A 57671-nucleotide genomic window follows, 5' to 3' on the forward strand; every position below is an offset into this window, starting at 1 on the left:
GGGCCGTCCGGGGGGGGGGGGGGGGGCCCCCCCCCCGGGCGGGGGCCCGGGCGGGGGGGGCCCCCCCCCCGCCCCCCCCCCCCCCCGGCCCGGCGGGGGGCCCCCCCGCCCCCGCCCGGCGGGACATGTCCCGCCGGCCGGAACCACGACGAACGGGAGAACCGCAGCAGGGCGGGCCCTTTCGCCGCCGTACGGCCCAGCCCTCCACGGGCGGGTCCCGGCGCCCTGCACGAGGTTCGCGTCAGGTGCGGGAGACGGTGCCGCAGCCCTGGTCGGCTTCGCGTATCCCCTGGCTCCGGTCGTACGGGTCCCGTGCCTCCCCCGTCGGTGCGGGGCCGTGGGGCCGGTCGGTGAAGAACTGCGGGCGGATCACCCCGTCGCCGTCCCGGCAGTCGTCGTTGAAGATCTCGCTCTCGACGGCGAGGGGCCGGATGTGGCCGTCGGTCACCTGGAACCTGGCGGGATCCGCCGCGTCCACCTCGAGCATCCGGCGCACGATCGACCGGGTCACCTCGTCACCGCCGCCGGCAGGGGCCACCGCGTACACGAAGGTGTAGTCGGCCTTGACCACGACCTTCCCGGCGGTTCCCCGTACGGGCTCGAAGGTCAGACGGCCACGGACTCTCACATCGCCGACCGGTTCGACCTCGGCGGGGTCGAACCGGGAGAACGTCCACGTCGGGTCGTTCTTCCCGGTGGGCTTGCGCAGTCCGGCGCGCACCTCGGAGAGGTAATCCGCCGCCAGCGGGTCGATGAGGGCCAGGGCCTTCTTCGGCTCGGCCCCCATGAGCACCGCACGGTCGAGGTTCGAGGCGACCAGGAACTCCTTCGCCCCTTCCAGCGCCGCCTCGACGTCGGCGACGGGGACGCCGTTGACGGCCGCCCCCTTCCCCTTCGCCTCCACCTTCGGCAGTCGGATGGCGTCCGCTCCCGATCCCCACCGCGCGGCGGGCGAACCGGCGAACGGCCGCTCACGGGTGGGAACACCGGCCGGAGCGGCAGAGGGGGCACCGCTGGGACGGGCGGTCTCGGGAGCCAGCGGTACGACGGAGTCCGCGCTCGCCGCGTTCGCACCGTCCGAGGTGCCGGAGCCCTCACCGAGACCGCCGGGCAGCCAGGAGAGCGCGCCGGACGGGTTGACGGCGACCACCGCCACGGCCGCGGCCACCAGTACGCCGACGATGCTCCAGCCCCTGCGCCGGCGCGGGGCACGGCCGTTCACGCCCCGCTGGGCGGGACCGGTACGCCATCCCTCGGGCCGGGCGGGCGGGGCGGCGGACTTGTTCCGGCCCCAACGGCGTTTCCCACCGCCACCGCCCGCCCTGGCCTGCGCCTCGTCCATGGCACGCAGCCGCTCGGTCACCATCCGCGCCCGCGCGGACGGCTCCTTCGGAGCGGAGGCGCGGATGTCCCGCTCACTGTCCTCGACGAATTTGTCCCACACATCGTCGGGCAGGGAGGAGAGTTCCGGTCTCGTGGGATCTTCGGACGGCTGCTCGGGCACTGGGTGACGCGCTTTCTGTCAGGGGACACCGGATCCCGCCAAGGGGAATCGGAGGGTGAGCGTACGCCGGAACGGATCATCTCCCCCAAGTGATCCACCTCACATAAAAATTATGTGAGGACCGGGACAACCATTCACAGGGTTCGTAGATCAAACCACCGGAACCACGGGCCACTGCCGCGCCCCACCGCGGAGGCCTCCACCCGACGCGTACCGCCACCGGCGGTACTCCCGACTTCCCGAGGTCTTCATGAAGCTCCGCCGCGCCATGGCTGTTGCCGCCGCAACAGCAGTGATAGCCCCGGCTGCGCTCCTCGCGGCTCCGGCCGCATACGCCACCGAGTCGGCGAGCCCGTCGCCGAGCGTCACCGCGACCGAGTCGGCCGACGAGGACGGGGCGGAGGAGACGGACGCCCCGCCCACCTCGTCGGCCCCGGCCGAGCCGACCGACGGCGCGGACAACCCCGACGACACCGAGACCGACGAGCCCGGAACCGGTGAGGAGCCGGAGCCCACGCCCAGCGGCTCGGAGGACGAGACGGAGCCGGCCCCGAGCACCTCCGCCCCCGCGCCGAGCCCGTCCACGCCGGAGGAGTCGGAGGAGTCGGAGGAGTCGGAGTCACCGGACCCCGAGCCCTCCGCGTGCGAGGACACCAAGGTCGATGTCGGCATCTCCGGGCTGCCCGGCAAGATCTCCGCGGGCAGCGGCTGGCACGAGTTCTCGCTGGACGTGGTGAACAACTCCGACTCCACGCTCGAGGACCTCGACTACTTCGCCGGAGCCGCCGCCGACGCGGACGGCGCGGAACTGTTCAAGAGCAAGCAGGTCGAGCTGCAGGTCTGGGACCCGGACGGCAAGACCTGGACCGCCCTCGACGAGGGCGGCTACGCGGTCGGTTACATCGGCTACAGCACCGAGCTCGAGGCCGACTACCAGGTCAACATCCCGATGCGGCTCAACGTGAAGGCCTCGGCCCCGGTCGGCGCCGGCTTCACCCTCGGCGCGACCATCTACGGCGACAGCGACGGCGAGTGCACCGGCTACGGCTCCGTGTCGTACAAGTTCCAGATCGTGGCCGCCGGTAAGGACACGGACGGCACCAAGCCGCAGGAAGGCGGCAAGGCGCCCGTCACCGACAAGAAGCCGGTCCACAGCAACACCCCGAAGGTCACCGGGAGCCTCGCCGAGACCGGCGCCGGTTCCGATCTTCCGATGATCAGCTTCGTCGGCGGTCTTGCCCTCGTGGCCGGTACCGGTGCGGTGTACCTGGTGCGTCGTCGCAAGACCGGCGCGGTGGCGTAAACACGCCGCACGGCGGTCGACGCCGGACCAGGCAAGGAGAAGGACCTGCGCTCGGAGGGGGGCGCAGGTCCTTCTCCTTGCCCGGCCCTCCCCTTTCGGGGCCCTCCCCTTCCCCGCCTCTTTTCCCGTCTCTTTCCCGTGCCTTCCTACTTCTTCGGCGGCATCGCCGGCATCCCCAGGAACGGCAGCTTCAGGGCGCCGAAGGCGTCCGCCGGGACCACCGGGGACTTCGGCTCGACCGGCTGGAGCCGCTCGTATGCCGCGCCCTGCTCCGGTCGCCGGTCGGGCTCGCCCTTGTTGGGCCAGTACGACATCGCCCGTTCGGCCTGCGCCGTGATCGTCAGGGACGGGTTCACCCCCAGGTTCGCGGAGACCGCCGCTCCGTCCACGACCGAGATGCCGGGGTGGCCGTAGAGCCGGTGGTACGGGTCGATCACGCCGGTCTCCGGCGTGGCGCCGATGACGCAGCCGCCCAGGAAATGGGCCGTCAGGGGCATGCCCGTCAGCTCGCCGATGTTGGAGCCGGCGAACCCGTTGATCTCGGCGGCCAGGGCGGACGCGCCCTCCGTGGCCGCCTTGATCTGCTTGGGGTTGGGGGCGCCGTGGCCTTGGCGGGCGGTGAGCAGCCCGCGCCCCGGACCGGACGGCTTCAGGTACGTCGTCAGGGAGTTGTCCAGCGACTGCATCACCAGGGCGATGATGGTCCGTTCCGACCAGCGTCGGTTGGAGAGCGAACGCGCCATCAGCAAGGGGTGTTTCACCGCGTTGCCCAGCCAGCCCAGGACCCTGGCCGGCCCCGAGTTGCTGCCCGCGTAGGGGACCTGGAGGATCGAGAGGGCGCCCATCGAGTTGGAGCCACGGCCGTAACGGACCGGCTCGATGTGGGTGTTCTCGTCGGGGTGGATCGACGACGTGATGGCCACACCCCGGGTGAAGTCGGCCTTGGCCGAGGCCGACACCTTGCGGTAGTGGCGGTTGTCGGTCTGCGCGCCGACGAGGGCCTCGGAGTTGGTGCGGGTCAGTTCGCCCAGCTTGTCCGAGAGGCGCGGCAGCTGTCCGTTCGCCTTCATGCGGTGTAGCAGCGTCTGGGTGCCGTAGGTGCCGGCGGCCAGCACGACCCGGCGGGCCCGGAAGGTCCGGCCGCTGCCCTTGCGGCGGTTGTCGGTGGGGAGCGTGGCGACGGCGAATCCGCCCTGCGAGTCCTCCGTCACCGACACGGCCGTCGTCATGGGGTGGACGACCGCGCCGGCCTTCTCGGCGAGGTGCAGGTAGTTCTCGTTGAGGGTGTTCTTCGCCCCGTGCCGGCAGCCCGTCATGCACTCGCCGCACTCGGCACAGGCCCGGCGCGACGGCCCCGCCCCGCCGAAGTACGGGTCGGACACCTCCTGTCCCGGCTTCGCCTTCGTCTTCCCGTCGGCGTCCTCGCCGTCACCGAAGAAGACGCCGACGGGGGTCATGTGGAAGGTGTCGCCCACACCCATCCGCTCGGCCGCCGCCTTCAGATGCAGGTCGGTCGTGGTCGTCGTCGGGTTGAGCCGTACGCCCAGCATGCGCTGCGCCTGGTCGTAGTACGGCTTCAGCTCCTCCTGCCAGTCGGTGATGTCGCGCCACTGCGGGTCGTCGAAGAAGGCCTTGGGCGGTACGTAGAGGGTGTTGGCGTAGTTGAGGGAGCCGCCGCCGACGCCCGCCCCGGCCAGGACCATGACGCTGCCCAGGAGGTGGATTCGCTGGAGGCCGTACATACCGAGCCGGGGAGCCCACAGGTAGTTCTTCAGGTCCCAGGAGTTCCTCGGGAGGGACGCGCGGGTGAAGCGGCGGCCCGCTTCCAGGACGCCGACGCGGTACCCCTTCTCGGACAGGCGCAGGGCCGTGACCGAGCCGCCGAAGCCGGAGCCGACCACCAGGACGTCATAGTCGTAGTCGTGGTCGTACGCCGGGTCGGCGCCGGTGCCGGGAACGGGCACGGTGTCGCGGCCGGTGGCCGGCACGGCGTCGGGCGCGGTGTCGTGACCGGCGACGGGCTCGCCGCCGTGACCGGCGTCGTCCTGTTCCGGAACGGAGTTCTCCTGTGACACGTGCTCTCCTCGTCGAAAGCTGCGGGGCGGGGCTGTCCGCCGGGCGGGACTCTGTCGGCTGCGGTCGGCTGCGGTCGGCTGTGCGCGGCTGTCTGCGGCGCACAGCCGGCTAACGGAAGCGGAATGCCTTCATCAGGCGCAGGCTCCGGCTGATGAACGTCGCGTACTGCTCGTCGTCCATGCCGAAGGCGGGCCCCATGGGCAGCAGCCGCTGGTGGGCGACGGTCTGGGCCTCCGTGAACTTGAGAATGCCCTCGGAGCCGTGCCGGCGGCCGAGGCCGGAATCCTTCATGCCGCCCATCGGCGACTGGACGCTGCCGTAGGCGGGCGCATACCCCTCGTTGATGTTGACCGTGCCGGTACGCAGCCGGGCGGCCACCTCACGGCCGCGCCGGGCGTCCTTCGTCCAGACCGAGGAGTTCAGGCCGTACGAGGTGGCGTTGGCGCGTTCGACGGCCTCGTCGTCGGACCCGAAGCGGTAGACGGAGACGACCGGACCGAAGGTCTCCTCCGCACAGACGCCCATGGACTCCTCGACGCCGTCGAGGATGGTCGGCTCGTAGAAGTACGGGCCGATGTCCGGGCGTGCCGTGCCGCCCGTGATCACCTTGGCACCCTTGGCGACGGCGTCGTCCACGTGTCGGGTGACCGCGTCCAGCTGGCGTTCGCCGACCAGGGAGCCCATGTCGGCGCCGTAGGACAGGGAGGTGCCGAGGCGGATCGCCCGGGTCCGGGCGGCGAAGCGCTCCAGGAAGGCGTCGGCGACCGCCTCATGGACATACAGCCGCTCGATGGAGATGCAGAGCTGGCCCGCGGAGGAGAAACAGGCCCGGACGGCACCCGCGGCCGCCTTGTCCAGGTCGGCGTCCTCCAGGACCAGCATGGCGTTCTTCCCTCCCAGCTCCAGGGAGACGCCGACGAGCCGGGAGGCGGCGATCCGGGCGACCTCACGGCCGGTGCGGGTGGAGCCGGTGAAGGAGACGTAGTCGGCGCGCTCGACGACCTCCGGACCGACGACCGGTCCCTCGCCGAGGACGACCTGGAAGAGGTCGGCGGGCAGTCCGGCCTCGATCAGCAGGTCACGGGCCCACAGGGCGGTGAGGCAGGTCTCCGTGTCGGGCTTCATCACGACCGCGTTGCCCGCCACGAACGCCGGGAGCGCGTCGCCGACGGAGAGCTCGAGCGGGTAGTTCCAGGGGGCGATCTGGCCGACGACGCCGCGCGGGTGACGCCGTTCGGTGACCTTCGTGAGGGCCGGCATGGCGCCCGCGTGCCGCTTGGGCCGCAGGTACGCGGCGGCCCGGCGGCCGTAGTGACGGGCGGCGACGGCGACGCCCTGGACCTCCTCGTGGGCGTGCAGGCGGGCCTTGCCGGTCTCCAGCTGGATCAGGTCGAGCACCTCGGCCTGGCGTTCCAGGACCAGGTCGTGGAAGCGGAGCAGCACGGCGGCCCGCTGTCGTACCGGGGTCCGCTCCCACACGGCCTGGGCGGCCCGGGCCGCTTCGAAGGCCCGCTGCACGTCCTCGGGGGTCGACTCGGGCAGGTCGGCCAGTTTCTCACCGGTGAACGGCGTGTGGTTGGCGGTCCGCCCGGACCCGACGACGCCCTTGGTGAGCTGGGCGACCAGTTCGGGCGTGACCACGTCGACCGCGGTCCGGGCGCCCGCCGGGGTGGGGGCGAGAGGGTTGGTACCGGTCGTGTGCCGGGTCTGCGCGTCCGTCATGAGCCGCAGGGTATGCCCGCGCGAACACTTTGTGTACCCGTCAGTAACAGATTCACGGACTGCTCACACACCACGCCAGTGAACGCTGGCAACAAACCCGCTGATCAGGGCGTTGGCGACCGGACCACCCCGATCTCGAGCCGGTCGCGGGCGCCCTTGAACACCGCCGCCCCCTCCTTTTCCCTGGGCGTGCCCTTGGGCATGTCGACCCGGAGCTCGTACATGCGGTCGTCGTCGGCGAGGATCATCAGCTGCATGACCCGGATGCGCAGCTTGTCCGGGCCGTACGTCGTGTCGGCGAGGACGGCTTCGTACCCCTGGAAGCTGGTGCGGGTGTACTGGGTTCGCGCGTCCCCCTCGTAGGCGTCCCAGTCCGCGTGCGCCTGTTGCGCCTGGGCCATCGGGGACCGGGGGGCCTGGTCCCATTGGGTGAGGCGGACGTCGACGCTGTCCCGGGAGTTGCCGTCGTTGAACCCGTAGACCACGAGCCTGGGCTGATCGCGCGCACCGCTTTCCCGGGCGAACTCCTGGTAGCCGTGCGGGAGGGAGAGGACGGCGGCCATGGCGGTCTCGCGGTGGGCGGTCCAGAGAGGCGAGGCGGGGGTGGACGTGGGGACGGGCGTGGGGATGGACATGGGGGTGGCGGAGGCGGAAGCGCCGACGGTGCGCTCAGTGGCCGTCCCTGTGTCCGACATGAGGGTGGCGGCGGACCAGGCACCGCCTACGAGCAGAGCACCGAGGGCCGCCACGGGGGCGGGACGAAGAAGGCGGCGCGCGAGGGGCGAGGGCACGGGGGCTCGGGGAGGGGGAGTGCCAGAACCTGGGAGGTCGGGATCGGGGGTGGGCTCGGATTCGGATTCGGATTCGCGCTCGGGCTCGGAGACGTCGGGGATCGGCTCGGGCTCCGGGATCGGCTCGGACATCGACTCGAGCTCGGGCTCGGGGATCGGCTCGGGCTCGGGGATCGGCTCGGGCTCGGGGATCGGCTCGGACATCGACTCGGGTCCCAGCTCCGACCTCGGCTCCGGTACGCGTGGGCCGTCGTCGAGTGCGGGTCCGGGGAGCGGTGCCGCGGCGGAGCGGTTCAGCTGCACCGTGCCGGCATCGTCCGCCGACTCCCGTAGCCCGGAAGTGTCCTGGTCGCTCGCCACGGATACCGTCGACGCGGGCTCCGGCCACCTGCTCGTCGCCGCTTCCAGTGCCACGGCGACCTCTTCGGCGTCCGGCCGCTCCTCGGGTTCCTTCGCCAACAGCCTTACGATCAGCGGCCCGAGCGCACCGGCCTGTTTCGGCTCGGGCGTCTCCTCGGCGATGATCGCGGCGAGTGTGGACTCCGGCGTCGTACGGCGGAACGGGGACCAGCCCTCGACCGCGGCGTACAGCAGAACGCCGAGGGACCACAGGTCGGAGGCGGGGCCCGCGATGCGGCCGGACATCCGCTCGGGGGCGACGAACTCCAGCGAGCCGACGAACTCACCGCTGCCCGTCAGGGATTCCTCGCCCTGGACGTGGGCGATGCCGAAGTCCGTGAGGACGACGCGCCGGTGCGGTCCGAGCAGGATGTTGGCGGGCTTCACATCGCGGTGCACGATGCCGACGGTGTGGGCGGCGCGCAGTGCGCCAAGGACGGCGAGCCCGATCCGGGCAGCCTCGGCGGGCGGCAGCGGACCTCGGTCGAGCAGCTCGTGCAGCGACTCGCCTCGGACCAGCTCCATGACGATCCAGGGAAGTCCGTTGGTGCCGTCCCGCCCCTCCAGCTCCTTGACCCCGTCGTCCTCCACCACGACGTCGTGGATGACGACCGCGGCGGGATGGTCGACGCGGGCGGCGGCACGGGCCTCGCGGTGCAGCCGGTGGGCGGCCCGCCGATGCCTCTCGTCCCCCGGGTGGCCCGGTAACCGCGGCTGCTTCACGGCGACTTCACGCTGGACGAGTTCGTCGAGCGCCCGCCAGACGGTGCCCATGCCGCCGGAACCGATCCGCTCGATCAACCGGTAGCGACCGCCGATCAGGCGACCCCGGGCGCCCGTCGCACCACCGTCGTTGCTCATCCCCCATCAGTACCGTGCGAGGCGCCGCGTTGTCGACGCGGCGCCCGTACCGGGCACGGCACAGTCTGCGTCCCGCCCGGATCAGAGCTTGTCGACGTCCAGGTTGGCGATCACGGTCTCCGCCACTTCACGCCCGCGCTCCGTGAAGTCACCCTTGCCCGGGTAGCTGATGGTGAGCTTGTACATGTTCTCGTCGGACGTCATGTAGTAGAAGATGCGCATTTCACGGGGACGGGGGTTCTGGCTGTCGTTCGTCTTGTAGACGACGGTGTTCTCCGCGGCCTTCTTCCCCTTGTACGTGAGGTCCGGCTTCGGCTTCGTCACCGGGCCCTCCGGCATGTCGAGGTCGTAACTGCCGCTCTCCTTGAAGCTCTTGTTGTCGTCGTACATCTCGGCATCGGCGGAGGCCTCGATGTCGTTGCCGGTGTCCTCGGCCTTCCGGTCCAGCGTCAGACCGATCCAGATGCTGCCGCTGTGGTCCGTGTACCTGACCCAGTGCTCATCGGTACCGCCCAAGGACTTCTCCGGGTCGGGAACGGTGCGCTGGTAGTCCTTCGGCACCGACACGGACGCCGCGACGTCCTTCTCCTTGTGGGTCTTCCAGTCGTCCGGCAGCGGTCCCGCGAACGGGTCCGCGATCACCAGATACGCGGCCACCGCTCCGGCGACGACCGCCGCGCCCAGTCCGCCCAGCGTCTTGTAGCCGATCCGGATGCCCTTGCCTCCGGTTCCGGACCCGGAACCGGAACCGGTGCCGTCGCCGAGGCCCGAGGCGTGGACGATCTGTGTGGGTTGGGGTGCGGGCGGGTTCGCGACGGCGTCCAGCAGCGCACGTACCCGGGCGGCGTTCGGACGGTGCGCCGGGTCCTTCTGCAGCAGGCCCGTGATGACCTCGGCCAGCGGACCCTGCGCGGCGGCGGGCGGCGCGGGCACGGCGTTGAGGACGGACTGGAGTGTCGCGGGCGTGTTGCTGCGCCGGAACGGCGAGACGCCCTCCGTGGCCGCGTACAGCACGACACCGAGGGACCACAGGTCGGAGGCGGGCCCTGGACGCTGGCCCAGCACCCGCTCGGGCGCGATGTACTCGGGCGAGCCCACGAAGCCGCCGGTGTCGGTCAGGTTGGTCTCGCCCTCGATCTGGGCGATGCCGAAGTCGGTGAGGACGACCCGGTCGTGCCGGCCGAGCAGTACGTTGTCCGGTTTCACGTCCCGGTGCAGGATGCCGGCCGCGTGCGCGGCCTCCAGCGCGCCGAGCACCTCCAGGCCGACCCTGGCCGCCTCGCGCGCGGAGAGGGTGCCCTCCTCCTGCAGCACGGCGCCCAGGGAACGGCCCTGGACCAGCTCCATCACGATCCACGGCTGCCCGTCCACGACCGCGACGTCGTGGACGTTGACCACCGCGGGATGATCGAGCCGGGCGGCCGCACGGGCCTCGCGGCGCATGCGCTCGAACGCGTTGGCGCGTTCGCGTTCGGGAAGGTGGTCCGGGACGCGGGGCTCCTTGACGGCGACCTCGCGGTCCACCGTCTCGTCCGCCGCCCGCCACACCGTGCCCATGCCGCCGTGCCCGAGCTTGGAAAGCAGCCGGTAACGACCGGCGATGACCCGGCCGACGCCGGGGTCGTCCTGCGACGGCCGAGGGTGCGACGGCTCATGGCGGGACGGCTGTGACGGTGCCGGCGGAGGCGCCGACGGCCGGACCGGCGCCTGCTGGTGCGGTGGCGGCTGCTGCTGGGACTGCTGCGGAACCACCTGCGTGGGTGCCGCGTACGGGTTGCCCGGATGCGGCACGGACGCGGGCGGGTTCGGGTTCGGCGGTTGCAGACCAAAACTCGTTGGCTCGTCGGCCGCGCCGTGGCGGGCTCCCCCGTTGCTGCTCATGCTCCATCCATATCGCGCCAGGCCCTGGCGGAGCCACAGCGGGTGCCGTCCGGTCACAGACCCGTGACTCTGTCCGCGGCTTATTCACCTTTTATGCATGTACACGCCGGCCGAAGTCGTGCCGGACACCACAGAACCCGACAGCGGCACCACGACGGAAGAAGCCGGAGAGAACGGAGAAAACGCAGAAGCGGAGGGCAAGGGAGACGCGGGAGAAGCGGACGGGCCCGCCGTACGGGAGGGGTCGGCCGTGAGGGACGGGCTGTCCGCACCGCCCGTACGGGACGGGCGGGGCTCCGGAGATCGAGTCGCGGGAGTCAGCGGCCCGGTGCTCGGCGGCGTATCGCCCCCGCCGCTCCCGTCACCGTCGCGGTCCAGGAGCAGGACCGTCGCGGACACCCCGGCGCCCACCAGCGCGGCAACGGCCAGCGCTGCCACGAGCACACTTCTCGTGGGCCGCCCCGGCGAGCGCACGACGGTGACGGCAAGGCCGTCGGAGGCACGCCCCCACCCGGCCGCCCCTCCTCGTTCCGGGAGCGGCCGACGCGTCCGGCCCCGCCCGCGCACCGGATATCCGGACGGCGGGTATCCCGACGGCAGGTATCCGAGCGGCGGAGACTCCGGCGTGCGGCCCGTCTCGAGGAAGAACCGCAGCATCCCCTCGGCTCGGTCCGCGTCCAGCCGCCGGTCGGGGTCCCGCTCCAGCAGGCCGCGCACCACGGGCAGAAGCGGTCCGGCCTGCAGGGGCGGCCTTATCTCGTCGACCACGACCGCGTGCACGATCCCGCCGATCGAGTCCCGGCGGAACGGCGACTCGCCGCTGAGCGCCGTGCACAACAGCGCGCCCAGCGACCACAGATCGGACTCGGGTCCGGTCCTGGCCCCGGACATCCGCTCGGGGGCGGTGTACTCGGGCGAGCCGACGAAGGAACCGGACTCGGTGAGCGTGGTGGCGCCCGCGACCTGGGCGATGCCGAAGTCGGTGAGGACGACCCGGTCGGTGCCACACTCGAGCAGCACGTTCGCGGGTTTGAGATCGCGGTGCAGGACGCCCGCCGCGTGGGCGGCGCGCAGCGCGCCGAGCAGGTCGATGCCGATGCGCGCGGCCTCCACCGCGTCGACCGGGCCCTGGGTGGCGATACGGTCGGCGAGCGAACCGCCGTCGATCAACTCCAGGACGATGTACGGGCGCTCGTCGTCCTCGACGACATCGTGGACGACGATGATGTGCGGATGACTCAACTGGGCGAGCGCCCGCGCCTCCCGCAGGGTGCGGTCCCGCTGCCGCCGTGCCTCCGCCGCGGAGAGCGTCTCGTCCAAGGGGAGTTCCTTGACCGCGACGCCACGCCCGAGCAGTTGGTCCGTCGCCCGCCACACCACGCTCATGCCGCCGCGCCCGAGCCTCGCCTCCAGGCGATAACGGCCCGCGATGACACGGGCATTGTGCCGTGCGGGCCCGCTTCCGGGCTCCCCCTCGGTCACCATGGGCCCATCATGCCCCACCGGATGTCATCCCTCCGGTAGGCCTATTCGGCCAAGCGCCGCCGTCACGGAACCGTCGCGGAACCGGCCAGTCGGGTCCCCCGGGGGCCGGGACCTGTCCTAGCGGGGTTCCCGCCACCCCCGCAGGACCGTTTCGAACTGCTTGTTCGTGGTGGCCCAGTCCTCGGCCGGGGACGCCATGTAGATCGCGTACTCGACTCCGTCACGGGAGATGTACATCTGGTCGACGGCCTGGTACGGCCCTGGGAACTCCGTGTCCTTCGCCAGCGCGGTCCAGGTGTACTCCAGCCGCGCGCTCTCACGGTCACGGTAGACACGGCGTTCCAGACCCACCTGTTGGTAGTCGACCAGCCGCTGCCCTATCTGCTGGTCCAGATCGCTCAGGTGCTCGTACGGGTCGTCGAAGTCGGGGGAGTCGTCGGCGGCGATACGGATGAAGCTCCTGCCTCCGTCGGGCGTGTAGTCGACCTGTCGCGTCTCCTCGTCGAAGACGACCCGTTCCCAGTCGTCGCCGGGCAGGACGATGCTGAAGCCGAACGGGTCGTCGCGGCGCACCCAGCCCGCCGGAAGCCCACCCGTCTGCGCACTGTCGTCCGCACCGGTCTTCTCAGGCGTGGGCGTCGGTGTCGGCTTGTCGAAGGGCGACGCCGAACTGCCGCTGTCCTGTGCCTTGCCGTCGTCCCTTTGGATGAGCAGCATCGCGGTCCCTCCGCCGACGAGCGCGGCCAGGACCACGACCAGGGCGATCAGAGACCCTCGCCCGAGCCGCCGCGGCCCGGCGGTGGTGACGCCCCCGGAAGGCGACTGGACGGCCGTGGCACCGGGGCCCCCGCCGCCCGGCAGACCAGAAGTCGCACCGGTCGTACCGGGGGCACCAGGAGGGACGCCGGTCGCGCCGGGTGCAGGTCCGGCCTCTGTGCCGGCCGCCGGTGGAAAGTACGACGGCGGCGGCACGGCACCCGCACCGGCACCCGCCGCTGGCGCGTACGCCGTCGATCCCGGCGGCCATGACGACGGCGCCGGCGAATGCGACGGCAATGGCGATGGCGATGGCGATGACGAATGCGACATCGGCCCCGACGGCATCCGGGTGCCGTCGGCCTGCGTCGGCACGTACATCTGCGCCGAGGCGGGCCGCCGCCCCTCCGCCGCTTCGGCGAGCATCTGCTCGGTCGCCTCCGCGTCGGGCCGTGCGGCCGGATCCTTGCACAGGAGTGCGCTGATGACGGGCGCGAGCGGGCCGGCGTACGGCGGCTCGTCGGCCTCCTCCTCCACGACCGCCTGCATGGTGGTCAGCGGAGACGTGCGGCGGAACGGCGATCTGCCCTCCACCGCCGTGTACAGCGTCGCACCGAGCGCCCAGAGGTCCGAGGCGGGGCCGGGATCCAGACCGCGGATCCGCTCGGGTGCCAGGTAGTCGACCGAGCCGACGACCTCTCCGGTACGGGTGATCCCCGTGTCGCCCTCGATCTGCGCGATGCCGAAGTCGGTGAGCAGCACACGTCCGTCGCCGCCGAGGAGCACGTTGCCCGGCTTGACGTCGCGGTGCACCACCCCGGCGGCGTGCGCGGCGCGCAGCGCGCGCAGCACCCACAGGCCGATACGGGCCGCCTCGCGGGGCTCGATGCGCTCCCGCTCCTTGACGGCGTCGGCGAGCGAATGGCCCTCCACCAGCTCCATGACGATCCACGGCCGGCCGTCGTGCTCCAGCACGTCGTGCACGGTGACGACCGCGGAGTGGTTGATCCGTGCCGCCGCGCGTGCCTCGGCGCGGGTACGCGCCAGCATCATGGCCTGGTCCCCGTCGGAGACGTAGAGCGCGGCGGTCAACTCCTTGATGGCCACGGACCGGTGCAGCACCTCATCATGCGCGCGCCACACCCGGCCCATGCCACCGCTGCCGATGGCATCACCCAGCCGGTAGCGACCCGCGACGAGCAGGCCCTGCATCTGATTCACCTTGCCCCGCAATGGTCTTGACAGGGCCAGGTTAGGTTTCCGGGGTCCGGCCTGGGAACAGCGGGCGGGCCATGGAAACCGCACTGTGATGGTTGCCACTGCGGGGAACGCACGGCGACGGATGCGACAGCAGCGACTGCTGAGGCGTACGGCAACGGATCAGCCGGTGAACCGGTAGGTCGCCGAGGCCTGCTCGAACAGCCGTGTCACCTCGTCGCGTTCCCCCTCCGGGCCGCGTACCTGCAGCACGTGGTACCGGCCGTCGATCAGCGCCGCGAGGTTGCGGATGTACAGCTCGCCGCTGTCGCCGGTCCAGGTGAACTGGCCCTCCGCCATGGCCCGTCCGCCCACCTCGATGGTCTTCAGACCGGTGGAGGTGGCCCAGCTGGAGTCGCGGTACGGCTGAAGCTCGCGCTCGTCGTCCCGCTGATAGGCCATCGGGTCGTCTCCGTACTGCGCGGCGCTGTCCCGGCCGGGTACGACGATCAGCTCGAAGTCGCCGCTGGAGTAGAGAACCTGACCGCTGCCGTTCTTCCCGGTGCGCTGCCAGCCCTTCGCCACGGCGACGCTGAAGCCCTCCGGGTCCTTGCGCAGGGTGAAGCCCTCGGGGACCGCGGGGTCGTCGGGAGCGGTGGTCTGTGTCTCGTCGGCCGTGCCGGACTCCCCGGTGCCGCCCTCCGGGCTCTTCGGATCCCCCGGATCCGCCGAGGAGTCACCGGATCCCGGCGCGCCGCCCGCCTCCTGCGACGGAGACGCCTCGCCGGTCGTCCCGGCCGCGCCGGTGCGGTCGGCCGCCCCCCCGGTCTCCTCACCGGCCTTCGGCATGAACATCACGGCGTACGCGATCGCCGCGGCCATGGCGAGCAGCACCAGCAGGAGCAGGGTGCGGCCCAGCCGGCGCGGGGACCCCGCCTCCTGTTTGGCGCGCTTGTGCCGTCCGTGGTGCGCGGGCAGTCCGGCGCGGCGCCTGCGCACCAGCTCGCCCCGGCGGCGCACGATCGGCAGCCGGCTGGTGTCGACCGGCGGTGCCGCTATGACGTGCACGCCGGCTTCCGGCTCGGGCGCCGACCGCACCAGCGAACGCAGCCAGCCGCGCAACTCCTCGAAGTCGAGCCGCTCGGTGGGATCCTGGCGCAGGAGCGACTCCACGACCGGCCTGAGCGGCCCGCACTCCTCGGCGAACGCGGCGGGCTCGGCGCACACCATCTGCACCAGCTCGGCCGTCGAATCCTCCGGGTAGGGCGCGTGTCCCTGTACGGCCCGGAACAGAAGCGCGCCCAGCGCCCACAGGTCGGTCGCGGGGCCGATGGGCGCGGCCAGCTGCCAGTTCTCGTGCACGGGACCGGCCTGCTCCGGTGCCCACCGCTCCGTCACGGGGCCGACGACGGCCATCCTCGCCTGTCGTGCCCGCTCGGCGGCCAACGCGGTGGCGGGGCCCCGGCGCGCGGACGCGTGGGCCGCCGGCTCGTCCCAACGAGCGGCCGGGACGACTCCGCCGGGAGGTGCAGCCCCGGCCGGGCCTGTCACGCCGGTCGCGGGGCCGAGCACGGGTGCCGGCACAAACCCGCCGGGCGGCAGGGCGGTACGCCCGGGCCCGTCGGCTCCGCCGAGGCCGCTGCCGCTGCCGCTGCCGCTGCCGCTGGGCAACTGTGGGCTATTGGTTCCCGGTTCGGCGGCGGGGGCGCTGCGGGGCGTGGCGCCGTGCCAGCCGGTGGCCTCCACCCCGTACGGGTCGGCTATCAGCCCCGGCGGGACCGCACCGGTCCCGCTCCCGCCCGGAGTACCCGGGGTACCCGACGAACCATTGGTGTGCGGTGCGAGGGCGGCCGGGCCGCCGTCCCCGGTGGCGGAAGCGGCGCCGGGCAGGGCGGTTCGGCCCAACCGCTGTGCCTCCTGCACCCGGGCAGCGGCACGAGCACCCGCCCGGTACGCGGCGATCGCCCCCGCGCGGGCGGCCCTTACGTCCTCGGCGCTGTCGCTGGCACGCGGGGCCTCCGTGGCAGATGCCCCACCACCCGGGTCCGCCGCCCCGCTCCCGGGCAGCCGGCCGGCCCGCGCCTCGATGGCGGCCCGTCGCACGGCATCAGGATTCGATTCGGGGCCGGGGCCGGGGCCGGGGCCGGGGCCGGCGGTGAAGCCGGGAGGCCACGACGGAGTGCGCCCTGGCGCTTGTGGCGGAATACCGGTTCCCGTGGGTGCCACGGGTCCCAGGGCCTCGGCTGTCGAGCCCGCGCCCGCCCCCGGCACCGCCGGGGGCGGAACAGCCTTACCCGGAACAGCAGTACCCGTAACAGCCGTACCCGGAGAGGCGGTTTCCGGAAGGAACGTGTCAGGAGCAGGCACCGGGTCGTACCCGCACAGCGCCTCTTCCGCCGCGCCGACCGCGAGACCGGTCAGCATCACACGGCCGTCGTCGCAGACCAGCACCGTGCGCGGGGTGATGTTCCGGTGCACCCAGCCGTGGCCGTGCAGGACCCGCACGGCCATCAGGACGTCGGCGGCGACCTCGGCCGCCCGGTACGGGGTCAGCGGCCGCTCGGCCAGCAGCGCCGCCAGCGGCCGGGCGGACACCAGTTCGCTGACGATCCAGAGGGAACCGCCCTCCGCGAACACGTCGAAGACCTGGTCCAGCCGCGGATGGTCGGGGATGGCCGCCGCGGCCTGCGCGGCCTCGACCGCTCGCCGCACCACGGGGTCGGTGGGCCGCCGCGTGCTCGCGCGATCGGCCGTACGCCCGCCGGCCCGGCGGGCGCTTCCGTCACGCGCCGTGAAACCGTCGGGCAGGCCTTCCGCGTCGAGCACCTCGGCCTCGACGACCTCCGGCAACGGGACCTGCCTGACCAGGACTTCCTGCCCGCTGTAGGTGTCGAAGGCGCGGGTCTCGGTCAGTTCGTACTCGTCGGAGGGCGGCAACGGCAGGCGGTAGCGGTCAGCGAGAACCCGCCCCGCGTATTCGTCCACTGCGCCTCCCCCGGCTTTATGGTCGGTCAGGTCCGCTCGCCCAGCGGCCTGTTCCGGCTGCGTACGGTCCGCAAACACTCACGATACGTGCCGGAGGCAACCCGAAGAGAGGGGATGCCACATCTCCCTCCCCAATCAGGCGGCCACTCATGCTCAGGACTTGGGTTCAAAGGACTGCGTCAGCGCCTGCCAGGTCTCCTTGCGCTGCTCACCGTCCCAGCCGTCGGCCTTTGCCGTGTACATCAGTGCATACCCGACCCGGCCGTCCACGACGAACCCCCGGTCGATGGTCCGGTACTTCGTACCGCCGTCCACGTAGGTGAATTCCCAGTCGGCGGTGTTCCACCCCCGGTAGTCCACCGCCTCTATTCGGACCCTCTTGTACTGCGAACGCACCATGTAGCGTTCCTGGTTCTTCCAGTCGGCCACCGGGTCGCCCTTCGGCGTGGACGTCCAGGCGATGAGCAGCTTCTGTCCGTCGGGCCCGGTGAACCGGTCCCCGGCCGTTCCCGTCGATTCGTACTTCCAGCCCTCGGGCAGCCCGATCGTGTAGCCCTGGTTCCCTTCGTGCGTCTCCGCCACCGGGGCGTCCCCGCCGGTCCCGGCCGAGCCGTCCGACCCGCTGTCGCCCGCTCCGGCGTCGGTGTCGCCGGATCCCGCTCCCGTGCCGGCGCCCTTCGATTCGGCCGCCTCACCGTCGGTTCGGGTGCCGTCGCCCTCACCGGCCTCGGAACCGTCATCCTTCTTGGTGTCGGCGCTGGGCGCCTGGCCGGAGGTCGCCTGCTCCGTACCGCCCTTCGCCCCCGCGCCGCCTTCGTCGCCGAGCGTCAGGGCGAGCACGACACCGAGCACGGCAAGCACCACGACCACCGCGATGACGACCAGCGTCCGCCGCGGCACCACATCGGTGAGCGACGCCTTCGGCGCGGGCCGCGACGGCAGGTCCGGCGGCGTCATCACGGGCCACCCCGAATCCCGGGCGCCCGGCGCCGGGTTCGACGCCGGCCCGGAAGCCGGGCCGGACACCGTACCGGACCCACGGACCCCGGCCGGGCCGCCCGGCCGCGCCCTGCTTCCGGCGTCCGTTCCAGCCCGAGCCGTCGTCGGCGCGGCGGCCGGGGCCGCAGAGGTCGCCGAGGCAGCCTTGCCGGCCGTCGAACCGGCGGCACCGCTGCCGGACTTGGCGCGCGTCGCAGCCGCGGAACCGGCCGCCTCCGCGGCCTTCCGAACGGAGCGCATCGCGCCGCGCAGCTTCTCCCCGGCCTCCTCGCCGCCCCGCCTGCCCCTGCCACGTCCACCGGGCAGTTCGGGCAGCGGCACGACCTTCGTCGCGTCCACCGGTTCCGACCCGCCGCCCTTGGTCTCGGGCGCGTTGATCACCGCGTTCAGCATGGCCCGCGAACCGGCGTCGTCGAGCCGCTGGGCCGGGTCCTTGGCGAGCAGCCCGTAGATGACGTCCCTGAGCGGTCCCGCGTTCTTGGGCTCCTCGAGCGGCTCGGTCATCACCGCCGTGAGCGTCGCGATCGCGGACCCCTTGTCGTACGGCGGTGTGCCCTCCACCGCCGCGTACAGCAGCCCGCCGAGCGACCACAGGTCGGCCGCCGGCCCCGGCTTGTGCCCGCGGGCCCGCTCCGGGGAGATGTACGAGGGGGCACCGACCAGCATGCCGGTCGAGGTGATGGACGGGTCGCCCTCGACCTGGGCGATGCCGAAGTCGGTGAGCACGACCCGGCCGTCCTCGGCGATCAGCACGTTCGACGGCTTCACATCGCGGTGCAGGATGCCCTCGCGGTGCGCGGAACGCAGCACGTCGAGCACCGCGAGCCCGACCTCGGCAGCCCGCCGGGGCTCCAGCAGACCGTCCTCCCGGATGGCCTCGGCGAGCGACTTGCCCTCGACGAGTTCCATCACGATCCAGGGCCGGTCGTCCTCCTGGACCACGTCGAAGACCGTCACGGCACTGTTGTTACGGATCCGCGCGATCGCCTTGGCCTCGCGCAGCGTCCGTGTGATCAGCCGCCGTTTCTCCTCCTCGTCGATGCTCGACGGGAAGCGAAGCTCCTTGACGGCGACGGTCCGCCCCAAGGTTTCGTCCTCGGCGCGCCACACCGTCCCCATGCCGCCGCGGCCGAGCACATCCCCCAGCCGGTACCGCCCGGCGAGCAGACGTGCGCTCTCGTCCTGACGGGTTGTCCCCGCCCGCTCCGGCTCCGACATGCGTCCCCTCATGCAACCCGCCCCGACAGAGCCTTCATTGTCCCTCACCCGACAAGTGCTCAGCGCCCAGGGTGCCCCTGGCCGTACCCCCTCCCCGGCGCACCCGAAACCCGGGTGAAGGACGCGCTCCGCGGCCCTGCATGATGTCCCTCGGACAAGAGGGGAACCGGATGCCATCGCCCAGGACGCTCTTGACCATCGCCGTGTCCGTGGCCCTGCTCTCCCTGGCGCCGCCGGTCTCCTCGGCGCTGTCGGCCCCTCCCTCGGATGCGCTCCTTCCGCTGCTGGTCACACAGGGTGGAGCCCCGGCGGCGGCCCTGTTGGCCGTGGACGAATCCGGCCCGCGTCATGCCCTCGCCGGCGAGGGCATGAGCCGGACCGACCACTTCCGCGCCGGCAGCATCACGAAGACGTTCATCGCGACGCTCGTACTGCAACTGGCGGACGAGCACCGCCTGTCGCTGTCCGACACCGTGGAAGAACATCTGCCGAAACTGGTACGAGGAGAGGGCAACGACGGCCGCGCGCTGACCCTGCGTTCTCTGCTCAACCACACCAGCGGCCTCTACGACTTCGTCACGGACACCCAGGGCACGGTCCCCGTCACTCCCCATCAGGCACTGCGTATCGCACTCACCCACTCCCCGGCCGACCCCGGCCGTTTCTCCTACTCGAACACCAACTACGTCCTGCTCGGCCTGGTCGTCGAACAAGTCACCGGCCACTCGTACGCCACCGAGGCCGAGCGGCGCATCATCGCTCCGCTGCGGCTGACGGGCACCTCCTTCCCCGGCTCCCGCTCCTCCCTGCCCTCTCCGCACGGCCGCGCCTACGCCACCGACGGAACCGATGTCACCGAACTCGACCCGCGGGTGGCCGGCGCGGCGGGCGAACTGGTGACCACGCTCGCCGACCTGGACCGCTTCTACGCGGGACTGCTGGGCGGTGAACTGCTGCCCCCGCGCCGGCTGCGCGAGATGCTCGACACCCGTGCCACACACGGCTCGTACGGCATGGGCCTGTTCCCCGTGAAACTTCCGTGCGGCACCACCGTATGGGGGCACAACGGACACATTTCCGGCAGCTACGTGCGCAGTGCAGCCACCGTCGACGGTCGGCATGTCCTCACCTTCCGGGTGAACACGGACGCGATAGCGGTCCCCGGCCTCGAACCCGCGGTGCTCGCGGCCGAGTTCTGCCCTCGCACCCCGTAGAACGGCCGGGTTCCGAACGGAGATCCCAGTTCATGACACTCATTCGAGTGAACGTGAACCCGGATTCCCCGGGGCAGGCCCGACCAGCCCGGCCTGCCCCGGCACCCGCGGGACCGCCCCCGGCACCACGGCACGCTCCGGACCGGCCCGAGCAGCCCCGAACCGACCCGGACCGCTCCGGATTCCCTCCGCTCCGATACGCCGATACGCCGGCGGCACCGCCCTACAACGGAATGATGTCCGGAGCCCCCAGCCTGGCCGCGTCCGCCGTCAGGTCGTCCGGCTGCCGCTGCGACTCCCGCTCGGCCTCCACCCGCTTCTCGTAGTGCTGCACCTCGCGTTCGATCCGCTCCTTGTCCCAGCCCAGCACCGGCGCCATCAGCTCGGCGGCCTCCCGGGCGCTGCGCGTCCCCCGGTCGAACGTCTCGATCGAGATGCGGGTGCGCCGGGTCAGCACGTCGTCCAGATGCCGCGCTCCCTCGTGCGAGGCGGCATAGGTGATCTCGGCGCGCAAATAGTCGTCGGCCGCCTGCAGCGGTTGGCCCAGCGAGGGGTCCCCGACGACGAGTTCCAGGACCTCTTCGGCCAGCGACCCGTAGCGGTTCAGCAGGTGCTCGACCCGCACCACGTGCAGTCCGGTGCGTGCGGCGATCCGCGCCCGCGCGTTCCACAGCGCCCGGTACCCTTCGGCCCCGACCAGCGGCGTGTCCTCGGTGACGCAGGCGGCGACCCGTGCGTCGAGTCCGTGCACGGCTTCGTCCACCGCGTCCTTGGCCATCACGCGGTACGTCGTGTACTTGCCGCCCGCGACCACCACGAGTCCGGGTACGGGATGCGCCACGGTGTGCTCCCGCGACAGCTTGCTGGTCGCGTCGGACTCACCGGCGAGCAGTGGCCGCAGACCGGCGAACACGCCTTGGACGTCGTCCCTCGTGAGCGGGACCGCGAGCACCGAGTTCACGTGCTCGAGCAGGTAGTCGATGTCCGCGCTGGACGCGGCCGGGTGCGCCTTGTCGAGGTCCCAGTCGGTGTCCGTGGTCCCGACGATCCAGTGCCGGCCCCACGGGATGACGAACAGGACGGACTTCTCCGTGCGCAGGATGAGCCCGGTGGTGGAGTGGATGCGGTCCTTGGGGACGACCAGGTGGATGCCCTTGGAGGCCCTTACGTGGAACCGGCCCCGTTCGCCCACCATCGCCTGGGTGTCGTCGGTCCACACCCCGGTGGCGTTGACGACCTGTTTGGCGCGGACTTCGTACTCCCCGCCGCCCTCGACGTCCTGTACCCGGGCACCGACGACCCGTTCGCCCTCGCGCAGGAATCCGGTCACCCGCGCGCGGTTGGCGACCTTCGCGCCGTATGCCGCCGCGGTGCGCACCAGCGTCGTCACGAACCGCGCGTCGTCCATTTGGGCGTCGTAGTACTGCAACGCCCCGACCAGGGCGTCCTTCTTCAGGCACGGTGCCACGCGCAGCGCGTGACGGCGGCTCAGGTGCCGGTGCACGGGCAGCCCTCGTCCGTGTCCGGGAGCCATCGACATGGCGTCGTAGAGCGCGACGCCCGCGCCGGCGTACAGCCGCTCCCAGCCCTTGTGCTGCAGCGGGTAGAGGAACGGCACCGGTTTCACCAGGTGCGGGGCGAGCTTCTCCAGCAGCAGACCGCGTTCCTTCAGCGCCTCCCGTACGAGGGCGAAGTCGAGCATTTCCAGGTAGCGCAGACCTCCGTGGATCAGTTTGCTGGACCGGCTGGACGTGCCCGACGCCCAGTCACGTGCCTCGACCAGTCCTGTGGACAGGCCGCGTGTCACGGCGTCCAGCGCGGTGCCCGCACCGACCACGCCGCTGCCCACCACCAGCACGTCCAGTTCACGCTCCGCCATGGATGCGAGGGACTCGGCGCGCTCCGCCGGTCCCAGTGTCGCTGTCCTCACCGCTGCCTCCCGCTCATCGGTCGCATCGGCCGCACCCGTCGGGCGAAGCCCGGCCCCCTCCCTCATGCCCAAATTCTCGCCGGGTTGTCCGACTTCAGCCACCACGCACCCCGGCCTGTGGACACCTCTTGCCTCGACTCGGCGAAACTCGGCCGATCAATACAGCAAATCGGTCATATTTACTCCTAGTCTGACATTGCGCTCGCTCGTTCTGTCCACAGGGCTTGCGCACCTGTCCCGCTTCGGTTACTGGGAAGGACGGCCCACGCCATGCCCGCAGATCTCGCCGTCATCGGACTCGGCCCCTACGGCCTGCCCCTGGCCCAGGCCGCCGTCGCCGCCGGCATCCCCACCATCGGCTACCGGACCGGCCCGGAGCCCGCCTCCCTCAGCCCCGCCGAGCTGCGCCGCATGATCGCGCAGGGGTTCCGCGCGATCACCGGCCCCGCCGAGCTCGGCCGGGTACGCACCGCGGTCATCTGCGCACCGGTTCCGCGCGGCGCGGAAGGAGGGCTGGATCTCGGCCAGGTGGAAGCGGCGGCCCGTACCCTGGCCGCGCGGCTGCGCCCGCACACCACGGTGATCCTCGAGTCCCCGGCACCCCCCGGGACGACCGAGGAGTTCCTCCGCCCCCTGCTCGAATCCGGATCCGGCCTCCGCGCGGGCCGTGACTTCCACCTCGCCTACTCCCCCAGCCGCGTCGACCCCGGCAACCGCGACTTCACCCCCGCCAACACGCCGAAGGTCATCGGCGGGCTCACCCCGGCCTGCACCGAGTCGGCCGCCGCGTTCTACGGAAGGCTCAGCGACAAGGTCGTCCGCGCGCGGGGCCCGCGGGAAGCGGAGACCGTGCAGTTGCTGGAGACCAATTTCCGCCACGTCAACACCGCCCTCGTCAACGAGATGGCCGTACTCTGCCACGATCTGGGCGTCGACCTGTGGGACGTCATCCGCTGTGCGGAGACCAAGCCCTTCGGCTTCCACTCCTTCCGCCCCGGCCCCGGTGTCGGCGGCCACTCCGTCGTCCAGGACCTGACCGCCCACACGGGACGCACCCTGCGGATGGCGGAACTCGCCCAACAGGTCAACGGCCGCATGCCCCACTACGTCGTACAGCGCGCCGCCGCACTCCTCAACGAGCACGGCAAGTCGGCACGCGGCGCACGCGTGCTGCTCCTCGGCGTCACCTACAAGGCCGACCTCGCCGACCAGCAGGGCAGCCCCGCGCGGGAGATCGCGATGCGGCTGATGGAGCTGGGGGCCTCCGTCAGCTACCACGACCCGCATGTCCCGTCCTGGAGCGTGCTCGACCGCCCCCTCCCCCGCGCGGACTCCTTGTACGAGGCCGCCGCCGACGCCGATCTGACGATCCTGCTCCAGCAGCACCGCACGTACGACCTCCAGGGCCTTTCCGTGAAGGCCCAGCTGCTGCTGGACACGCGCGGGGCCACACCGACGGGGGCAGCGCACCGGTTGTGAGAGAGGGCGCCCGCGGCTCACCGTGCTCCAGGGCTCGGTGGTGGGCGGTGTCCCGCGCGGGTACCTTGGGAGGCAGGTGGAGCCCACCGCAGCGGGTACTGCGGCAGGCTCCAGGCGGTTCACGGAGTGTCCACCCCTAGGTCCTGCAGGGGTGGCCGCTCACCATCCGAAAATCCGCGAAATCCACCTCCTCCGGCACTTCACCGGCCTTGGGGCACATCGGCACAGCGGTTAACGCCAAGCCGTTGATCATGGACTTAGGGCCCGCCGTAGACCTGTCTACGGCAGTTCGGCGTTCAGGTGGGGCTGGGGCCTGGAGCCGCTCACGGAGGTCGGCCTCCTCGGCGGTGAGCGGGTCCTCGGGTCGGCGGATGCGTCCGGGCCCGGGCCGTAGCGCCGGGCCGTCGTCCGCCGCGGTGGCCTCGGCTTCGGCAAGTGCCCGGCAGCCCCGGGTGCGGCAGGCGCCGCCGGCGGGTGCGTCACAATCCGGGCAGTCATGACGTTCTGCCGCCAATGCGGCCTGATCGGGCGTGAGATCCATGCCCGGATCCCCTCAGAAGCGTCTCGCACAACACGTCGGTTTCGAGAGGCCTTTTGCGAACGGCGACCTGCGGAAACGTGATCACTCCGGAGGCTTTCTCAGAACTCTCGCAGATGAACATGTGCGGGAAACAGCGTGTCGGCGATCTCGCTCCGACCCTGGATCTACATCACTGCGCCGTAGCTGGAGGAGCGTCCACCGCTGTGGCAGTCATGGGATGGACCCGTCCATCATGCGCTGAGTGCCGATGGTGGCGAGCAGGGCGAGTCTGCTGTCGGATTCACTGCCGGGTTCGGCTGTGTACATCAAGATCCGCAGGTCGTGGCGCTGGGTGGTGAGGATGTCGCAGTCCAGGTCGAGGGTCCCGACCTCGGAATGGACGACCCTCTTGATGGTCGGGCCGTGTTCGGCGATCTCGTGACGCTGCCAGAGTTTGCGGAACTGCGTGCTTGTCTCGTTCAGCCGTGCGGCGAGCTGTCGCGGCTGGGCGTCGTCGGGGTAGCGGCCGGTACTGCGTCGCAGGTCGGCGACCAGGGACGCGTCGAGGGCTTCGGCGCTGCCGGGCCGTACAGGTGGCAGTCCGAGGTGCCGGTGAAGTGCAGCCACAGCAAATTGCGGTCGGCTTCCCGCACCTGGGAGGGGTCGCCCGCCAGCGCCGCCCACAAGCGGTTCCAGAGCAGGAGGTTCCACATCGCGTCGAAGACGGCCACGGGCCGTTCGCCGGTGCGTTCCACCAGGCGGCGGATGCTCGCGGGCACCAGCCGGCTGATGCGTCCACCGCCGGTGGCGTGCCCGGCCAGACGGAACAGGTGCTCCTGTTCGGTGTCGCCGAGCTGCAGTGCCCGGGCGAGCGCGGCGCACACCTGCGCCGAGGGCGCCGAGGCCCGCCCCTGCTCCAGGCGCACGATGTAGTCGACGGAGACACCCGCCAGCACGGCCAGCTCCTCGCGCCGCAGCCCTTTGGTACGCCGGGCGGTGTTCGCCGGCAGACCCGCCATGTGCGGGGTCAGCCGCTCGCGCCACACCCGCAGGATCGCGGCCAGCTCACCGGAGTCGCTCATGGAATCCATGGTCGCAGCACACACCGGGAACAGCCTGGTACTCCCGTTACCAGGAAGAAGCGTCTCTGGCCCGGGTCGGCGGTGCGCCGCACACTGGCGACCATGACCATCGCGCTGATCATCGGAGCGCGTTCTTCGACGCCGACGGCGTCAGCCCCTGGCGGCCGCAGCCGCCCCCACCGCTCCTACGAGGAGGAAACCCGTTCATGATCGTCGTCACCGGGGCCACCGGCCAGCTCGGCCGCCAGGTCATCGAGCACCTGCTCCTGCGCGGTGTGCCGGCCGGCCAGGTCGTCGCAGCCGCCCGCACCCCCGCCAAGGCGGCCGGTCTCGCCGCCCTGGGCGTCGAGGTCCGCACCGCCGACTACGACCGACCCGAGACCCTGTCGGCGGCTTTCGCGGGAGCCGACAAGGTCCTGCTGGTCTCCTCCACCGGCTCGGACGCCACGCGTATCGCCCAACACCGCTCGGCCATCGACGCCGCGGCCAAGTGCGGCGTGGGCCTTTTCGCCTACACCTCGGTCACCCGCGCCCCCACCAACCCGATGGGCCTGGCACGAGTGCACCGTGCCACCGAGCAGGCCATCGTCGACGCCGGCCTGCCCGCCGTCGTGCTGCGCAACGGCTGGTACACCGAGAACCACACCGCCGCCCTGCCCGGGGCCGTCGCGCGCGGCACCCTCACCGGCAGCGCGGGCGACGGGCGGATCGCCTCTGCGACCCGGGCGGACCTCGCCGAAGCCGCAGCCGTCGTCCTCACCCTTGACGATCAGGCCGGGAAGACCTACGACCTCACCGGTGACACCGCCTGGACACTGCCCGAACTCGCGGCCGAGGCCGCGGCACAATCCGGCACGCCTCTCGCCTACACCGATCTCCCCGCCGAGCAGTACCGGCAGATCCTCCGCCAGGCCGGACTGCCCGAACCTGCCGTCGACCTGATCGTCGACGCCGACGTACAGATCTCCCACGGCGCCCTGGCCCACGTCACCGGCGACCTGACCAGCCTCCTGGGCCGGCCCGCCACACCGCTGTCCGTCACCGTCGCCCAGACCCTGGGCACCTGACCGCCAGGTGTCACGCGGCCCGCACCCGCACGGCCGCCACCGGCGACACCCTGACAGAGACGTCTGGCAACGCCCGGCCCGGAGAGACGGAGGGCTCCCGGACTCTCCTGCTCCTCGTCGTCCTCATCGAGCCCGGCGGCGTCCGGATCACGCAGAGGGCCCGTACGAAGCGGCCTGCTCATCGGTCAAGAACTCCACTGGCATGGACCTGACCTTATTGACGTCCACAGCCGGCCAGGGATCATCCGCCGAACCCCGCCACCGGGCCGACCGCTTGTGGTAGGCGCTCAAGATCATCGGCTCAGCGTTAACCGCTGTACCGATGTGCTCCAAGGCACTTCACCGTCCACAGACGGATCCGGCCCCAGTGGGTGGGCTTGCGGTGACGGCCCATGGGCACACCCCCCCTTCCACGAGGCCGCCCGTCAGCCCGGTGGGGCGGTCCGTTCGGAATCGGGCCGGGCCCCGAAGGGCGGGGCCCGGAACGTCTTCCTTGGAAGGGGGCGACCCGGAGAACCGAGCCGCCGGACACGGACGCCACCGCCCCGAATCGGCTCATCTCCCGATATTCGCGCCGAAGGCAACCGAGCGCCCCTCTGCCGCCCCACGCGTCCCCACCCATCACGGCACCGCCCTCACGGACACACGACGGGGCCCGGCCACCCCCACATGGGTGGCCGGGCCCCGTCATCGCCTCAAGGGCATCGCGCTCCGGGCGAGCGCGGCGTCACGTCATCGCCGGTGCTGCGAGTCCGCCACCGTCACCTCGACGCGCTGGAACTCCTTCAGCTCGCTGTAACCGGTGGTGGCCATGGCGCGGCGCAGGGCGCCGAAGAGGTTCATCGAGCCGTCGGGCGTGTGCGACGGGCCGGTGAGGATCTCCTCGATGGTACCGACGGTGCCGAGGTCGACCTTCTTGCCGCGCGGCAGCTCCTCGTTCACCGCCTCCATGCCCCAGTGGTTGCCCTTGCCCGGACCGTCGGTGGCACGCGCGAGCGGGGAGCCCATCATCACCGCGTCGGCGCCACAGGCGATCGCCTTGGGCAGGTCGCCCGACCAGCCCACACCGCCGTCCGCGATCACGTGCACGTACCGGCCGCCGGACTCGTCCATGTAGTCACGGCGGGCAGCGGCCACGTCCGCGACCGCGGTGGCCATGGGGACCTGGATGCCGAGCACATTGCGGGTGGTGTGCGCGGCGCCGCCGCCGAAGCCCACCAGGACACCGGCCGCGCCGGTACGCATCAGGTGCAGGGCCGCGGTGTAGGTGGCGCAGCCGCCGACGATCACCGGGACGTCGAGTTCGTAGATGAACTGCTTCAGGTTGAGCGGCTCGTGCGAGCCGGAGACGTGCTCCGCGGAGACGGTCGTACCGCGGATCACGAAGATGTCCACGCCGGCGTCGACGACGGCCTTGGAGAACTGCGCGGTGCGCTGCGGGGAGAGCGCGGCCGCGGTGACCACGCCCGAGTCGCGCACCTCCTTGATGCGCTGCCCGATCAGCTCCTCCTTGATGGGAGCGGCGTAGATCTCCTGGAAGCGGCGCGTGGCCGTCTCGGCGTCCAGTTCGGCGATCTCGTCGAGCAGCGGTTGCGGGTCCTCGTACCGCGTCCACAGTCCTTCGAGGTTCAGCACGCCGAGGCCGCCGAGCTCACCGATGCGGATCGCCGTGGCCGGGGAGACGACCGAGTCCATGGGGGCGGCCAGGAAGGGCAGCTCAAAGCGGTAGGCGTCGATCTGCCAGGCGATCGAGACCTCCTTCGGGTCCCGCGTACGGCGGCTGGGGACGACGGCGATGTCGTCGAAGGCGTACGCCCTGCGGCCGCGCTTGCCGCGCCCGATCTCGATCTCAGTCACGTTTGTGGCCTTTCCCTATGCGTTGCAGCACTTTCCAGTATCCCCGACAGTCCCGCCCCGCCCCGCCCGGACGAACGGCGAGGGCGGCCCGGGAGAGGTCCGGGCCGCCCTCGGACGACTGTCACGCGCCCGTGCGCCCCGTCGTACGGCCTGCACGCGTACGGCCTGCACGCGTGTGCGCTGTGCGCGTGGGGCACGCGCGAGGCATGCGGGGCCGTCGCTGTCGGACGGCCGTCTCGCGCGGACTCGGGCTGTCAGGCTGTCAGCGCTTGTTGCTGTAGTTGGGTGCTTCCACGGTCATCTGGATGTCGTGCGGGTGGCTCTCCTTGAGTCCCGCGGAGGTGATCCGCACGAAACGGCCGTTCGCCTGCAGGTCGGGGACGGTCTGGCCGCCGACGTAGAACATCGACTGCCGCAGGCCTCCGACCAGCTGGTGGACCACCGAGGAGAGCGGGCCGCGATAGGGCACCTGGCCCTCGATGCCCTCGGGGACGAGCTGCTCGTCGGAGGCGACGCCCTCCTGGAAGTAGCGGTCCTTGGAGAACGACTTGCGGTCGCCGCGGGTCTGCATCGCGCCGAGCGACCCCATGCCGCGGTACGACTTGAACTGCTTGCCGTTGATGAACAGCAGCTCGCCCGGAGACTCCTCGCATCCCGCGAGCAGCGATCCCAGCATCACCGTGTCGGCGCCCGCCACCAGGGCCTTGGCGATGTCGCCGGAGTACTGCAGGCCGCCGTCGCCGATGACCGGGACGCCGGCGTCCTTGGCCGCGAGCGCGGCTTCGTAGATCGCGGTGACCTGCGGCACTCCCACGCCGGCGACGACGCGCGTGGTGCAGATGGAACCGGGGCCGACGCCGACCTTGATGCCGTCGCAGCCCGCGTCGACCAGTGCCTTCGCGCCGTCGCGCGTGGCGACGTTGCCGCCGATGACGTCGACGCCGCTGGAGTTCGATTTGATCTTGGCGACCATGTCGCCGACGAGGCGGGAGTGGCCGTGCGCGGTGTCGACGACGATGAAGTCGGCGCCCGCCTCGATCAGCGCCTGGGCGCGCTCGAAGGCGTCGCCGGCCACGCCGACCGCGGCACCGACCAGCAGCCGGCCCTCGCCGTCCTTGGCGGCGAGCGGGTACTGCTCGGCCTTGACGAAGTCCTTGACCGTGATCAGGCCCTTGAGGACGCCGTGGTCGTCGACCAGCGGAAGCTTCTCGATCTTGTGGCGGCGCAGCAGCTGCATGGCGTCCGCGCCGGAGATGCCGACCTTGCCGGTGACCAGCGGCATCGGCGTCATGACCTCGCGCACCTGCTGGGAGCGGTCCGTCTCGAAGGTCATGTCACGGTTGGTGACTATGCCGAGGAGCTTCTTGTTGCCGTCGGTGACCGGGACACCGCTGATACGGAACTTGGCGCACAGGGCGTCGGCTTCGGCGATGGTGGCGTCCGGGTGGATGGTGATCGGGTCGGTGACCATCCCGGACTCGGAGCGCTTCACCAGGTCGACCTGGTTCGCCTGGTCCTCGATGGACAGGTTGCGGTGCAGGACACCGACTCCGCCCTGGCGGGCCATCGCGATCGCCATGCGCGATTCGGTCACCTTGTCCATGGCGGCGGACAGCAGCGGGATGTTGACCCGCACGTTCCTGGAGACGTGCGAGGCGGTGTCGATCTCGTCGGGCGCCATGTCCGACGCGCCCGGCAGCAGCAGCACGTCGTCGTAGGTCAGCCCGAGTGTCGCGAATTTACCGGGCACTCCGTCGACGTTCGCAGTCATGACACCTTCCCCAAATGGCCTTGATCGGTGCGGATGCCCATGCTAACGGGAAGTAGAGGTGTCTCATTCCACCGTTCCACAAGGCTCCGATATTCGTATGTTCGTACGGAATCAGCCGCGCGTCCGTTCATCGCCCAAGAGGCGACCGGGCGGCGGATGGTTTCCGCAACGGCGGTTACTGCTCCGCCAGAGCGCGCAGCCGGCTCAGGGCGCGGTGCTGGGCGACCCGGACGGCGCCGGGTGACATTCCCAACATCTGACCGGTCTCCTCCGCCGTGAGGCCCACGGCGATCCGCAGCAGAAGCAGTTCGCGCTGGTTCTCGGGCAGGTTGGCCATCAGCTTCTTGGCCCATTCGGCATCGCTGCTGAGCAGGGCGCGCTCCTCCGGGCCGAGGGAGTCGTCGGGACGCTCGGGCATCTCGTCGGAGGGCACGGCCGTCAGACCTGGGTGACGCATCGCGGCGCGCTGCAGGTCGGCGACCTTGTGTGCGGCGATGGCGAAGACGAACGCCTCGAAGGGGCGGCCGGTGTCCTTGTAGCGGGGCAGTGCCAGAAGCACCGCCACACAGACCTCCTGAGCGAGGTCCTCGACGAAGTGCCGGGCGTCGCCCGGGAGCCGGGACAGCCGGGTACGGCAGTACCGCAGTGCCAGGGGGTGGACATGGGCGAGCAGATCGTGCGTGGCCTGCTCGTCCCCGTCGACGGCTCGGTGGACGAGCGCACCGATCGCCCCTTGGGCAGTGCCCGCCTCGTCGTCGCGCATCGGTCCATGGTGCCTTGCGGGCGTCGGCTCCGTGGCACCCCGTCCGTTGTTGTGCACCGAAGCGTTATGAGCAGGTGCGCCGGAACTCATCTCCTGCGCCCTCCTCTTCCGCTCGACCGACTTGTCCCCAAGGAACTCCACACCTCAAGGATGCGTCATCCGCGGCGAAACAGGCACAGGGCACCCGGCCACCGCCTCCGGTGCCCTGGTGAACCGGGCATTTCACGTCCGTGCCGAGGCAGTGCGCACGGACGTCCACAGGGCCTGTCGTGACGACCGCAGGACCTGTCGTCCGGATCGGTCCGGGGCCGTCCACCGGGGCGGGCGCCCCGCCGGACCACGGGCTGCGTCCAGCGGGGCGACGACAGCCCGCGCCGGGGACATCGTCCGCCTCCGACACGATCCCGCAAGAGTGCGAGCCGGGCGGGTGCGGTCCGGGCGGGTTCATCCGCGCGCCCCCACCCGCCGGCCACCGCTCGATGCCGCGCACCGAAGCCGGTCCGATCCGAAGGACAGGCCCTAGCGCACCAGGCCCCACCGGAATCCGAGCGCCACCGCATGGGCCCGGTCCGACGCTCCGAGCTTCTTGAAGAGCCGCCGGGCGTGTGTCTTGACGGTGTCCTCGGAGAGGAACAGTTCGCGGCCGATCTCGGCGTTGGAGCGGCCGTGACTCATGCCTTCGAGGACCTGGATCTCACGCGCGGTGAGCGTGGGCGCCGCGCCCATCTCCGCCGAGCGCAGCCGCCGCGGGGCGAGCCGCCAGGTCGGGTCGGCGAGGGCCTGCGTGACCGTCGCCCGCAGTTCCGCGCGGGAGGCGTCCTTGTGCAGATAGCCACGGGCGCCGGCGGCCACCGCGAGCGCCACGCCGTCGAGGTCCTCGGCGACGGTGAGCATGATGATCCGCGCGCCGGGGTCGGCGGACAGCAGCCGCCGGACGGTCTCGACACCCCCCAGGCCGGGCATGCGCACGTCCATCAGAATCAGGTCAGAGCGGTCGGCTCCCCAGCGGCGGAGGACTTCCTCGCCGTTGGCGGCCGTCGTCACGCGCTCGACGCCGGGCACGGTCGCGACCGCGCGGCGGAGCGCTTCTCGGGCAAGCGGGGAGTCGTCGCAGACGAGGACGGAAGTCATGACCGCCCTCCGCAGCTGATGCGCGTCACCTTGAGCCTCCAGGCTGGTACGAAATCGTCACCCGTGCGGTCGACCGCTTCGGACACCTGCCCGAGCGCTTGTTCCTTCAACCGCCTCGCACTCTCAACGACGGTCACTCAAAAGAGTTACGGGGCCGTCTGCCGTCTTCGGCACTCTACGTGAGGGGACGGACACGGTGCAGACACGCGCGGGAGACCCTCGAACTTTCATCACAACCCGTGCCCCGTTCGGCCCCTTTTCTTCCCATTTGCTGGTGTCTGAGGCTAGATTCGCAATGAGTCATATTTTCATCTCCTTGGATCGTAGTTGTACGGTCGTGGACACCGGATCCGCCCAGAACGGCTACAAGGGGTCACGTAATGGCAGATTTCTCCCGCCTTCCAGGACCGAACGCGGACCTGTGGGACTGGCAGCTCCTGGCCGCATGCCGCGGGGTGGACAGCTCGCTCTTCTTCCACCCCGAGGGTGAGCGCGGGGCGGCACGAAGTGCTCGCGAGAACTCGGCCAAAGAGGTCTGCATGAGGTGCCCGGTACGCGCCGAGTGCGCCGCCCACGCCCTGGCCGTACGCGAGCCGTACGGCGTGTGGGGCGGGCTGACCGAGGACGAGCGCGAAGAACTGATGGGCCGGGCGCGCCACCGGCTGGTGTCGGCACCGACACCGGCACCGGCACCGACGTCGGCGACATCGACACCGGCCCCGGGTTCACCGACGACATCGGCGGTGTCGGCGCCCGTTCCGGCATCGGTCGGCGAGCACGCCGCTTCGAACAACTGAAGGAACGTTTCTTCACCTCGGGCACACACGTGTGCCCTTTGCTTTTCGTGGGGTTCCGCCCTCCCTGTGCCACCGGAGCGACGACAGAGGGGAGACGGCGACCCGACCGGACACGAGAAGGGGCGGAACGGGACGGGACAGGCCGGAAGAGTGTCGGCCTTCCGTAATGCCGGGCTCCGGCCGGCTCCGGCTAACGGCCGCCCGCGCGCGCCAGCTGGTCGAGTGTCGCGCCGACCGCGGGCACCTGGGCGAGGTCCGGGAGGGTCAGGGCGACGATCTCCCGCCGCACCGCGGGCTCCAGAGCGACAGTGCGCACACCCCTGGGCCGTACGGACTCGATGGCCAGTTGGGGCAGGACGGCCACCCCGAGCCCCGCGCCGACCAGGCCGGCCACAGCGGGGTAGTCGTCGGTCGCGAAGTCGATGCGGGGGGTGAAACCGGCCGTCTCGCACACCTCCACCAGTTGCCCCCGGCAGCGCGGACAGCCGGCGATCCACGGCTCCTCGGCGAGTTCCCCTATGGCCAGGGACTCCACGTCCGCCAGCGGGTGCCGCTCGGGCAGGAGTCCCACCAGCCGGTCCGTGAGGAGCGGCCGCACGACGAGGTCGTCCCACTCCTCCGCACCCGCCGCCCCTTCGTAGCGGAAGGCGAGGGCCACGTCGCAGTCGCCGTCCCGCAGCATCTCGACGGACCGGGGCGGTTCGGCCTCCTCCAGGGAGACACGGGTGCCCGGGTGGGCGTCGCGGAGCGCGGCGAGTGCTGTCGGGACGAGCGTCGAGCTGCCGCTGGGAAAGGACACGAGCCGTACCCGTCCCGCCCGCAGCCCGGCGATGGCGGCGATCTCCTCCTCGGCGGCTGTCAGCCCGGCGAGGATGCCGGCGGCATGACGCACCAGCGCGTCCCCGGCCTGCGTCATGCGCATCTCCCGTCCGGTGCGGACGAGCAGCGGCGTGCCCACGGACGCCTCCAGCGCCTTCATCTGCTGACTGACGGCGGGCTGGGTGCAGCCCAGTTCCCTGGCCGCCGCCGAGAACGAACCGGTGGTGGCCACGGCGCGCAGCACTCGGAGATGACGGGCCTCGATCACACTCAGAGAATAAGCCGTCCTTTGACGTGGCACTGAATATCGCTTCGCCGCTTTGGTCCCGCATCGCTTACGGTGCGCCCCATGAAGCTTCTGTCTGTGAACCTGGGTCGCCCCAAGGCCGTGCCGTACACGGACCAGCCCGAGGGTCTGACCGGCATCGACAAGCAGCCGGCGGACGGACCGGTGCGGGTGACGGCACCGGGACCGAAAGGGGTCGGCGCGAGCGGACTGGCCGGGGACGCGGTGTGCGAGACGCGGCACCACGGGGGCGACGACCAGGCGGTGTACGCGATGGCCCGCGAGGACCTCGACGAGTGGGAAGGCGTGCTGGGGCGCACACTGCCGAACGGCTCGTTCGGGGAGAACCTCACCACTGAGGGAATCGACCTGTCCGGCGCCCGGATCGGTGAACGGTGGGCCATCGGGTCCGAGGTGATGCTGGAGGTCACCTCCGGTCGCATTCCCTGTCGCACCTTCCAGGGCCATCTGGGTGAGAAGGGCTGGGTGAAGCGGTTCACGCAGCGGGGCGCGCCGGGTGCGTATCTGCGGGTGATCAGGCCCGGTGCGATCCGGGCGGGCGACGCGATACGGATCGTGCACCGGCCGGATCACGAGGTGACGGTCGCTCTGCAGTTCCGGGCGGTGACGACCGAGCAGACTCTGCTGCCGCTGCTGCTGGCGGCGGGCGAAGCCCTCCACCCGGAGGCACTGGCGAGGGCACGGAAGTACAAGGAGAAGTACGAGGAGAACCCCGGGTCGAAGACCGGGATGAAGTCCGGGGCGGTCCAGGGCTCCTGATGGGCGGCCACTGCTCACCGGCCATGGACTGCCGGGCCGTCCCATGAGCACAGAGCACCGAGCACCTGCTCCTGTCCGGTCGGTCGGTCCGTCGGTCCGTCGGTCCGTCGGTCCGTCGGTCCGTCGGTCCGTCGGTCCGTCGACAGAAGGCTGCTGGGCACCCCCCTCGGGGTAAACCCCTGATCCTGGGCGAGGGTTGGGTCAGGGATGGTTCCGGGGATGTCCCGATGTCCGGCGGGCCGTGATCCAGGACGCTCGAAGCATGTCTCGTCACATGTCCAAGAACGCGGCGCCGGACGGGGGAAGTCCGCCCGGCGCCCCCCGCCGCGCATTCCGCTGGAAGCGCCTTGTCGCCGTACTCGGCTCACTGGTCACCGTGTTCGCCGTGGCCGTCGGCGGCCTGTTCGCCTGGCTGTGGACCGGCGCCGAAGTCAGCACGGTGGGCAGGACGCCGTTCGACAACGCCCTGGCGATACCGCCGTTGGCCGATTCGACCGTGGAGAAGGACGGCACACGGGTCTTCGACCTGCGCATGCAGGCGGGCGAGACGGAGTTCCGCGCCGGGAAGAGGACCGCGACCTGGGGATTCAACGGCTCCTACCTCGGCCCGACGCTGCGGGCGGAGCGTGGCGAGAAGGTACGGGTGCGGGTCAGCAACCGTCTGAACGAGGCGTCCTCCGTGCACTGGCACGGAATGCACCTGCCGGCCCGCATGGACGGCGGCCCGCACCAGATGATCGCCCCGGGCGCCACCTGGACACCGCACTGGACCGTGGACCAGCCGGCGGCGACGCTCTGGTACCACCCTCACCCGCACGGCAGGACCGAGGAACACGTCCGGCGTGGTCTCGCCGGCCTGTTCCTCCTCGACGACGAGAAGTCCGCGCGCCTGCCCCTGCCGAAGCGGTACGGCGTCGACGATCTGCCGGTCGTCGTGCAGGACGTCCGTTTCGACGGCACGCGGCTGGCCGGGGACCACGGGATGATGCAGAACGCGGGCTTCCTGGGTGACCGGACCATGGTCAACGGCACACTGAACCCCTATCGGGAGGTGCGCGACGAGCTGATACGACTGCGGCTGGTCAACGCGTCCACCGCCCGTACCTACGCCTTCGGTTTCCCGGACGACCGTGACTTCTCGCTGATCGGCACGGACGGCGGACTGCTGGAGCGGCCCGCGGTGATGGACCGGGTGCAGTTGTCGCCGGGCGAGCGCGCCGAGATCGTCGTGCGGGTCGAGGCGGGTGAGCGGGTGATGCTCCGGAGCTTTCCCCAGGAGAACTACGGGGGCTTCTGGCAGCAGCGGTTCGGCGGTGGCGACGATTCCTTCGACATACTGGAGTTGCGGGCCGCCCGGCAGCTGCGGGCGTCGCCCGAGTTGCCGGCCACGCTCACCGAGCCGGAGCTGCCCGACGGCGACGAGGCGGTACGGGGGCGGCACTTCGATCTGAAGCTGTCCGGGATAAACGGCCGGTCGATGGACATGGGGCGCGTCGACGACACCGTCACCCGCGGGACGACGGAGGTGTGGACGGTACGCAACACGAACGGCATGCCGCACAACTTCCACGTGCACGACGTGCAGTTCCGCGTGCTGGAGGTGAACGGGTCGGCTCCGCCGGCGGCCCTGCGCGGGCCGAAGGACACGGTGTTCGTCCCGCACGGCACGACGATGAAGCTGGCACTGCGCTTCACCGGTCCGGCCGACCCGGACGTTCCGTACATGTACCACTGCCATCTGCTGTACCACGAGGACGAAGGGATGATGGGCCAGTTCGTGGTGGTCGGGAAAGGCCGGTCGGCCGGTACCCCGCCGGGTCATGCCGGGCACGGGGACGGAGACGGAAACGGGTAGAAGGGCGGGGCGGGTGGAGGGGCGGGCGCGGGGGTGACTGATCCGGTCGGGCTTCAGTGCACCGACCGGGACGGCGACGCCGACCGGACGCCCCGACTCCGGGTAACTAGTCTTGCGCCATGACAACCGCTCTGATTACGGGATCGACGGCCGGGATCGGTGCCGCGTTCGCGCGGCGGCTGGCGGCCGACGGGCATGACCTGGTGCTGGTGGCCCGCAACATCGGCAGACTCCGGGAGCAGGCGACCGAGCTCCACGACCGTCACGGCATCGAGGCGGAGGTACTGACGGCCGACCTGTCCGAGGACAAGGGCATCGAGACGGTGGCCGATCGGCTGGGCGATCGTAAGAACCCCGTCGACCTGCTGATCAACAACGCGGGCTTCGGCAACAAGGGCCGGTACCTCGACGTCTCCATGGCGGACGAGCTGAGGATGCTCAAGGTGCACTGCGAGGCGGTGCTCCGGCTGACGACGGCGGCGGCGGAGGCGATGCGGGAGCGCGGGCGCGGAGGCGTCGTGAACGTCGCCTCGACCGCGGCGTTCGTGCCGCGCGGCACCTACGGGGCGTCGAAGGCGTGGGTCGTGCAGTTCACCCAGGGCGCGGCGCAGGACCTGGCGGGCAACGGCGTACGGCTGATGGCGCTGTGCCCCGGCTTCGTACGCACCGAGTTCCACGAGCGGGCGGGGATGGGGACGGACAACATCCCGAACTGGATGTGGCTGGACGCGGACAAGGTGGCCGAGGCGGCCCTCGCGGACCTGGCCCGCGGCAAGACGGTGTCGATCCCGGACGCGCGCTACAAGGCGCTGATGGGAGCGGCGAAGCTGGTGCCGCGCGGGATGCTGGGCGGCTTCTCCTCACGGACGGGCCGCAAGTACGGACCTCAGTAGCCGCCCACGACCTGCCTGCCGCGCGCCGCGGCGGGTGGGGCCGGGGCGCCTGTGCCCGAAAGAGGGGCGGTCGGAAGCCACGTCCCGGCTCCCGACCGCCCCTCCGTCACATCAACCGCGCGCTGGGTGAACTGCACGACCCACGCCTTCGACGCCCCGCCCCGGAGAGTCGTCGGCTCCGAACAGCTGAACCCCGCCGTAGGTGGCAAGGGCGACGAGCGCCACGAGCAGAGCCGCCGCAGCGACGAACCGTCCCCGCGCCTGACGTGTGTTGTTGATCGTCAGCGGGCCGATCGCGATCGGGCTGCGGGAGACCCGGCCGCCCGTGATCACCACGGAGGAGTGCGCCATGATCCCGGACAGGTGCTGCTCCAGGCGGTTCCGGAGCTCGGGATCGGCCTCGACCTCCTCGCGCAGAACGGCCGAGCGGCCGACGCGGTTCGTCACCTCGTCCCCGGCTCCGACCGGGTCCAGCGGTTGAGCGTCTCGCTCTTGTCGTCGTAGGTGAGCCAGGTGCCGTCACCGAGCGGCCGTACGTCACTGTCCACGGGGCCCGTCGGGTACGTAACCACCCCGCGTATCCGCAACGTGCGGGCGTCGAGCAGCCAATGGCGGACCTGCTCCGGATACTTGTCGGAGTCGGCCGTCGAGGCGATGACGGTGCCGGCGTCGACGAAACCGCAGCCGTAGTCCCAGTAGGTCTCGTCCTCGTCTTCGTCCTCGTCGTCGGCCGACTCCGGTTCCCGCTCGGCGATCACGGTGCCGTCCAGGGCGTGCAGTTGCAGGTCCGCTCCGTAGTGCTCGACCGTCAGGAAGCCGGGGTGTGCCGGGTGGACGTCCGTCAGGATGCGGTCCAGGCCCTCGTTCAGGTCCCCGCCGGTCAGCTTCTCGCCGTCCCAGCGCGCCCAGTGCGGCGGTCGCCCGAAGCGAAGCCGGACAACCACCCTGAGATCCACTTCCTCATTCCCGTTTCCATCTCACCCATCACTCAATTTGGTGACATAAAGTCATGGAGCGAGTGCATGCAGTTACGATTTCGGTGCCAGTGCGACGCGTAAGAGGTGTCGTGGTGTCAGGCAGAGCCGATCAGCTGGTCATCATCGCCATGCCCCCAAGGAGTGTTCGTGAAGCTCTCCCCCCGTCCTCTTCGAGTCGTCCTGGCGGCAGCGTCAAGTGCCGCGCTGGCCATGATGGCGTTTCCGGGTCCGGCTCACGCCGAGCCCGAGCGCGGTCCGGAAGTGCGTCAGGCGGGTGCGAGCCCTCTCGCCCCGTGCGGCTTCTTCCGGTACAACGTCCGCGAGTCCCAGTTCGCCGGATACAACCACTGCGGCGAGACGACGGTACGGGTACACGTCGACGTCAGAGGGGGCGGCAGCACGAATGACTACCACCTCTGCGTCAAGCCCGGCCCCACGCAGCTACCGGGCGCAGGTCCGAACTATCTCAACGCGTACTACATCGGCGGCGCCGGCTGCCGGATCGGAGATCCCACCGGGCACACACCCCACTGAGCCTTTGATACGAGGACGCGGAGGGGAGCCGATGAACCACCGTCTCCCGTATCCCGACCGCCCGCAGATTTGTTCTCCTACGACAACGTCCTGGTGACCACGGACGCCGCTTCCTCGATCAGCTTGTCGTCGTAGTCGGCGTCTTCCGTACCGCGATTCGACATGATCGCCATGACGATGGGCGCGGCGCCGGGCGGCCACACCACGGCGATGTCGTTGCGGACGCCGTAGACACCGCCTCTGCCGGTCTTGTCGCCGACCACCCAGTCTCGGGGGACGCCCGCCCTGATGAGCTCGTCGCCGGTGGTGTTGGTCCGCAGCCACTTCGTGAGCTGTGCGCGTTCCTTCTTGGCCAGCGCGTCTCCGAGAACGAATGCCCGCAGGACGTCGGCCCACGCGCGGGGTGTGGTGGTGTCCCGCGTGGCGCCCGGGGCCCACTGGTTCAGTTCCGGCTCGCGGCGCTCCACCCGGGTGGTGGTGTCGCCCACCTCTTCGAGAGCGGATGCCAGGCCCTTCGGCCCACCGAGCGCGTCGAGCAGGAGGTTGGCCGCGGTGTTGTCGCTGTGGCGGACGGCGGCGTCACACAGCTCGCGCAGAGTCATCCCGGTGTCGACGTGCTTCTCGGTCACGGGAGAGGGGGCCACCAGGTCGTCCCTGGAATACGTGATCACCTCGTCCATGCCGCTCAGGGAGTACTCGCGCAGGACGGCAGCGGCGGCGAACGCCTTGAACGTGGAGGCGTAGGCGAACCGCTCGTTGTCGTTGTAGGCCACTTCCCGCCCGTCACCGGTGTCGACCGCGTAGACCCCCAGTCGTGCGCCGTACGCGCGCTCCAGCTCCTTGAATTCGCCGGCGGCCGGCTTCGCGGCCGGGGCCGGCCGCGTCGTCACCGCAGACGGAGCCGATGAAGCCGGTGAAGTCGGTGAAGCCGGGGCACTGCCGGAGCCGCAGGCCGCGAGCGGGAGGGCGACGAGCACGGCGAGCCCGCCCAGAACGGCAAGCCGTGCACGTGTGTACTGCATGCTCGAACCTCCGGGTGACCCGTGGACGGAGTGCGGAGAGAAGAAGGAAAGGGCGGCCCCGGCCGCGGGACGGGGAGCCGGGCTCATTCTCACCTTCGGCTGCCGTGCGGTCCAAGCGGCGCAGGGCACTGACATTGATACCGGCGTTGACGCATCGATACCGAGTACGAGCACGGGCGCAGCACGGAGGCCCGGCGCCGCTGGGCAGCGGTGCCGGGCCTCCGTGTCTGCTACGGGCGTCTGTTACCGACGTCCGCCGCTATGAGCGGTCGCTCAGTGGGAGTGGCCGTGGCCGTGGCCACCGGCGGCCGGCTCCTCTTCTTCCTTCTTCTCGACGACCAGGGTCTCGGTCGTCAGGAGGAGGGAGGCGATGGAGGCGGCGTTCTCCAGGGCGGAGCGGGTGACCTTGACCGGGTCGATGACGCCGGCCTTGACCAGGTCGCCGTACTCGCCGGTGGCGGCGTTGTAGCCGTTGCCCTTCTCGAGCTCGGCGACCTTGGAGACGATGACGTAGCCCTCGAGGCCGGCGTTCTCGGCGATCCAGCGCAGCGGCTCGACGGCGGCGCGGCGGACGACCGCGACACCGGTGGCCTCGTCGCCGGTCTTGCCGAGGTTGCCCTCGAGGACCTTGACGGCGTGGACGAGCGCGGAGCCACCACCGGAGACGATGCCCTCCTCGACCGCGGCGCGGGTCGCGGAGATGGCGTCCTCCAGGCGGTGCTTCTTCTCCTTCAGCTCCACCTCGGTGGCGGCGCCGACCTTGATGACGCACACGCCGCCGGCGAGCTTCGCGAGGCGCTCCTGGAGCTTCTCGCGGTCCCAGTCGGAGTCCGTGGAATCGATCTCGGCCTTGATCTGGCCGACGCGACCGGTCACGTCCTCCTTCTTGCCGCCGCCGTCGACGAGCGTGGTGTCGTCCTTGGTGACGGTGACGCGGCGGGCGGAGCCCAGCACGTCCAGGCCGACCTGGTCGAGCTTGAGGCCGACCTCCTCGGAGACGACCGTGGCGCCGGTGAGGACGGCCATGTCCTGCAGCATCGCCTTGCGACGGTCACCGAAGCCGGGGGCCTTGACCGCGACGGCGTTGAACGTGCCGCGGATCTTGTTGACGACCAGGGTCGACAGGGCCTCGCCCTCGACGTCCTCGGCGATGATCAGCAGCGGCTTGGAGGAGTTGGCCTGGATGACCTTCTCCAGCAGCGGCAGCAGTTCGGCGATGGAGCCGATCTTGCCCTGCGTGATGAGGATGTACGGGTCGTCCAGGACGGCTTCCATGCGCTCCTGGTCCGTCACGAAGTACGGCGACAGGTAGCCCTTGTCGAAGGCCATGCCCTCGGTGAAGTCCAGCTCCAGGCCGAAGGTGTTGGACTCCTCGACGGTGATGACACCGTCCTTGCCGACCTTGTCCATCGCCTCGGCGATGAGCTCGCCGACCTGCTGGTCCTGGGCGGACAGCCCGGCGACGGCGGCGATGTCGGACTTCTCGTCGATCGGCCGGGCCGAGGCGAGCAGGTCCTCGGAGACGGCGGCGACGGCGGCGTCGATGCCCTTCTTGAGGGCGGCCGGGGAGGCGCCGGCGGCGACGTTGCGCAGGCCTTCGCGGACCAGGGCCTGGGCCAGCACGGTCGCGGTGGTCGTACCGTCACCCGCGATGTCGTTGGTCTTGGTCGCCACCTCCTTGACCAGCTGGGCACCGAGGTTCTCGAACGGGTCCTCGACCTCGACCTCGCGGGCGATCGTGACACCGTCGTTGGTGATGGTGGGGGCGCCGAACTTCTTGTCGATGACGACGTTGCGGCCCCTGGGGCCGATCGTCACCTTCACCGTGTCGGCAAGCTTGTTGACGCCGCGCTCAAGGGCGCGACGGGCGTCCTCGTCGAACTTCAGGATCTTCGCCATGGCAGCGGGAGCCCTCTCGGAAATCTGGGGTGAGAAAACACTGCGCCCCGGGCGCCCGGCTCAGTAAGCGTGTCGGGACCAGGGGCGCAGTTCGGAGCAAATCTGCTACGAGGTGACTTACTTCTCGATGATCGCGAGAACGTCGCGGGCCGAGAGGACGAGGTACTCCTCGCCGTTGTACTTCACCTCGGTGCCGCCGTACTTGCTGTACAGCACGATGTCACCGACGTTCACGTCGAGTTCGACGCGCTTGCCGTCCTCGATGCGGCCGGGGCCGGTGGCCAGGACAACGCCCTCCTGGGGCTTCTCCTTGGCCGTGTCCGGAATGACCAGGCCCGAAGCCGTGGTCTGTTCGGCGTCGAGCGGCTGGACCACGATGCGGTCCTCGAGCGGCTTGATGGCAACCTTGGAGCTGGCGGTCGTCACGATCCGACCTCCCCCTTCGGAGATCTCACGGGGTTAACTGTCTGAGGTGGCGACCAGGTGGATCCGTCGTCGCGGGTGCCGGACCTGCCCGTCGCTGTGTTGGCACTCTCCAGGGGGGAGTGCCAGAACCGAGACTATGACCGCGATTAGCACTCGGTCAAGCGGAGTGCCAATTCACTGCGTGGCGCCGCCGGGATTCTCGGGTACACCGGTCCGAGAATCCGGGCTGTGTTCGAGGGCTCACCCCCAAGCCCTACGAGCGGGGGAGTACCCCCGGAGGGGCTCATTCACCGGACGTAGTCCTCCAGCCTCCCGACCTTCAGTCCCTGCTCCTCCAGCTCGCCCAGCAAACGCGTCGTCCGTTCCGCAAGGGTCAGCGGCGGGGCCTCGCCCGCGGGGACGGAGATGATGTCGCCGGGGGCCAGGCGGTGGGCGCCACGGGTGTACGTGAGGGTGCCGTCGCCCTCCAGGGCGACCCGCCAGAGCACGACCGCCGCGATGCCGCAGTCGGCGGCGGCCCGGAGGGTCGTGGTGTCGTACGTGCCGTAGGGCGGGCGGAACAGGTGGGGGCGGATGCCGAAGCGGGACTTGAGCTTGCGCTGCTGGCCGCAGATCTCGGCGCGCTGACCGGCGTAGGGCAGGCCGCGCAGGGCGGGGTGGTCGAGGGTGTGGTTCTGCAGACTCGCGCCGACCGAGCGCAGCCGGGCGAAGTGGCCGTAGCCGGGCCCGACCACGCTGTCCGTGAGGAACATGCTGACGGGGAGGCGGCGCCGGCGTACGAGGTCGATGAAGCGGGGGTCGCGTTCGGCGCCGTCGTCGTAGGTCAGGAAGACGACCTTGTCCCGGGTGGGGACGTGGTCGACGACGGGCGGGCGGCCGGGAGCGGAGCTGTTCAGCGGGGAGCTGTTCGGAGTGGGGTGGTTCGGAGCGGAGCGCCCGGACGACTGACCCGCACCGTCCCCGGCGCCCTTCCCCACCTCCGCCTCCGCCGCTTCCTCCTCCACCGCCTTCCCCGCCTTCGCCCCGGCCCCTTGAATCGTCGGGCCCGTGCCCGGCTGCGGCCCTGGCGGACCGCAGCCCGCCAGGGCCGCCGGAAGGACGAGGCTCGCCGCCAGGAGAACCGCCGTGGCCGCCCTCCGCCGGATCACAGGTAGTCCTCCAGGCGCCCCACCGCGTATCCCTCGGCCGCGACCTTGTCCAGGAAGCGGCGGATCATGTCGGGCATGGTGCCCTTCCAGGCGTCGCGGCCCCGGAAGTGGGAGAGGACGATGTCGCCGGGGTGCAGTTTCCTGTCCCACTCGCGGTAGTCCCAGCGGTCGACGAAGACCTCCTCGTTCCACAGCGGGGCGTACTCGATGCCGCAAGCCTTCGCCGCGCGCAGGGTGTCCTTGTTGTAATTGCCGAACGGCGGGCGGAAGAGGACGGGGCGGTCGCCGTACCGCTTCTCGATGACGTCCTGCATGCCGCAGATCTCACTCTTCTGGCGGGCGTAGGACAGGCCGGGCAGGTACGGGTGGTTCAGGGTGTGGTTGTGCAGGCCGACGCCCCGGTCCTGCATCTTCTCGAAGTACCCGTAGTCGTCCTTGATGACGTAGTCGCTGAGGAACGCGGTGTACGGGATCTCCAGCTCGCTCATCATGCGCAGGAAGGCGGGGTCCTTCTCGGCGCCGTCGTCGATGGTGAGGAAGACGACCTTCTCCTCGGTGGGGACGGTGGTGAAGACCGGGGGGAGGTCCAGTCTCCGGTGGCCGTCGACCTCGAAGCCCTTACGGGTGGTGATCCTGGGTTTCTCCTCCGGCGGGGGCGGGGCCGTCAGGGGCACCCGCTTGAGCCCCCAGCGCTTCGCGACGGCCACGCGTGCGGCGTGCGCGGCGCGCAGTTTGGTGGCGTAGGAGTCGAGTGCGCGGGCCGGGGGCGCCTGGAGGGGTTGCTGACCGCCCGCGGGCGGAGCGGCGGCGGGCGCCTTGTCGCAGCCCGAGACGAGAGGGGCGAGGGTCGCGAGGGTGAGTGCGGCGACACCGGCCCGCATGCCCGCCGTTGACCGCCTTTTGTCGTTTTGTCCTACTACTCGCATGGGGTCGGATCCTCGCAGTCCCCCGCGCCGGACCCGACCCGACACCTCGGCCGGCGGTACACCGTCCACCGACTGGCCGACAGCGGACCCGCGACTGGCCCACAATGAGCCGGTGAACGACCGCACCCCCCACCAGGCCCAGCCCCTCCCTCAGCCCGCCCCCCGGCACAGCCCCCAGTCCGTCCCCGAGTCCGTCCCCCAGCCCCTCGCCCTGCTGCTCACCTCCGAAGGCCGCGCCCTCCTCGACGAGGTGCGCGACACCGACCCGGCCCAGGAGCTCGCCGTCGCGACCCGGCTGCGCCGTGGGCATCCGGCGGAGCTCGTGTCCGCGGCACTCGGCCAGGCCCGGCTGCGCCGGCGGGCGGCGGCGAAGTTCGGGGCCGAGGACGCCGGACGGATGTTCTTCACGCCGAACGGGGTCGAGCAGTCGACCCGGGCGAGCGTGGCGGCGTACCGGGCGGGGCGGCTGAAGGAGCTGGGGGTGACCTCGGTGGCCGACCTGTGCTGCGGGATCGGCGGGGACGCGATCGCGCTGGCCCGCTCCGGGATCCGGGTGCTCGCGGTGGACCGGGACCCGCTGACCGCGGCGACGGCCCGTGCGAACGCGGAGGCGCTGGGCCTGGCCGAGCTGATCGAGGTGCGGGAGGCCGATGTCACGGAGGTGGACACGGCCGGTTACGACGCCGTCTTCGTCGACCCGGCCCGACGCGGCGGCCGGGGCCGCATCTTCGACCCCGAGGCCTACTCGCCCCCGCTGTCCTGGGCGATCGCGGCGGCCCGCAGGGCGCCCCGCGCCGCCGCCCTGAAGGTCGCGCCGGGCATCCCGCACGAGGCCGTTCCCGGTGACGCGGAGGCCGAGTGGATCTCGGACGGCGGGGACGTGAAGGAGGCGGTGCTGTGGTTCGGCACCGGGCCCACGGCCACCCTCGCGCAGTCGGACCCCGAACCGGGCCCCGGCGCGGTACGCGCGACCCTGCTGCCCGGCCCCCGCACGCTGCTCTCCCGCGGGCTGCCCGACCCGGACGTGCGTCCGCCGGGCCGGTACCTGTACGAGCCCGACGGCGCCGTCATCCGCGCGCATCTCGTCGCCGAGGTCGCCGAACAGCTCGACGGCGGGCTCATCGACCCGACCATCGCCTACGTCACCGCCGACGAGCACCGCCCCACCCCGTACGCCACCGCCTACGAGATCACCGACCGGCTCCCCTTCAACGTCAAGAAGCTGAAGGCGCTGCTGCGTGAGCGCCGGGTCGGCACACTGACCGTCAAGAAGCGCGGCTCGGCGGTGGAACCGGAGGAACTCCGCCGCAAGACCCTCCCCAAGCCTCACGGCACCGCGTCCGTCACCGTCTTCCTCACCCGTGTCGTCGGCGCTCCCACGATGCTGCTGGGCCATCCGGTGCGCTGAGCTTCGGGCCGGAAGGCGCCTCCCTCGGCCTCCCGCCCGTCGGCCTCCCGCCCGTCAGCCTGCCGCCCGGCGCAGCAGCATCTCCCGTTCCCGCTCGTTCCTGGTCAGGGAAGCCGCACGCGTGAACTCCGCGCGGGCCTCCTCGGCACGGCCGAGACGGACCAGCAGGTCTCCGCGGACGCTCGGCAGGAGGTGGTAGTCCCGGAGCGCCGGTACGTCGGTCAGCGCGTCGACGAGGGGGAGGGCGGCGGCGGGGCCGTCGGCCATGGAGACGGCGACCGCGCGGTTGAGTTCGACGACCGGGGACGGGGCGCGGGCGGCGAGGAGACCGTAGAGGGCGGCGATGCGGCGCCAGTCGGTGTCCTCGTAGCGGTACGCGTGCGCGTGGCAGGCGGCGATGGCGGCCTGGAGGACGTACGGGCCCGGGACACCGCCCGACATCGCGTCGGCCCGGGTGAGGGCGGTGACGCCGCGGAGGATGAGCATGCGGTTCCAGCGCGTCCGGTTCTGGTCCTTGAGCAGGACCGGTTCGCCGTCCGGGCCGGTGCGGGCGGCGGCGCGGGAGGTCTGGAACTCCAGCAGCGCGGTGAGACCGTGGACCTCGGGTTCCTTGGGCATCAGCCCGGACAGCACACGGGCCAGCCGCAGCGCGTCCTCGCACAGGCCGGGGCGCAGCCAGTCGTCGCCCTCGGTGGCCGCGTACCCCTCGTTGAAGATCAGGTAGATGACGTCCAGGACCGAGTCGAGGCGGGCCTCGCGGTCGGGGCCGTAGGGGACCTCGAAGGCGACGTTCTTCGTCGCGAGGGTCCGTTTCGCGCGCACGATGCGCTGGGCCACCGTCGGCTCCGGGACCAGGAACGCGCGGGCGATCTCGGCCGTGGTCAGACCGCCGAGCAGGCGCAGGGTGAGGGCGATGCGGGCCTCGGCGGACAGGGCCGGGTGGCAGGCGGTGAAGACGAGCCGGAGCAGGTCGTCGTCGATGTCGTCGGGGTCGGCGGGCTCCTCCGGCGGCGCCACCGCCGAGATGTCCCGGCCGATTTCGGCCAGCTTGCGGGCGTAGTTCTCGCGGCGCCGGATCAGGTCGACGGCACGGTTCCTGGCGGTGGCCATGAGCCACGCGCCCGGGTTGTCGGGCACACCGTCCCTCGGCCACTGCTCCAGCGCGGCGACGAGGGCGTCCTGCGCCAGCTCCTCCGCGATACCGACGTCCCGGACGAGGCGGGCCACGCCGGCGATCACCCGCGGGGACTCCAGGCGGAAGACGGTCTCGACGGACTGGTGCGTCCGGGCGGGGGTGGGCTGCGATGTCACAGCCCACCATCAGACACCCCTGCGGCCCCGGGGCCAAGCAGCAGCCCCGGCGGCAGCCCGCTGCCGGCCCGCCGCCCCGGTGCTCAGCCCTCCACGATCTCGCGCACCTCGCAGGTCACCGTCCAGTGCTCCTCGTGCACCTTCAGGAACCGCTTGGTCCACTCGATCGCCTCGGCCGAGTCCTTGGCCTGCATCAGCGCGTAACCCCCGATGACCTCCTTGGACTCGGTGAACGGCCCGTCGGTCACGGACAGTCGCCCGCCTTCGTAGTGCACCCGGGTGCCCTGGGCCGTCGGGGTCAGCCCGGCGGTGTCCAGCAGGACCCCGGCCTTCGTCATCTCCTCGATCAGCTCGCCCATCCGCTGCATCAGTTCGGGGCTGGGCCCCTCCGCGGGCTCGTTGGACTCGTCGATCCGGATCAGGGAGAGAAAGCGCGGCATGATGACTCCTCATGGCGTCGTGTCGTACGGACCGGGCCCTTCCCGGCCTCTCACCCCTGCGTCGAACGGGCGGCGCCGGGATCGACACGCTCCCCGGATTTCCCTGAACTTTCCTCCGGCGCGTGGCGAGTCACCACCGCCGGATCACCGCCGACGGGTCACCACCGCCGGATCACCGCCGACGGGTCACCGCCGACGGGTCACCGCCGACGGGTCACCGCCGACGGGTCACCGCAGCGACGCCCACAGTTCCTCCGCCTCCGGCTGCTCCGCCACCACCCGGTTGGAGTCCCAGGGAGCCGGGAGCACCGGCATCGTGAGGGTGGTGGCCGCGGACGACGACAGGCCCTGCAGGCTCTGGGCGAAGCGGGTCAGCTCGGTCAGCGAGTCCAGGCCGGTGTCGGTCGTGAGACTGCTGGTGACCGCGTCGGCGACCTCGTACAGCTTCACGGGGTCGGTCAGCAGGCTCTGCCTCCCGACCCGGTCCAGCAGCGCCTTCACCAGCGTGTGCTGGAGTCCTATGCGGCCGAGGTCGCTGCTGTCCCCGATGCCGTACCTGGTGCGGGCCAGCGCGAGGGCCTCAGTGCCGTCCAGGTGGTGGGTGCCCGCTTCGAGGTTCAGCCGGCTCCGGTCGTCGTCGATGTCCTCGTCCGTGGTGACGGTGACGCCGCCGAGCGCGTCGACCAGGCGGGCGAAGCCGGTGAAGTCGATCTCGACGTAGTGGTCCATGCGGACGTCCGTGAGCAGTTCGACCGTCTTCACCGCGCACACCGGCCCGCCCACCTCGTACGCGCTGTTGAACATCGCGTGGGACGCCGGCCGCGTCGACTCGCCGTCCGGCAGCGGGCAGGCCGGACGCTCGACCAGGGTGTCGCGCGGGATGCTGACCACGGTCGCGGCGGTCCGGCCGGCGTCGAGGTGGACGACCATGGCCGTGTCGGAACGGGCCCCGCCGCTGTCGCCCCCGCCGAGTGCCCGGTTCTCCCCGCCACTGCGCGAGTCCGAGCCCAGCACCAGGATGTTGAGGGACCCCGTCGGCAGGGGCGAGGCCGAGGCGGACGCCGAAGCGCCCTGGTCGGAGGCGGTTCCCCTGGCCGGACGGTCGTCGCCCAGGGCGCTGTTGATGTCGACGCTCGTGATGTTGTCGCCGAGCTGCCGGTACGCCCAGCCGGCCGCCCCGGCGCCCAGCACCAGCGCGCCCGCCAGAGCGAGGCCGGTGAACTTCAGCGTCCGCGCCCGGCGGTCCGGCCGCCGCCACCTCGCCGACATGTCGGTCTCCGGAGCCGGCCGTGTACCGGTTTCCGTGTCCGGTTCTGGGCCCGGGCGTATGTCCGGTCGTATGTCCTGGCGTATGTCCTGGCGTATGTCCGCGCCCTCGGAGCCGTCCGAGGACGCGTCGCTTCCGGCCTCGTCGTGCCCTTCACCGTGGCCTGCGTCGTGCCCTTCACCGTGGCCTGCGTCGTGCCCTTCACCGTGGCCTGCGTCTCGGCCCTCGTCGCGGTCCTCGTGTCCCATCACAGACAGGAACGTAAGTCCGAATTATGACGACCAACGTCCCCCGGACCGTTTTCTCGTGAAGTTCTCAGACTTCACGGCCTGACTCACCCTGAGAACCGCCCAGTTGGCGGCCGGGCGGCGGGCACCGCGCGAGCAACACAGGACCGAAACTTTCGAACCCGTCGGCGACTCCCTTCGGGCACGGCCCGACCGGCGTCCGGAAGCCCGGGAACCGTCAGCCTCCAGCCGGCGGCGGCGCCGTGCTGCTGCGCACCACCAGGCTCGTCGCCAGTTCCACCCGGGACGCGGCCGCCGCCGCGTCCTCGCCCTTGCCGAGGTCGAGCACCAGCCTGGCCGCCGCCTCCGCCATCTCCGTCAGCGGCTGCCGTACGGTCGTCAGCGGCGGCCCCACCCAGCGGGCCACCGGAAGGTCGTCGAATCCGACCACGCTCAGGTCCTCGGGAATCCGCAGGCCCAGCTCACGCGCGGCCTCGTAGAGACCGAGCGCCTGGAGGTCGTTGCCGGTGAAGACCGCGGTGGGCCGGTCGGGGCGGCGCAGCAGGGCGAGGCCCTGGCGGTAACCGGTCTCGTGGTGGAAGTCGCCGGTCATGATCAGCCCGGGATCCACCGGAAGCCCGCCGGTCTCCAGCGCGGCCCGGTAACCGCCGATGCGGGCACGGCTGCACATCATCTGCGAGGGCCCGCTGATCGCCCCGATCCTGGTGTGCCCCAGCTCGACCAGATGCCGGGTGGCGGCGAGCCCGCCCTGCCAGTTGGTCGCGCCGATGGAGGGCACGTCGGTACCGGGGTCGCCGGCCGGGTCCATCACCACGAACGGGATGGAGCGGCTGGTCAGCAGCGCCCGTCCGGACTCGTCGAGGCCGGACAGGACGAGGATCACCCCGTGCGGGCGGCGGGCGGCGACCTGGTCGGCCCAGGTCCGCCCCGGCGTGAGCCGCCCCGCGCTCTCGGAGAGCACGACGCTCAGTCCCGCGTCCCTCGCCACGTTCTCCACGCCCCGGATGACCTCCATCGCCCAGGCGCTCTCGAGTTCGTGGAAGACCAGGTCGATCAGGGGCGAACGGGTGGCCTCGGCGCGCCGGCGCCGGTAGCCGTGGGCGCGCAGCAGTTCCTCGACCCGGCTCCGGGTGGCGGGGGCGACGTCGGCACGGCCGTTGAGGACCTTCGAAACAGTCGGTGCCGAGACACCGGCCTCGCGGGCGATCTCGGCAAGGGTCGCAGTCTGCGCACTGCGCCCTCGCGTCCGGGTTTCGGCGGGCTGCGAGGAAGTCATGGCCGCGATCGTATCCCTGCGGGCCCCCTTGACGAAGTCTTCCTTGCGCCATAGGTTCCCGGAACATTCGATATACGGTCCGAAACATTCGGAACTCCCGGCCGCGGACCCGGCCTCACCCCCGTCACCGCGTCGAGAACCTTTGCGAGAGGGCCCGCCGTCCACCCGACAGGAGCTTCATGACCACCGCGCCCTGGCGTGACCCCGCCCTGCCCGCCGCAGCCCGTGTCGACGACCTGCTCGCCCGGATGACCCTGGAGGAGAAGACCGCCCAGCTGTACGGGGTATGGGTGGGCGCGGACACGGACGGCGAGGGCGTCGCCCCGCACCAGCACGACATGACCTCCGACTACGACTGGGACGAGCTGATCACCCTCGGCCTCGGCCAGCTCACCCGCCCCTTCGGCACGGCCCCCGTCGACCCGGCTCTCGGCACGCAGGCGCTGGCCCGCGCCCAGCGCCGGATCGCGGCGGCGGGCAGGTTCGGCATCCCGGCGGTCGCGCACGAGGAGTGCCTGGCCGGATTCACCGCCTGGCAGGCCACCGCCTACCCGGTGCCACTGGCCTGGGGCGCCACCTTCCACCCCGAACTGGTCGAGGAGATGGCCCGGCGCATCGGCCGCGACCTGCGCTCGGTCGGCGTCCACCAGGGCCTCGCGCCGGTCCTGGACGTCGTCCGCGATCCGCGCTGGGGCAGGGTGGAGGAGACGATCGGCGAGGACCCGTACCTGGTCGGCACCATCGGCACCGCCTACGTGCGCGGGCTGGAGTCCGCCGGGGTCGTCGCCACCCTCAAGCACTTCGCCGGATACGCCTCCTCGGCCGGCGCCCGCAACCTCGCTCCCGTGCGGGCGGGCGTCCGGGAGTTCGCCGACGTCACCCTGCCGCCGTTCGAGATGGCGCTGCGCGAGGGCGGGGCGCGCTCGGTGATGGCCGCGTACACCGAGACGGACGGCGTGCCCGCCTCGGCCGACCCGGCCCTGCTGACCCGGCTCCTGCGGGAGGAATGGGGATTCACCGGCACGGTCGTCGCCGACTACTTCGGCATCGGCTTCCTGGAGAACCTGCACCGGGTCGCCGCGACCCCGGCCGAGGCGGCGCACGCGGCACTGCTGGCCGGCATCGACGTCGAGTTGCCCACCCTGAAGTGCTACGGCGAGCCCCTCCTGGACGCGGTCCGGGCCGGCGAGGTCCCCGAGGCACTGGTGGACCGGGCGGCCCGCCGGGTGCTGCTCCAGAAGTGCGAGCTGGGCCTCCTCGACGAGGACTGGACCCCGGAGCCGGGCGTCCCCGTCGACCTGGACTCCACGGGGAACCGCGCCCTGGCCCGTGGCCTGGCCGAGGAGTCGGTGGTCCTCCTCGACAACCCCGACGGACTGCTCCCGCTCTCCCCCGACGCCCGGATCGCGGTCGTCGGCCCCCGCGCGGCCGACGCCCTGGCCATGCTGGGCTGCTACTCCTTCCCCTCCCACGTCCTCACCCACCATCCCGGCAGGCCGACGGGCATCGGCATCCCGACCGTGCTGGAAGCGCTGCGCGCCGAACTGCCCGACGCCAAGGTGACGTTCGCGGAGGGCTGCGACACCTCGGACCCGGACACCGGCGGCTTCGAGGAGGCCGTCGCCCGTACCGCCGAGGCGGACGTGTGCGTGGCGGTCCTCGGCGACCGGGCCGGGCTGTTCGGCCGCGGCACCTCCGGCGAGGGCTGCGACGCGACCGACCTGAGCCTGCCCGGCGTCCAGGGCGCGCTGCTGGACGCGCTGGTCGGCACCGGCGTGCCCGTCGTCCTGGTGCTGCTCACCGGCCGCCCGTACGCGCTCGGCCGCTGGCAGGGCCGCCTGGGCGCGGCCGTCCAGGCGTTCTTCCCCGGGGAGGAGGGCGGCCCCGCGGTGGCGGGAGTGCTGTCGGGCCGCGTCAACCCGTCCGGCCGGCTGCCCGTGAGCGTGCCCCAGGTGCCCGGCGGCCAGCCGTGGACGTACCTCCAGCCGCCGCTCGGCCTCGCGGGCGAGGTCAGCAACCTCGACCCGACCCCGCTGTACGCCTTCGGCCACGGCCGCTCGTACACGACGTTCGCGTGGGAGGACTTCACGGGCGGCGACGAACCGGTGGAGCTCGCGGCCGACGGGACGTACGACGTCTCCCTGACCGTGCGCAACACGGGCGACCGCGACGGCGCGGAGGTCGTGCAGCTCTACCTGCACGACCCGGTGGCCTCGGTCACCCGCCCCGACGTCCGCCTGATCGGCTACCGGCGCGTGGAGCTGGCCCCGGGTGCGGCGGCCCGCGTCACCTTCCGCTTCCACCCGGACCTCTCGGCGTTCACCGACCGCTCGGGCCGGCGGGTGGTCGAACCCGGCGCCCTGGAACTGCGGTTGGCGGCCTCCAGCGCGGACGTACGCCACACGGCCCGCCTCACCCTCACCGGCCCCCTCCGCGAACCCGGCCCCGACCGGCGGCTGGTGTGCGGGACGGAGGTGTCGGACGAGACGTGACGGGCGGGGACGGGCGGAACGGACGAGGGCAGGGGTGGCGAGGGGCGGTCAGTCCGTCGCCACCGACTCGAAGCGCCACCGGTGCACCGCGCGGGTGACCAGGCCCCCGTCCGGCTCGGGGAGTTCGGGCAGCTCGGCGTCGTACGGGGCGTCCCACCAGGTGATGACGAGGACCCGGTCCTGCGGGGCGCGGAAGGTCTCCCGGCGCACGGGGGCGGAACCGGCGGGCAGTTCCCGCACCTGCTCCTCGGCCCAGGCGAGCAGTTCCCCGCCCCGGCCGGGTACGGCCCGCGCCTCCCACATCAACGCGACGGTCACGAGTACAGGTTCTCCTTGCTGACCTCGTGCACGTGGTCGTGGCCGTGGGCGTGCGAGTTGCCCGGCACGTGCGGTTCCGTCACCGGGAGGGACGAGTCCGCGGACAGGTCCCAGTCGGAAGCCGCCCGGTTGCGGGCGACCATCTCGGCGCCCAGGGCGGCCACCATCGCGCCGTTGTCCGTGCACAGCTTGGGGCGCGGTACGCGCAGCCGGATGCCCGCCGCCTCGCAGCGCTCCTGGGCCAGTGCCCGCAGCCGTGTGTTGGCGGCCACGCCGCCGCCGATCATCAGATGGTCGACGCCCTCGTCCTTGCAGGCACGTACGGCCTTGCGGGTGAGCACGTCCACGACCGCCTCCTGGAAGGAGGCCGACACGTCACGCACCGGGACCTCCTCCCCCGCCGCCCGCTTGGCCTCGATCCAGCGGGCCACAGCCGTCTTCAGGCCGGAGAAGGAGAAGTCGTACGCCGGGTCGCGGGGCCCGGTCAGCCCGCGCGGGAACGCGATCGCGGACGGGTCGCCCTCGCGCGCGTACCGGTCGATGACCGGGCCGCCGGGGAAGCCGAGGTCGAGTACGCGGGCGATCTTGTCGAAGGCCTCGCCTGCCGCGTCGTCGATGGTGGCGCCCATCGGACGGACGTCGGAGGTGATGTCCGAGGAGAGCAGCAGCGAGGAGTGGCCGCCGGAGACCAGCAGCGCCATCGTCGGCTCGGGGAGCGGCCCGTGCTCCAGCTGGTCGACGCAGATGTGCGAGGCGAGGTGGTTGACGCCGTACAGGGGCTTGCCGAGGGCGTAGGCGTACGCCTTCGCCGCCGAGACGCCGACCAGCAGCGCACCGGCGAGACCCGGACCGGCGGTGACGGCGATGCCGTCCAGGTCCCGGGCGCTCACCCCCGCCTCCTTCAGCGCGCGGCCGATGGTGGGGACCATCGCCTCCAGGTGGGCGCGCGAGGCGACCTCGGGGACGACACCGCCGAAGCGGGCGTGCTCGTCGACGCTGGAGGCGACGGCGTCCGCCAGCAGGGTGGTGCCCCGGACGACGCCGACACCGGTCTCGTCGCAGGAGGTCTCGATCCCCAGTACCAGGGGTTCGTCAGCCATGGGTCTCGGTTCCTTCTACGCCGTTCACTGGGGTCGCGGGGTTCGCGGGGTCTTGGGGGTTCGCCGGGTCGACGGAGGTGGACGGGTCGGTCAGCCGCATCACCAGGGCGTCCACGTTCCCCGGCTGGTAGTAGCCCTTCCTGACCCCGATGGTCTCGAAGCCGAAGCGCTCGTACAGCTTCTGGGCCCGGACGTTGTCGATCCGGCACTCCAGCAGCACCTCGGCGCACTCGAACGCGGTCGCCGCCCGCAGCAGCTCCGTCAGCAGCCGCGAACCGAGGCCGGTGCCCCAGTGGCCCCGGCTGACGGCGATCGTCTGGACGTCGGCCACCCCGGTCGCCTCGTCCGTGCCCACCTCGCCGTCGGCCGCCGTACCGGCGGAGGTGAGGCCCGCGTATCCGACGAGACGGCCGTCCTCCTCGGCGACCACGTAACGGCGGGTCGCCGCGGGACCGCGCGCATGGGCCAGCTCGGACCAGAACATCCCCCGTGACCAGGCGTCCTCGGGGAACAGCTCGCGCTCCAGCTGGAACACTCGTTCGATGTCCCACCAGCGCATCTCGCGCAGCGCGACCTTCTCGGACCCTGTCACTTGTGTCACTTGGGGGTGACCACCTTGTAGTTCTTGGGGACCTGGGCATCGGGACGGCGCAGGTACAGCGGCCGGGGCGCGGGCAGTTCGACACCGGCCGCCAGCCGCTCGGCGGCCAGCCGGACGAGGGCGGCGGCGGTCACGTACTCGGGCTCGTGCGCCTTGGGGAAGGTGTCGGGGTACAGCAGCGCGCCGGCGCCGACCGCGGGCAGCCCCGCGACCTGACCGGCGATGTCGGCGGGCCGGTCGACGGCGGGGTCGGTGAGGCGGGTGCGGGAGTCGGCGTACCGCGCCCAGTAGACCTCCTTGCGGCGGGCGTCGGTCGCCACGACGAAGGGGCCCTCCAGGTCGGCGGCGTACGCGAGGCCGTCCAGCGTGCACACACCGTGCACGGGGACACCGAGCGCGAGCCCGAAGGCGTCCGCGGTCATCAGGCCGACCCTCAGCCCGGTGTACGGCCCGGGGCCGATGCCGACGACGATCCCGGTGAGGGCGTCCACCTTCAGACCGGCCTCGGCGAGCACCCGGTCGATCGCCGGGAGCAGCAGTTCGCCGTGGCGGCGGGCGTCCACCTGGCTCGACGAAGCGATGACGTCGTCGCCGTCGTGCAGCGCGACGGTGACGGCAGGGGTGGCGGTATCCAGAGCGAGCAGGAGCACACAAACAGCCTACGGCTCCCCGCACCCCGTGTCGGACGGCCCGGTCGAACGGTCACGTACTGCTACCGTCACCTCGACGTATGCGCAATCCGGATGATTCCGGACGATCCCGAACGATCATCACCGGGGCGGTGGAGCCGGCGGGGGCGACGCGGGAGCGGGCGCGACGGGACACGGCGGACCGGGACGGGACAGAGGTGGTGACGGCGGTGGCGGGCAACAGCTCGGCGATCGTGGCGGGGCTGACCGCGGCGGCCCTCCTGACGGTCGGCGTCCTCGGCTACCAAGCGTCGGCGAACGCACCGGCCGCCCCGCACACCGCCCGTACGGACACCGCGCGGACCGCCCTGCGGACGGACCGGGGCAAGGACTCCCCCGTCACCCCGCCCAGGGGCTCCGGTCAGGGCCCCCGGGTCGTCTACCACCTGGGCGACGACCGGGTGTGGCTGGTCGAGAACGGCGGCAAGGTCCGCCGCGCCTTCGCGGTCAGCCCCGGCACGGTGGACCCGGAACCGGGCACCTACCGGGTCACTTCCCGCTCGAAGAACATCACGGGATCGGACGGCGTCCCCGTCGAACACGTCGTCCGTTTCGCGAGCAGCGACGGCACGGCGATCGGTTTCAGCGCGGCGATCGACGGATCGGCCCCGGCACCGGACCCGGAGGTCCCCACCGGTGGCATCCGCGAAAGCCGCGCGGACGGCGAGGCGATGTGGAAGTTCGCCACTGTCGGCCGCAAGGTCGTCGTCCTGCGGTAGCCGCGGCAGCGCCCACACCCCATGCTCCACGCGCCCCACGCCCGCACCCCATGGACGCACCACGCACCACGCACGACCACGGCGGCGGGCCCGGATCAGGCGGCCTCGCGATGGCCGTTCCCCGGCCCGGCGAGCCGGGGCTGCGGGTGCGGTTCGGGAGCGCGGGGCGGGGTGGAGATCACGGCGGCGGCCGCACCGGCCGCCAGCAGGTCGCGCATCGACACCCCGGCGAACGGCTGCGTCCGCGCCTCGGTCCTGCGAGAGCTCTCGGTGGGCTGCATGGACGCCTCCTGGGGCCGGGGGCGGACGGAGTTAGGTAGACCTAACTACGAGCTGGATACCATGTGACCACGCCCGGGACACCAAATGCAAGATTTTACCGACACCTTGTCGGAACGCGGGGAGAACGGACACCACGGGCACAGGGCACCGCCCCGTACCGCCCGGGCCGGGCCGGGACGATGCGCTCAGGCCGACAGTGCGCTCAGGTCCGTGCCCGCCCAGCGGTCGCCCAGGCCGGTCAGCGTCACGTGCCGGACCTCGTCCGTGGTGTCGCCGACCGCGCGGTGGATGACGATCTGGAGCCGGTCGTCGGTCAGCTCCTCGATCCTGCCCTCGCCCCACTCCACGACGATCACCGACTCGGGCAGCGAGACGTCGAGATCCAGGTCCTCCATCTCGTCCAGTCCGCCCGACAGCCGGTACGCGTCGACGTGGACCAGTGGCGGCCCGTCCCCCAGGGACGGGTGCACGCGGGCGATCACGAAGGTCGGGGAGGTGACGGCGCCCCGCACCCCGAGCCCTTCGCCGAGCCCACGGGTCAGCGTGGTCTTGCCCGCCCCCAGTTCGCCGGTGAGCATCACGAGGTCGCCGGCGCGCAGCAGCTTGGCGAGGGCACGGCCCAGGTCCCGCATCCGGCCGGGGGAACCGACGACCAGCCGGACGGACGGGAGGGACGCTGCGACTTCTTCCATCATCACTCACTCGCAGTAGGCAGTAGTACGTGGACCACACCCGCAGGGGGCCGGTCCGGGCGGGACCCCGGCGAACAGGGCCGGCAGCCGTCTCCGTCAGGAGGAGGCGGGGTCACAGCCACCCACGGTAGTCGGGGCGGGCACCGCCCCGGTGCGGGCGAGCAGGTCGGCGAGACGGTCGGTGACCACTTCCGGATGTTCCAGGATGACCAGGTGTCCGGCGTCCGGCACCAGCACCAGTTCGGCGTCCGGCAGCAGCCCGGCGATGGCCTCGCTGTGCTCGCTGGGCGTGATCAGGTCCTTCACCCCGGCCAGCACGAGCACCGGGAGAGCGGTGAGGTGGGCGAGGGCCTCGGTCTTGTCGTGCTCGCTGAACGCCGGGTAGTACTCGGCGACGACGTCGATCGGGGTGGACTCGATCATCCGCTCGGCGAACCGGGCGACGGCCGGGTCGACGTCCCGGGCCGCGAACGAG

General features: G+C 71.5%; 47 protein-coding genes (1 of these 47 only partly in view). 12 read left to right on the top strand and 35 right to left on the bottom strand.

Annotated elements, in window-relative coordinates; translation table 11 throughout:
* Positions 1-241: 241 nt before the first annotated feature.
* Positions 242-1504: a hypothetical protein gene (locus tag ACIF80_RS03155; protein WP_399798668.1), complete on the bottom strand. Its 1263-nt coding sequence runs from the start codon at positions 1502-1504 to the stop codon at positions 242-244.
* Positions 1505-1754: 250 nt separating this feature from the next.
* Between ACIF80_RS03155 and ACIF80_RS03160 the strand changes: the two genes are divergently transcribed.
* Entirely contained in the window at positions 1755-2807 is a 1053-nt protein-coding gene (locus ACIF80_RS03160; RefSeq protein WP_399798671.1) for an LPXTG cell wall anchor domain-containing protein, read from the top strand.
* Between the two features lie 146 nt (positions 2808-2953).
* Here ACIF80_RS03160 and ACIF80_RS03165 read toward each other — a convergent pair whose 3' ends face one another.
* The 8 genes from ACIF80_RS03165 to ACIF80_RS03200 all read right to left on the bottom strand — a co-directional run bounded on the left by ACIF80_RS03165 (position 2954) and on the right by ACIF80_RS03200 (position 19177).
* Positions 2954-4771 carry a GMC family oxidoreductase N-terminal domain-containing protein gene (locus ACIF80_RS03165; protein ID WP_399799413.1) on the bottom strand — a complete coding sequence of 606 codons (1818 nt, stop codon included), beginning with the start codon at positions 4769-4771 and terminating at the stop codon, positions 2954-2956.
* A gap of 220 nt (positions 4772-4991) precedes the next feature.
* Entirely contained in the window at positions 4992-6605 is a 1614-nt protein-coding gene (locus tag ACIF80_RS03170; protein ID WP_399798673.1) for a succinic semialdehyde dehydrogenase, read from the bottom strand.
* 104 nt (positions 6606-6709) lie between these two features.
* Complete coding sequence (locus ACIF80_RS03175; RefSeq protein WP_399798675.1) at positions 6710-8656, bottom strand: serine/threonine-protein kinase; 1947 nt, start codon at positions 8654-8656, stop codon at positions 6710-6712.
* Between the two features lie 81 nt (positions 8657-8737).
* Positions 8738-10537: a serine/threonine-protein kinase gene (locus ACIF80_RS03180; RefSeq protein WP_399798678.1), complete on the bottom strand. Its 1800-nt coding sequence runs from the start codon at positions 10535-10537 to the stop codon at positions 8738-8740.
* A gap of 84 nt (positions 10538-10621) precedes the next feature.
* Entirely contained in the window at positions 10622-12022 is a 1401-nt protein-coding gene (locus ACIF80_RS03185) for a protein kinase (protein WP_399798680.1), read from the bottom strand.
* A 117-nt stretch (positions 12023-12139) separates the two neighbouring features.
* Entirely contained in the window at positions 12140-13990 is a 1851-nt protein-coding gene (locus ACIF80_RS03190) for a serine/threonine-protein kinase (protein ID WP_399798683.1), read from the bottom strand.
* A gap of 168 nt (positions 13991-14158) precedes the next feature.
* Positions 14159-16960, bottom strand: a complete 2802-nt coding sequence (locus ACIF80_RS03195) for a protein kinase (protein ID WP_399798686.1) — start codon at positions 16958-16960, stop codon at positions 14159-14161.
* 153 nt (positions 16961-17113) lie between these two features.
* Complete coding sequence (locus tag ACIF80_RS03200; protein WP_399798688.1) at positions 17114-19177, bottom strand: protein kinase; 2064 nt, start codon at positions 19175-19177, stop codon at positions 17114-17116.
* A gap of 170 nt (positions 19178-19347) precedes the next feature.
* Here ACIF80_RS03200 and ACIF80_RS03205 point away from each other — a divergent pair, with 170 nt between their 5' ends.
* The gene (locus ACIF80_RS03205; RefSeq protein ID WP_399798691.1) at positions 19348-20391 is read left to right on the top strand and encodes a serine hydrolase domain-containing protein; all 1044 of its coding nucleotides are present in this window, start codon (positions 19348-19350) and stop codon (positions 20389-20391) included.
* Positions 20392-20614: 223 nt separating this feature from the next.
* On the opposite strand, the gene ACIF80_RS03210 is transcribed toward ACIF80_RS03205, so the two are convergent.
* On the bottom strand, positions 20615-22321 hold the full coding sequence (locus ACIF80_RS03210; RefSeq protein ID WP_399798693.1) for a glycerol-3-phosphate dehydrogenase/oxidase: 1707 nt from the start codon (positions 22319-22321) through the stop codon (positions 20615-20617).
* A gap of 270 nt (positions 22322-22591) precedes the next feature.
* Between ACIF80_RS03210 and ACIF80_RS03215 the strand changes: the two genes are divergently transcribed.
* Entirely contained in the window at positions 22592-23800 is a 1209-nt protein-coding gene (locus tag ACIF80_RS03215) for a nucleotide sugar dehydrogenase (protein WP_399798695.1), read from the top strand.
* Positions 23801-24551: 751 nt separating this feature from the next.
* Here ACIF80_RS03215 and ACIF80_RS03220 read toward each other — a convergent pair.
* Both ACIF80_RS03220 and ACIF80_RS03225 read right to left on the bottom strand, forming a co-directional pair.
* On the bottom strand, positions 24552-24875 hold the full coding sequence (locus ACIF80_RS03220) for a hypothetical protein (protein ID WP_399799415.1): 324 nt from the start codon (positions 24873-24875) through the stop codon (positions 24552-24554).
* Entirely contained in the window at positions 24800-25402 is a 603-nt protein-coding gene (locus ACIF80_RS03225; protein WP_399798697.1) for a helix-turn-helix domain-containing protein, read from the bottom strand. Before ACIF80_RS03225 ends, ACIF80_RS03220 begins: the two co-directional genes overlap by 76 nt.
* Positions 25403-25608: 206 nt before the next feature.
* On the opposite strand from ACIF80_RS03225, the gene ACIF80_RS03230 reads away from it, so the two are divergent.
* Positions 25609-26469, top strand: coding sequence for an SDR family oxidoreductase (locus tag ACIF80_RS03230; RefSeq protein ID WP_399798699.1), 861 nt, complete (start codon positions 25609-25611; stop codon positions 26467-26469).
* A gap of 732 nt (positions 26470-27201) precedes the next feature.
* Here the strand turns inward: ACIF80_RS03230 and ACIF80_RS03235 are convergent.
* From ACIF80_RS03235 to ACIF80_RS03250, 4 genes are all read right to left on the bottom strand, one after another.
* A complete protein-coding gene (locus ACIF80_RS03235; protein WP_055591954.1) occupies positions 27202-28326 on the bottom strand; it encodes a GuaB3 family IMP dehydrogenase-related protein in 1125 nt (374 codons plus the stop codon).
* Between the two features lie 262 nt (positions 28327-28588).
* On the bottom strand, positions 28589-30097 hold the full coding sequence (gene guaB / locus ACIF80_RS03240; RefSeq protein ID WP_399798702.1) for an IMP dehydrogenase: 1509 nt from the start codon (positions 30095-30097) through the stop codon (positions 28589-28591).
* 175 nt (positions 30098-30272) lie between these two features.
* On the bottom strand, positions 30273-30860 hold the full coding sequence (locus tag ACIF80_RS03245; RefSeq protein WP_055591952.1) for a sigma-70 family RNA polymerase sigma factor: 588 nt from the start codon (positions 30858-30860) through the stop codon (positions 30273-30275).
* Between the two features lie 519 nt (positions 30861-31379).
* Positions 31380-31991 (bottom strand): response regulator transcription factor, encoded by a 612-nt coding sequence (locus tag ACIF80_RS03250; RefSeq protein WP_003948568.1) that lies wholly within the window; start codon positions 31989-31991, stop codon positions 31380-31382.
* A gap of 380 nt (positions 31992-32371) precedes the next feature.
* Between ACIF80_RS03250 and ACIF80_RS03255 the strand changes: the two genes are divergently transcribed.
* Positions 32372-32788, top strand: a complete 417-nt coding sequence (locus ACIF80_RS03255) for a WhiB family transcriptional regulator (protein ID WP_399798705.1) — start codon at positions 32372-32374, stop codon at positions 32786-32788.
* 190 nt (positions 32789-32978) lie between these two features.
* Here the strand turns inward: ACIF80_RS03255 and ACIF80_RS03260 are convergent, their stop codons facing one another.
* Positions 32979-33875, bottom strand: coding sequence for a LysR family transcriptional regulator (locus ACIF80_RS03260; RefSeq protein WP_399798707.1), 897 nt, complete (start codon positions 33873-33875; stop codon positions 32979-32981).
* A gap of 81 nt (positions 33876-33956) precedes the next feature.
* Here ACIF80_RS03260 and ACIF80_RS03265 point away from each other — a divergent pair, with 81 nt between their 5' ends.
* The 3 genes from ACIF80_RS03265 (at position 33957) to ACIF80_RS03275 (ending at position 37421) form a co-directional block, all read left to right on the top strand.
* Positions 33957-34673, top strand: a complete 717-nt coding sequence (locus ACIF80_RS03265) for an MOSC domain-containing protein (RefSeq protein WP_399798710.1) — start codon at positions 33957-33959, stop codon at positions 34671-34673.
* A gap of 274 nt (positions 34674-34947) precedes the next feature.
* Positions 34948-36528, top strand: coding sequence for a multicopper oxidase family protein (locus ACIF80_RS03270; protein ID WP_399798712.1), 1581 nt, complete (start codon positions 34948-34950; stop codon positions 36526-36528).
* A 119-nt stretch (positions 36529-36647) separates the two neighbouring features.
* Positions 36648-37421 (top strand): SDR family NAD(P)-dependent oxidoreductase, encoded by a 774-nt coding sequence (locus ACIF80_RS03275; protein ID WP_399798714.1) that lies wholly within the window; start codon positions 36648-36650, stop codon positions 37419-37421.
* 111 nt (positions 37422-37532) lie between these two features.
* Here ACIF80_RS03275 and ACIF80_RS03280 read toward each other — a convergent pair whose 3' ends face one another.
* Positions 37533-37868 carry a hypothetical protein gene (locus tag ACIF80_RS03280; protein WP_399798716.1) on the bottom strand — a complete coding sequence of 112 codons (336 nt, stop codon included), beginning with the start codon at positions 37866-37868 and terminating at the stop codon, positions 37533-37535.
* Positions 37865-38365 carry a hypothetical protein gene (locus ACIF80_RS03285; RefSeq protein WP_399798718.1) on the bottom strand — a complete coding sequence of 167 codons (501 nt, stop codon included), beginning with the start codon at positions 38363-38365 and terminating at the stop codon, positions 37865-37867. Before ACIF80_RS03285 ends, ACIF80_RS03280 begins: the two co-directional genes overlap by 4 nt.
* A gap of 180 nt (positions 38366-38545) precedes the next feature.
* Here ACIF80_RS03285 and ACIF80_RS03290 point away from each other — a divergent pair, with 180 nt between their 5' ends.
* Positions 38546-38932, top strand: coding sequence for a DUF6355 family natural product biosynthesis protein (locus ACIF80_RS03290; protein ID WP_399798720.1), 387 nt, complete (start codon positions 38546-38548; stop codon positions 38930-38932).
* Between the two features lie 77 nt (positions 38933-39009).
* Here the strand turns inward: ACIF80_RS03290 and bla are convergent, their stop codons facing one another.
* The 5 genes from bla to ACIF80_RS03315 all read right to left on the bottom strand — a co-directional run bounded on the left by bla (position 39010) and on the right by ACIF80_RS03315 (position 44308).
* The gene (gene bla / locus ACIF80_RS03295; protein WP_399798723.1) at positions 39010-39954 is read right to left on the bottom strand and encodes a class A beta-lactamase; all 945 of its coding nucleotides are present in this window, start codon (positions 39952-39954) and stop codon (positions 39010-39012) included.
* Positions 39955-40227: 273 nt separating this feature from the next.
* Positions 40228-41853, bottom strand: a complete 1626-nt coding sequence (groL, locus tag ACIF80_RS03300; protein ID WP_399798725.1) for a chaperonin GroEL — start codon at positions 41851-41853, stop codon at positions 40228-40230.
* A 117-nt stretch (positions 41854-41970) separates the two neighbouring features.
* Positions 41971-42279: a co-chaperone GroES gene (gene groES / locus ACIF80_RS03305; RefSeq protein ID WP_055572073.1), complete on the bottom strand. Its 309-nt coding sequence runs from the start codon at positions 42277-42279 to the stop codon at positions 41971-41973.
* A 287-nt stretch (positions 42280-42566) separates the two neighbouring features.
* Positions 42567-43424 carry a polysaccharide deacetylase family protein gene (locus ACIF80_RS03310; RefSeq protein WP_399799418.1) on the bottom strand — a complete coding sequence of 286 codons (858 nt, stop codon included), beginning with the start codon at positions 43422-43424 and terminating at the stop codon, positions 42567-42569.
* A complete protein-coding gene (locus ACIF80_RS03315; RefSeq protein WP_399798728.1) occupies positions 43424-44308 on the bottom strand; it encodes a polysaccharide deacetylase family protein in 885 nt (294 codons plus the stop codon). Before ACIF80_RS03315 ends, ACIF80_RS03310 begins: the two co-directional genes overlap by 1 nt.
* Before the next feature lie 256 nt (positions 44309-44564).
* Here ACIF80_RS03315 and ACIF80_RS03320 point away from each other — a divergent pair, with 256 nt between their 5' ends.
* Entirely contained in the window at positions 44565-45761 is a 1197-nt protein-coding gene (locus tag ACIF80_RS03320; RefSeq protein ID WP_399799420.1) for a methyltransferase domain-containing protein, read from the top strand.
* A 54-nt stretch (positions 45762-45815) separates the two neighbouring features.
* On the opposite strand, the gene ACIF80_RS03325 is transcribed toward ACIF80_RS03320, so the two are convergent.
* The 4 genes from ACIF80_RS03325 to ACIF80_RS03340 all read right to left on the bottom strand — a co-directional run bounded on the left by ACIF80_RS03325 (position 45816) and on the right by ACIF80_RS03340 (position 50303).
* On the bottom strand, positions 45816-47072 hold the full coding sequence (locus ACIF80_RS03325; RefSeq protein WP_399798730.1) for an RNA polymerase sigma factor: 1257 nt from the start codon (positions 47070-47072) through the stop codon (positions 45816-45818).
* A gap of 83 nt (positions 47073-47155) precedes the next feature.
* Entirely contained in the window at positions 47156-47512 is a 357-nt protein-coding gene (locus ACIF80_RS03330; RefSeq protein ID WP_399798733.1) for a YciI family protein, read from the bottom strand.
* Between the two features lie 228 nt (positions 47513-47740).
* On the bottom strand, positions 47741-48781 hold the full coding sequence (locus tag ACIF80_RS03335) for an LCP family protein (RefSeq protein ID WP_399798735.1): 1041 nt from the start codon (positions 48779-48781) through the stop codon (positions 47741-47743).
* Between the two features lie 463 nt (positions 48782-49244).
* Positions 49245-50303 (bottom strand): LacI family DNA-binding transcriptional regulator, encoded by a 1059-nt coding sequence (locus tag ACIF80_RS03340; RefSeq protein ID WP_399798737.1) that lies wholly within the window; start codon positions 50301-50303, stop codon positions 49245-49247.
* A 179-nt stretch (positions 50304-50482) separates the two neighbouring features.
* Between ACIF80_RS03340 and ACIF80_RS03345 the strand changes: the two genes are divergently transcribed.
* Entirely contained in the window at positions 50483-52795 is a 2313-nt protein-coding gene (locus tag ACIF80_RS03345; protein WP_399798739.1) for a glycoside hydrolase family 3 N-terminal domain-containing protein, read from the top strand.
* A gap of 48 nt (positions 52796-52843) precedes the next feature.
* Here ACIF80_RS03345 and ACIF80_RS03350 read toward each other — a convergent pair whose 3' ends face one another.
* Genes ACIF80_RS03350 through tsaB form a run of 4 tightly spaced genes read right to left on the bottom strand, consistent with a single transcriptional unit; the run spans position 52844 to position 55464 of the window.
* Positions 52844-53113, bottom strand: a complete 270-nt coding sequence (locus tag ACIF80_RS03350) for a hypothetical protein (protein ID WP_399798742.1) — start codon at positions 53111-53113, stop codon at positions 52844-52846.
* Positions 53110-54213: a tRNA (adenosine(37)-N6)-threonylcarbamoyltransferase complex transferase subunit TsaD gene (gene tsaD / locus ACIF80_RS03355; RefSeq protein WP_399798745.1), complete on the bottom strand. Its 1104-nt coding sequence runs from the start codon at positions 54211-54213 to the stop codon at positions 53110-53112. The genes ACIF80_RS03350 and tsaD overlap by 4 nt, the downstream gene beginning before the upstream one ends.
* Positions 54206-54805: a ribosomal protein S18-alanine N-acetyltransferase gene (gene rimI, locus ACIF80_RS03360; RefSeq protein WP_399799422.1), complete on the bottom strand. Its 600-nt coding sequence runs from the start codon at positions 54803-54805 to the stop codon at positions 54206-54208. The genes tsaD and rimI overlap by 8 nt, the downstream gene beginning before the upstream one ends.
* A 5-nt stretch (positions 54806-54810) precedes the next feature.
* A complete protein-coding gene (tsaB, locus tag ACIF80_RS03365; RefSeq protein ID WP_399798747.1) occupies positions 54811-55464 on the bottom strand; it encodes a tRNA (adenosine(37)-N6)-threonylcarbamoyltransferase complex dimerization subunit type 1 TsaB in 654 nt (217 codons plus the stop codon).
* A 209-nt stretch (positions 55465-55673) separates the two neighbouring features.
* Here tsaB and ACIF80_RS03370 point away from each other — a divergent pair, with 209 nt between their 5' ends.
* Positions 55674-56222, top strand: a complete 549-nt coding sequence (locus ACIF80_RS03370; protein ID WP_399799424.1) for a hypothetical protein — start codon at positions 55674-55676, stop codon at positions 56220-56222.
* A 95-nt stretch (positions 56223-56317) separates the two neighbouring features.
* Here the strand turns inward: ACIF80_RS03370 and ACIF80_RS03375 are convergent, their stop codons facing one another.
* The 3 genes from ACIF80_RS03375 to ACIF80_RS03385 all read right to left on the bottom strand — a co-directional run.
* Entirely contained in the window at positions 56318-56503 is a 186-nt protein-coding gene (locus ACIF80_RS03375; protein ID WP_399798750.1) for a hypothetical protein, read from the bottom strand.
* 186 nt (positions 56504-56689) lie between these two features.
* Positions 56690-57196, bottom strand: coding sequence for a tRNA (adenosine(37)-N6)-threonylcarbamoyltransferase complex ATPase subunit type 1 TsaE (gene tsaE / locus ACIF80_RS03380; RefSeq protein WP_399798753.1), 507 nt, complete (start codon positions 57194-57196; stop codon positions 56690-56692).
* 96 nt (positions 57197-57292) lie between these two features.
* On the bottom strand, positions 57293-57671 hold the end of the coding sequence (locus ACIF80_RS03385) for an alpha/beta fold hydrolase (RefSeq protein WP_399798757.1). Its footprint extends 860 nt past the window's final position; only the last 379 of its 1239 coding nucleotides appear in the window; the start codon falls outside the window, past its right edge; the stop codon is at positions 57293-57295.

Source organism: Streptomyces sp. NPDC085927 (assembly GCF_044540975.1).
Classification (GTDB): domain Bacteria; phylum Actinomycetota; class Actinomycetes; order Streptomycetales; family Streptomycetaceae; genus Streptomyces; species Streptomyces hirsutus.

What these genes read in the sequence shown, in the direction of transcription:
- ACIF80_RS03160 (WP_399798671.1), top strand. Translation starts at nt 1,755, where the DNA reads ATGAAGCTCCGCCGCGCCATGGCTGTTGCCGCCGCAACAGCAGTGATA.
- ACIF80_RS03340 (WP_399798737.1), bottom strand. Translation starts at nt 50,303, where the DNA reads ATGACTTCCTCGCAGCCCGCCGAAACCCGGACGCGAGGGCGCAGTGCG.
- ACIF80_RS03345 (WP_399798739.1), top strand. Translation starts at nt 50,483, where the DNA reads ATGACCACCGCGCCCTGGCGTGACCCCGCCCTGCCCGCCGCAGCCCGT.
- ACIF80_RS03250 (WP_003948568.1), bottom strand. Translation starts at nt 31,991, where the DNA reads ATGACTTCCGTCCTCGTCTGCGACGACTCCCCGCTTGCCCGAGAAGCG.
- guaB (WP_399798702.1), bottom strand. Translation starts at nt 30,097, where the DNA reads ATGACTGCGAACGTCGACGGAGTGCCCGGTAAATTCGCGACACTCGGG.
- tsaD (WP_399798745.1), bottom strand. Translation starts at nt 54,213, where the DNA reads ATGGCTGACGAACCCCTGGTACTGGGGATCGAGACCTCCTGCGACGAG.
- ACIF80_RS03175 (WP_399798675.1), bottom strand. Translation starts at nt 8,656, where the DNA reads ATGAGCAACGACGGTGGTGCGACGGGCGCCCGGGGTCGCCTGATCGGC.
- ACIF80_RS03205 (WP_399798691.1), top strand. Translation starts at nt 19,348, where the DNA reads ATGCCATCGCCCAGGACGCTCTTGACCATCGCCGTGTCCGTGGCCCTG.
- ACIF80_RS03375 (WP_399798750.1), bottom strand. Translation starts at nt 56,503, where the DNA reads ATGCAGCCCACCGAGAGCTCTCGCAGGACCGAGGCGCGGACGCAGCCG.
- ACIF80_RS03275 (WP_399798714.1), top strand. Translation starts at nt 36,648, where the DNA reads ATGACAACCGCTCTGATTACGGGATCGACGGCCGGGATCGGTGCCGCG.
- ACIF80_RS03185 (WP_399798680.1), bottom strand. Translation starts at nt 12,022, where the DNA reads ATGGTGACCGAGGGGGAGCCCGGAAGCGGGCCCGCACGGCACAATGCC.
- groL (WP_399798725.1), bottom strand. Translation starts at nt 41,853, where the DNA reads ATGGCGAAGATCCTGAAGTTCGACGAGGACGCCCGTCGCGCCCTTGAG.
- ACIF80_RS03255 (WP_399798705.1), top strand. Translation starts at nt 32,372, where the DNA reads ATGGCAGATTTCTCCCGCCTTCCAGGACCGAACGCGGACCTGTGGGAC.
- ACIF80_RS03190 (WP_399798683.1), bottom strand. Translation starts at nt 13,990, where the DNA reads ATGCAGGGCCTGCTCGTCGCGGGTCGCTACCGGCTGGGTGATGCCATC.
- ACIF80_RS03215 (WP_399798695.1), top strand. Translation starts at nt 22,592, where the DNA reads ATGCCCGCAGATCTCGCCGTCATCGGACTCGGCCCCTACGGCCTGCCC.
- ACIF80_RS03200 (WP_399798688.1), bottom strand. Translation starts at nt 19,177, where the DNA reads ATGTCGGAGCCGGAGCGGGCGGGGACAACCCGTCAGGACGAGAGCGCA.
- ACIF80_RS03225 (WP_399798697.1), bottom strand. Translation starts at nt 25,402, where the DNA reads ATGAGCGACTCCGGTGAGCTGGCCGCGATCCTGCGGGTGTGGCGCGAG.
- ACIF80_RS03170 (WP_399798673.1), bottom strand. Translation starts at nt 6,605, where the DNA reads ATGACGGACGCGCAGACCCGGCACACGACCGGTACCAACCCTCTCGCC.
- ACIF80_RS03230 (WP_399798699.1), top strand. Translation starts at nt 25,609, where the DNA reads ATGATCGTCGTCACCGGGGCCACCGGCCAGCTCGGCCGCCAGGTCATC.
- ACIF80_RS03270 (WP_399798712.1), top strand. Translation starts at nt 34,948, where the DNA reads ATGTCCAAGAACGCGGCGCCGGACGGGGGAAGTCCGCCCGGCGCCCCC.
- ACIF80_RS03245 (WP_055591952.1), bottom strand. Translation starts at nt 30,860, where the DNA reads ATGCGCGACGACGAGGCGGGCACTGCCCAAGGGGCGATCGGTGCGCTC.
- ACIF80_RS03315 (WP_399798728.1), bottom strand. Translation starts at nt 44,308, where the DNA reads ATGCGGGCCGGTGTCGCCGCACTCACCCTCGCGACCCTCGCCCCTCTC.
- bla (WP_399798723.1), bottom strand. Translation starts at nt 39,954, where the DNA reads ATGCAGTACACACGTGCACGGCTTGCCGTTCTGGGCGGGCTCGCCGTG.
- ACIF80_RS03180 (WP_399798678.1), bottom strand. Translation starts at nt 10,537, where the DNA reads ATGAGCAGCAACGGGGGAGCCCGCCACGGCGCGGCCGACGAGCCAACG.
- ACIF80_RS03335 (WP_399798735.1), bottom strand. Translation starts at nt 48,781, where the DNA reads ATGTCGGCGAGGTGGCGGCGGCCGGACCGCCGGGCGCGGACGCTGAAG.
- ACIF80_RS03330 (WP_399798733.1), bottom strand. Translation starts at nt 47,512, where the DNA reads ATGCCGCGCTTTCTCTCCCTGATCCGGATCGACGAGTCCAACGAGCCC.
- ACIF80_RS03265 (WP_399798710.1), top strand. Translation starts at nt 33,957, where the DNA reads ATGAAGCTTCTGTCTGTGAACCTGGGTCGCCCCAAGGCCGTGCCGTAC.
- tsaE (WP_399798753.1), bottom strand. Translation starts at nt 57,196, where the DNA reads ATGGAAGAAGTCGCAGCGTCCCTCCCGTCCGTCCGGCTGGTCGTCGGT.